Origin of the sequence: uncultured Phascolarctobacterium sp. (assembly GCF_937920985.1) — a bacterium.
GTDB lineage: Bacteria > Bacillota > Negativicutes > Acidaminococcales > Acidaminococcaceae > Phascolarctobacterium_A.
Genome location: NZ_CALDXR010000037.1, coordinates 1 through 45494, shown reverse-complemented (window position 1 = coordinate 45494; position 45494 = coordinate 1). Strand labels below are relative to the sequence as shown.

46 protein-coding genes and 1 tRNA gene are annotated in these 45494 nt (G+C 45.3%); 29 read left to right on the top strand and 18 right to left on the bottom strand.

Features of this window, described 5'->3' with window-relative positions:
* Positions 1-383: 383 nt before the first annotated feature.
* The 5 genes from Q0612_RS06990 to Q0612_RS06970 all read right to left on the bottom strand — a co-directional run bounded on the left by Q0612_RS06990 (position 384) and on the right by Q0612_RS06970 (position 4417).
* Positions 384-914, bottom strand: a complete 531-nt coding sequence (locus Q0612_RS06990) for a 2-oxoacid:acceptor oxidoreductase family protein (protein ID WP_298882537.1) — start codon at positions 912-914, stop codon at positions 384-386.
* Between the two features lie 2 nt (positions 915-916).
* Positions 917-1753, bottom strand: coding sequence for a thiamine pyrophosphate-dependent enzyme (locus Q0612_RS06985; RefSeq protein ID WP_363316396.1), 837 nt, complete (start codon positions 1751-1753; stop codon positions 917-919).
* 30 nt (positions 1754-1783) lie between these two features.
* Positions 1784-2923, bottom strand: a complete 1140-nt coding sequence (locus tag Q0612_RS06980; protein WP_210685424.1) for a 2-oxoacid:acceptor oxidoreductase subunit alpha — start codon at positions 2921-2923, stop codon at positions 1784-1786.
* An 18-nt stretch (positions 2924-2941) separates the two neighbouring features.
* Positions 2942-3124 (bottom strand): 4Fe-4S binding protein, encoded by a 183-nt coding sequence (locus Q0612_RS06975; protein ID WP_009146451.1) that lies wholly within the window; start codon positions 3122-3124, stop codon positions 2942-2944.
* A gap of 384 nt (positions 3125-3508) precedes the next feature.
* A complete protein-coding gene (locus Q0612_RS06970; protein WP_298882526.1) occupies positions 3509-4417 on the bottom strand; it encodes a LysR family transcriptional regulator in 909 nt (302 codons plus the stop codon).
* A gap of 120 nt (positions 4418-4537) precedes the next feature.
* On the opposite strand from Q0612_RS06970, the gene Q0612_RS06965 reads away from it, so the two are divergent.
* The 10 genes from Q0612_RS06965 (at position 4538) to Q0612_RS06920 (ending at position 17679) form a co-directional block, all read left to right on the top strand.
* Positions 4538-5335, top strand: coding sequence for an MBL fold metallo-hydrolase (locus tag Q0612_RS06965; protein WP_298882524.1), 798 nt, complete (start codon positions 4538-4540; stop codon positions 5333-5335).
* A gap of 160 nt (positions 5336-5495) precedes the next feature.
* Positions 5496-6392, top strand: a complete 897-nt coding sequence (locus Q0612_RS06960; RefSeq protein ID WP_298882522.1) for a LysR family transcriptional regulator — start codon at positions 5496-5498, stop codon at positions 6390-6392.
* Positions 6393-6525: 133 nt separating this feature from the next.
* On the top strand, positions 6526-8133 hold the full coding sequence (locus Q0612_RS06955) for a nitrogenase component 1 (RefSeq protein ID WP_298882520.1): 1608 nt from the start codon (positions 6526-6528) through the stop codon (positions 8131-8133).
* Positions 8134-8174: 41 nt separating this feature from the next.
* On the top strand, positions 8175-9287 hold the full coding sequence (locus Q0612_RS06950) for an ABC transporter substrate-binding protein (RefSeq protein WP_298882515.1): 1113 nt from the start codon (positions 8175-8177) through the stop codon (positions 9285-9287).
* Entirely contained in the window at positions 9287-10312 is a 1026-nt protein-coding gene (locus tag Q0612_RS06945; RefSeq protein ID WP_298882512.1) for an iron ABC transporter permease, read from the top strand. The genes Q0612_RS06950 and Q0612_RS06945 overlap by 1 nt, the downstream gene beginning before the upstream one ends.
* The gene (locus Q0612_RS06940; RefSeq protein WP_298882509.1) at positions 10309-11091 is read left to right on the top strand and encodes an ABC transporter ATP-binding protein; all 783 of its coding nucleotides are present in this window, start codon (positions 10309-10311) and stop codon (positions 11089-11091) included. The genes Q0612_RS06945 and Q0612_RS06940 overlap by 4 nt, the downstream gene beginning before the upstream one ends.
* A gap of 60 nt (positions 11092-11151) precedes the next feature.
* Positions 11152-13386, top strand: coding sequence for a TonB-dependent siderophore receptor (locus Q0612_RS06935; RefSeq protein WP_298882506.1), 2235 nt, complete (start codon positions 11152-11154; stop codon positions 13384-13386).
* 212 nt (positions 13387-13598) lie between these two features.
* Complete coding sequence (locus Q0612_RS06930; RefSeq protein WP_298882503.1) at positions 13599-14768, top strand: iron-containing alcohol dehydrogenase; 1170 nt, start codon at positions 13599-13601, stop codon at positions 14766-14768.
* 174 nt (positions 14769-14942) lie between these two features.
* Positions 14943-16127, top strand: a complete 1185-nt coding sequence (locus Q0612_RS06925; protein ID WP_298882500.1) for an ISL3 family transposase — start codon at positions 14943-14945, stop codon at positions 16125-16127.
* 283 nt (positions 16128-16410) lie between these two features.
* A complete protein-coding gene (locus Q0612_RS06920) occupies positions 16411-17679 on the top strand; it encodes a metallophosphoesterase family protein (RefSeq protein WP_298882499.1) in 1269 nt (422 codons plus the stop codon).
* Between the two features lie 49 nt (positions 17680-17728).
* Here Q0612_RS06920 and Q0612_RS06915 read toward each other — a convergent pair whose 3' ends face one another.
* From Q0612_RS06915 to Q0612_RS06865, 11 genes are all read right to left on the bottom strand, one after another.
* Positions 17729-18748, bottom strand: a complete 1020-nt coding sequence (locus tag Q0612_RS06915; protein WP_298882497.1) for a DUF362 domain-containing protein — start codon at positions 18746-18748, stop codon at positions 17729-17731.
* A gap of 79 nt (positions 18749-18827) precedes the next feature.
* Positions 18828-19589 (bottom strand): carboxymuconolactone decarboxylase family protein, encoded by a 762-nt coding sequence (locus tag Q0612_RS06910; protein WP_298882494.1) that lies wholly within the window; start codon positions 19587-19589, stop codon positions 18828-18830.
* Between the two features lie 154 nt (positions 19590-19743).
* Positions 19744-20157: a cupin domain-containing protein gene (locus Q0612_RS06905; RefSeq protein WP_298882540.1), complete on the bottom strand. Its 414-nt coding sequence runs from the start codon at positions 20155-20157 to the stop codon at positions 19744-19746.
* Positions 20158-20283: 126 nt separating this feature from the next.
* A complete protein-coding gene (locus Q0612_RS06900; RefSeq protein ID WP_298882491.1) occupies positions 20284-20922 on the bottom strand; it encodes a flavodoxin in 639 nt (212 codons plus the stop codon).
* Positions 20919-21194, bottom strand: a complete 276-nt coding sequence (locus Q0612_RS06895; RefSeq protein WP_298882488.1) for a hypothetical protein — start codon at positions 21192-21194, stop codon at positions 20919-20921. Before Q0612_RS06895 ends, Q0612_RS06900 begins: the two co-directional genes overlap by 4 nt.
* The gene (locus Q0612_RS06890; protein WP_298882485.1) at positions 21178-22032 is read right to left on the bottom strand and encodes a 4Fe-4S dicluster domain-containing protein; all 855 of its coding nucleotides are present in this window, start codon (positions 22030-22032) and stop codon (positions 21178-21180) included. The genes Q0612_RS06895 and Q0612_RS06890 overlap by 17 nt, the downstream gene beginning before the upstream one ends.
* Positions 22033-22124: 92 nt before the next feature.
* Positions 22125-22868 carry a twin-arginine translocase subunit TatC gene (gene tatC / locus Q0612_RS06885; RefSeq protein WP_298882482.1) on the bottom strand — a complete coding sequence of 248 codons (744 nt, stop codon included), beginning with the start codon at positions 22866-22868 and terminating at the stop codon, positions 22125-22127.
* Entirely contained in the window at positions 22843-23052 is a 210-nt protein-coding gene (tatA, locus tag Q0612_RS06880) for a twin-arginine translocase TatA/TatE family subunit (protein ID WP_298882481.1), read from the bottom strand. Before tatA ends, tatC begins: the two co-directional genes overlap by 26 nt.
* A 115-nt stretch (positions 23053-23167) precedes the next feature.
* Positions 23168-23698 (bottom strand): flavodoxin family protein, encoded by a 531-nt coding sequence (locus Q0612_RS06875; RefSeq protein ID WP_298882480.1) that lies wholly within the window; start codon positions 23696-23698, stop codon positions 23168-23170.
* A gap of 10 nt (positions 23699-23708) precedes the next feature.
* Complete coding sequence (locus Q0612_RS06870; RefSeq protein WP_298882479.1) at positions 23709-24389, bottom strand: flavodoxin family protein; 681 nt, start codon at positions 24387-24389, stop codon at positions 23709-23711.
* Positions 24390-24497: 108 nt separating this feature from the next.
* Positions 24498-25376 (bottom strand): LysR family transcriptional regulator, encoded by an 879-nt coding sequence (locus Q0612_RS06865; RefSeq protein ID WP_298882478.1) that lies wholly within the window; start codon positions 25374-25376, stop codon positions 24498-24500.
* Between the two features lie 189 nt (positions 25377-25565).
* On the opposite strand from Q0612_RS06865, the gene Q0612_RS06860 reads away from it, so the two are divergent.
* Together Q0612_RS06860 and Q0612_RS06855 are read left to right on the top strand one after the other, a co-directional pair.
* Positions 25566-26078, top strand: coding sequence for a cyclophilin-like fold protein (locus Q0612_RS06860; RefSeq protein WP_298882474.1), 513 nt, complete (start codon positions 25566-25568; stop codon positions 26076-26078).
* 189 nt (positions 26079-26267) lie between these two features.
* Entirely contained in the window at positions 26268-27383 is a 1116-nt protein-coding gene (locus tag Q0612_RS06855; protein WP_298882473.1) for an alpha/beta hydrolase, read from the top strand.
* A 63-nt stretch (positions 27384-27446) separates the two neighbouring features.
* Here Q0612_RS06855 and Q0612_RS06850 read toward each other — a convergent pair whose 3' ends face one another.
* Entirely contained in the window at positions 27447-27683 is a 237-nt protein-coding gene (locus Q0612_RS06850; RefSeq protein WP_298882472.1) for a hypothetical protein, read from the bottom strand.
* Between the two features lie 209 nt (positions 27684-27892).
* On the opposite strand from Q0612_RS06850, the gene Q0612_RS06845 reads away from it, so the two are divergent.
* From Q0612_RS06845 to Q0612_RS06790, 12 genes are all read left to right on the top strand, one after another.
* Positions 27893-28390: a PepSY domain-containing protein gene (locus Q0612_RS06845; protein ID WP_298882471.1), complete on the top strand. Its 498-nt coding sequence runs from the start codon at positions 27893-27895 to the stop codon at positions 28388-28390.
* A gap of 417 nt (positions 28391-28807) precedes the next feature.
* Positions 28808-29245: a GtrA family protein gene (locus Q0612_RS06840; protein WP_298882470.1), complete on the top strand. Its 438-nt coding sequence runs from the start codon at positions 28808-28810 to the stop codon at positions 29243-29245.
* Positions 29246-29247: 2 nt separating this feature from the next.
* The gene (locus Q0612_RS06835) at positions 29248-30189 is read left to right on the top strand and encodes a diacylglycerol kinase family protein (protein ID WP_298882468.1); all 942 of its coding nucleotides are present in this window, start codon (positions 29248-29250) and stop codon (positions 30187-30189) included.
* 15 nt (positions 30190-30204) lie between these two features.
* The gene (locus tag Q0612_RS06830; RefSeq protein ID WP_298882466.1) at positions 30205-32238 is read left to right on the top strand and encodes an LTA synthase family protein; all 2034 of its coding nucleotides are present in this window, start codon (positions 30205-30207) and stop codon (positions 32236-32238) included.
* 173 nt (positions 32239-32411) lie between these two features.
* Entirely contained in the window at positions 32412-33668 is a 1257-nt protein-coding gene (gene dcuC / locus Q0612_RS06825; RefSeq protein ID WP_298882464.1) for a C4-dicarboxylate transporter DcuC, read from the top strand.
* A 107-nt stretch (positions 33669-33775) separates the two neighbouring features.
* Complete coding sequence (locus Q0612_RS06820; RefSeq protein ID WP_298882461.1) at positions 33776-34468, top strand: uracil-DNA glycosylase; 693 nt, start codon at positions 33776-33778, stop codon at positions 34466-34468.
* On the top strand, positions 34468-35259 hold the full coding sequence (locus tag Q0612_RS06815; protein ID WP_298882458.1) for a threonine/serine exporter family protein: 792 nt from the start codon (positions 34468-34470) through the stop codon (positions 35257-35259). Before Q0612_RS06820 ends, Q0612_RS06815 begins: the two co-directional genes overlap by 1 nt.
* On the top strand, positions 35250-35732 hold the full coding sequence (locus tag Q0612_RS06810; RefSeq protein WP_298882455.1) for a threonine/serine exporter family protein: 483 nt from the start codon (positions 35250-35252) through the stop codon (positions 35730-35732). Before Q0612_RS06815 ends, Q0612_RS06810 begins: the two co-directional genes overlap by 10 nt.
* Positions 35733-35763: 31 nt before the next feature.
* Positions 35764-36321 carry a manganese efflux pump MntP family protein gene (locus Q0612_RS06805; RefSeq protein ID WP_298882451.1) on the top strand — a complete coding sequence of 186 codons (558 nt, stop codon included), beginning with the start codon at positions 35764-35766 and terminating at the stop codon, positions 36319-36321.
* Positions 36322-36397: 76 nt separating this feature from the next.
* A complete protein-coding gene (locus Q0612_RS06800) occupies positions 36398-37531 on the top strand; it encodes a M20/M25/M40 family metallo-hydrolase (RefSeq protein ID WP_298882448.1) in 1134 nt (377 codons plus the stop codon).
* Between the two features lie 31 nt (positions 37532-37562).
* Positions 37563-37715 carry a hypothetical protein gene (locus Q0612_RS06795; protein ID WP_021720343.1) on the top strand — a complete coding sequence of 51 codons (153 nt, stop codon included), beginning with the start codon at positions 37563-37565 and terminating at the stop codon, positions 37713-37715.
* Between the two features lie 493 nt (positions 37716-38208).
* Positions 38209-38493 carry a hypothetical protein gene (locus Q0612_RS06790; protein ID WP_298882445.1) on the top strand — a complete coding sequence of 95 codons (285 nt, stop codon included), beginning with the start codon at positions 38209-38211 and terminating at the stop codon, positions 38491-38493.
* A 65-nt stretch (positions 38494-38558) separates the two neighbouring features.
* On the opposite strand, the gene Q0612_RS06785 is transcribed toward Q0612_RS06790, so the two are convergent.
* Positions 38559-40091 (bottom strand): Ppx/GppA phosphatase family protein, encoded by a 1533-nt coding sequence (locus Q0612_RS06785; protein ID WP_298882442.1) that lies wholly within the window; start codon positions 40089-40091, stop codon positions 38559-38561.
* A gap of 213 nt (positions 40092-40304) precedes the next feature.
* Between Q0612_RS06785 and Q0612_RS06780 the strand changes: the two genes are divergently transcribed.
* The 5 genes from Q0612_RS06780 to Q0612_RS06760 all read left to right on the top strand — a co-directional run bounded on the left by Q0612_RS06780 (position 40305) and on the right by Q0612_RS06760 (position 45300).
* Complete coding sequence (locus Q0612_RS06780; protein ID WP_298882440.1) at positions 40305-41855, top strand: HD domain-containing protein; 1551 nt, start codon at positions 40305-40307, stop codon at positions 41853-41855.
* Positions 41855-43957, top strand: a complete 2103-nt coding sequence (locus Q0612_RS06775) for an RNA degradosome polyphosphate kinase (RefSeq protein ID WP_298882438.1) — start codon at positions 41855-41857, stop codon at positions 43955-43957. The genes Q0612_RS06780 and Q0612_RS06775 overlap by 1 nt, the downstream gene beginning before the upstream one ends.
* A 132-nt stretch (positions 43958-44089) precedes the next feature.
* Complete coding sequence (locus tag Q0612_RS06770) at positions 44090-44428, top strand: hypothetical protein (RefSeq protein ID WP_009146478.1); 339 nt, start codon at positions 44090-44092, stop codon at positions 44426-44428.
* 87 nt (positions 44429-44515) lie between these two features.
* Positions 44516-45127: a hypothetical protein gene (locus Q0612_RS06765; RefSeq protein WP_298882435.1), complete on the top strand. Its 612-nt coding sequence runs from the start codon at positions 44516-44518 to the stop codon at positions 45125-45127.
* A 96-nt stretch (positions 45128-45223) separates the two neighbouring features.
* Positions 45224-45300, top strand: a tRNA-Arg gene (locus Q0612_RS06760).
* Positions 45301-45494: the final 194 nt, after the last annotated feature.

Here is a 45494-nt window from a genome sequence, read left to right as displayed (position 1 = left end):
GCGCCAAAAATCAATCTACGACAATGTACGCAGCTAAAGATGTTGTTTCACACTAGTTTCCTCGTTTCCTTGAAGTTAAAAGCCTATTGTACTTGTATATTATAGCGTAAGTTTGTGGCATTTGCATGACATTTTGCATAATTAGCTCGCAAAAAATTAAAAAGATACTGCCTTCAGCGTGAATGCCGAAACAAAAAATAATGCAAGAGTTTCCAGTGTACTAGAAACTTTTAACCAAAGAAGCAAGAGTTTCCAGTATACAAGAAACTTTTTACAAAAAACACAAGAGTTTCTAGTATATAAGAAACTTTTGCACACAAAAGAAGCTGCTGCCTCCGGCGTGAATGCCGAAAGCAACAGCTTTAATTGTTATAGGTCAGATTTTATTTTTGAATCAGTGCCATACCTGCTTCGAGAGCCTTGGTATTAGCTTCTTCGGTTCCTTTCGGAACGCGGTTCAGTACAGCCTTGAGAATTGCTTCTTTGGAAACGCATTTGGTGAGTGCAACAACTGCGCCCAGAGCAACGATGTTCGCAAACAGAGTCTTGCCGCAAACAGTGTTGGCAGTGTGGGTGATTGGCAGGTCAACACGTTTACCGTACTTGCCGGGAACATCAGTTACGAAAAGAGTATCGGTAATAACGGTGGTATGCTCATCGCAGTCGGCAATGAATTTGTTGGCAGCCTCCTGGCTCATTACCAGCAGAGTATCCGGGCAGATAACACGGCTGAAATAAATGGGCTCATCGCTGATGATAGCCTCGGCCTTGGAGGAGCCGCCACGGGCTTCCGGGCCGTAGGATTGGGATTGTACAGCCAGCTTGTCGTCTAAGAGGGAAGCTTCGGCTAAAATAATACCAGCAGTGATCAGGCCCTGACCACCGGTACCGGAGAAACGAAAGCTATGTCTCATAATTATTTACCCTCCTGTGCACGTTGAATAATTTGGTCATATGCCTTGGTGTATTCCATAACGTCGTTGTTTTCGTAGAGAACGCCGATGGGGAATTTGCCGGCAGCAATTGCTTCTGCCTTTTTCTCTTCATCCATGCGGTCCCAAACAGCCTTCATAACGCCATGGTCACGCTGCCAAGCCATCATCTGAGCAGGCCCGCCCATCTTGTTCTGACGGCCGAAGGAAATCGGGCAAGCGCTGACAGCTTCGATGATAGAGAAGCCCTTGTGAGCAATGCCCTTAGCGATAACATCAACCAGTACGGGAACATGGTAGGTGGTTGCGCGTGCTACATAGGTTGCACCGGCAGCCTTTGCCAGGTCGAGCAGATTGAAGCTCGGTTCAACAGTGTAGTACGGAGCGGTGGTTGCTTTGGAATGAATCGGGGTCATCGGAGAATACTGACCGCCGGTCATACCGTAAATGCTGTTGTTGAAAACAACCAGAGTTAAATCGATATTGCGGCGTGCTGCATGAATCAGATGGTTGCCGCCGATAGCGGTGCAGTCACCGTCACCGCTGCAAACGATAACGTTCAGTGCAGGGTTAGCCATTTTTACACCGGTAGCAATCGGCAGAGCACGGCCGTGCAGGGTGTTGGCGGTGTTGAAGTCCAAATAACCGGAGGAACGGCTGGAGCAGCCGATACCGCTGATTACTGCAACGTCGTCTTTTGCCAGACCTTGCTTATCAATTGCTTTTACAATGGCGCCGGTGATAACGCCGTTGCCGCAGCCGGGGCACCAGATGTGAGGCAGACGGCCCGGGCGGAAATATTTATTGATTAAATTTTCCATTTCACTCATCGTTTTTTCTCCTCTCATCCGTTAGGCCATAGCCTTTTTGATTTCAGCTAACAGTTCTGCCGGAGTAGCAGATTCGTTATCGTATTTAGCGTACAGGCTTACAGGAACCTTGCCTGCTACAGCGCGTTCAACTTCCAGAACGTACTGGCCGCAGTTCAGCTCGTGTACGAGGATGCCTTTAACCTTGCCTGCCAGCTCCTGCATTTGCTTTTCGGCAAACGGCCAGATGGTAATCGGGCGGACGAAGCCAACCTTCAGGCCTTCCTTGCGTGCCATATCAACTGCTTCATAAGCAGTGCGGGCAGCGCCGCCGAAGGCTACAACAGCAAATTCCGCATCTTCCATACGATAGTTTTCTACTTGTACGATGTCGTCTAAGTTATCTTCTAATTTAGTGCGCAGGCGGTCCTGAGAGGTGCGGGTTGCTTCACCGGTGCCCTTCGGGAAACCGGTTTCGTCGTGTACCAGACCGGATACGTGCCAGCGGTAACCGCTGCCGAAGTCTGCCATAGCAGGAACCTTGGAGCCTTCTTCGCAGCCGTAAGCCAGATAATCTTCGGGTGCGCAGGTCGGGCGCTTGCGTTCTGCCTGCGGAATTTCATCATAGGTGTCGGGAAGCTCGATTTTCTCGCGCATATGGCCGATAACCTCGTCCATCAGGAGAATAACCGGGCAACGATATTTTTCGCTCAATGCTACTGCACGCAAAGTCAGGTCGAAGCATTCGGGAACACTGGACGGAGAAACGGTAATCAGCCAGTGGTCACCGTGGGTGCCCCAACGGGTTTGCATAACCTCGCCCTGTGCGGGGGAGGTCGGTTGGCCGGTTGCGGGGCCTACACGCTGTACGTTAACGATAACGCAGGGGATTTCGGCGCTGCAGGCGAGGCCGAGCATTTCCTGTTTCAGGGAGAAGCCCGGGCCGCTGGTTGCGGTCATAGCCTTTTTACCGGCCATAGATGCACCGATAACAGTGCCGAGACCGGCGATTTCGTCTTCAGTCTGCATAAATTTACCGCCAACCTGCGGCAGACGCAGAGCTAATTGTTCAGCAATTTCGGTAGAAGGGGTGATAGGATAGCCGCCATAAAATTTTACACCGGCAGCAATCGCACCCTCAACAACCGCTTGGTTACCTTGTAACAGCAGGATTCTTGACATGGGTTACCTCACTCCTTTTTATTTATCTACAAAGATAGCATAGTCGGGGCAACGCATTTCGCATTGTCCGCATTTGATGCAATTTTCTTCAGCGACGGCTTCGACTTTGCCGACTTCGCTGACTGCCAGAACTTTTTTCGGGCAGAAGGCCGCACAAATACCACAGCCCTTGCAACGCTTAGTAATTATTTTTAAGCTCATATGGTCTCCTCCTTATGATACCTTGTTTAAAATAACAGCATGCGATAGCTTCACTCTATATTATAGCAAAAACAGCATTGAAAAACAGTACCTCTGTAAGCTTTTTACAATTTTATTTTTTAAGCAATAAGTCATATTATAGTTTATGATAAAAATACTGTAATTGCAGATAGAAATCTTTTGAGCAATTAGGATTTCTTGCATGAAAAAGTATAATAAACTATATTTCTGTGAAGGAGAATATTTATGCCAGGAGTTTTTACGCCGATGGTAGATTCGGCGCAAAGTAAAAATAAACGTATTTTGCAGGTAGTAGCTTAAGGCCTTATGAATAAAAACGTGGTGCCGGAAAGCTGCAGCAAGTTCGTCTTTATTGAAATGAGGTTACAAAATAATTTTATCTTTGTTGTGTATGGACAGCCATGCCAATAAAAAATTTTGCAAATCACGGCACACCTTGCGCGGCAGAGTATTTTTCAGACCTGCAATATACATGTTCTGACCGCTTACTTCAGCATCAAGCATCTTCCATCTGATATCAGGATGTCTTTGCATTGCAGCAATGTAGTCATAGCCCAGATAGATTACGTTGCTTTCCTTTACTAAATCCAGAGCAACGTCAATATCGGTGATTTCCGCAAAAATATCTACATTCAGACCATTACCAAGAACATATTTTTCCATATTGTCGCGAAAACAACGGAAGGATCTTCCTTTACTGATTATTTTTTGATTTTGAAGATCCTGATAGCTGATTCTTTCTTTAGCAGCTAAAGGATGGCCAGCAGAAAGTGCTATGCAATAATGCGTATAAAATATGGGTGTAAGTGTAAAATTTGTGCTGTCCAACGGATCTGTAGTAATAGCGAAATCTGCATTGCGGGCAAGCAAGGCGTTGAGAGCGGCCTCATCGGTGCTTTCGATAATGCTGAGAATAATATTCGGATATAATTTGCGAAAGTCAAAGAAAAATTCTGCTGTTAAATATTTTACGATGTTATCAAGCGCGTAGATGGTGATAACATTTTCCTTTTGCTTTGCCAAGGTGTTCAGGCCTGTTATGTAGTTATATTCATCGAGCAACTTTTTGGCATGGGGGAATAATGCTTCGGCAAAATCCGTTGGCTCTAAGCCTTTTGATGAGCGTAAGAATAAGTCTGCGCCTAATTCCTGTTCCAGCTCACGAATTGTTTTACTTATTCCTTGACGAGACACGAAAAGTTTTTCTGCTGCTCGTTGGATATTTTTTGTTGCATAGGCTGTGATAAAATATTGTAATTGCTTTGGCTGCATTGCTTTTTCACCTCAATCTTATTTTACCGCAACTTATTGGTTGCGGTAAAGAACTAAGTTTTTTCTTTTGCTGCAGTGAATTTACATCTATAATAGAATAAAAATTAAAGGAGGAACAAAATGAAAATCAAGCAAATTCGCAGTGCGACGAATAAAATTTTTTATGGTGGCAAAACTTTTCTTTTAGATCCTTGGCTTGTGGAGCAATATGGTTTAGGTTGTTTCGATAGTATGCCGGGAAATCCTTACATGGCTGTTGACCCGGTAAAGGCGAAAATACCAATGCCGCTTTTTGCGTTGCCGGAAACGGTAGAAAGCATTTTAAGTGGAGTAGATGCTTATATTGTAACGCATCTGCACCCTGATCATATAGATATCAATATGCAGAAGGGCACTTTGGGTGATGTTTTGGAGCATAATAAGCCAATTTTTGTGCAAAATGAAGATGATGCGCAGGCCTTAAAAGCTTCAGGTTTTCAGAATGTACGTATCCTGAAAAATGATGGGGTTAAGTTTGCAGATATAACCTTATATAAAACACCAGCTTTGCATGGCACGATAAAGCCATCGTCTGATGCTTGTGGTGTAATATTTAAAGCAGAGCAGGAAAAGGTTCTATACGTTGCCGGAGATACGATTTGGTTTGATGGCGTGCGTAAAACTTTGGCAAATTATCAACCGGAAGTAATTATGCTTAATGCCTGCGCTGCGGAGCTGCGTGATTATGGCAGGCTGATAATGAATGATGAAGATGTGGATTGCGTACATCAGATATTGCCGGAAGCAAAGCTGTATCTGACACATTTCGATAATGTTGCTCATGCTTCGATTACACGTAGCCAAATGCGGGGTGCGCTTGTACGCCGTGGTGTTGGTAATTATGTGATTCCGGAAGATGGGGAAACAGTGATATATTAAAGTAAGATAACAATAAGCAGCTGCCTTTAGGTGAAGTGTTTCGCCTAAAGGCAGCTGCTTGTTGTTATATATGAGGAAAGACTGTATAATATAAATAACGCAATGAATAGCTTGTTGCTATAAATTTTTTGATGAGCACTGGTATCGTTTTGGAGGAAGTATGGATTTACGTTATATTAATACCTTTCACACTATTGTAGAAGCCGGGGGCTTTAATAAAGCAGCGGAAAAATTATGCTATACGCAGTCAACGATTACGTTTCATGTTAGTCAGCTGGAGAAGGAGCTTGGTGTGCAGCTTTTCGAAAAAGCAGGCAGGCATATGGTTTTGACTAAAGCGGGACAGGAACTGGTGCCTTATGTAGAAAATGTACTGCAGTCTGTAAATAATATGAAAAGCTTTCGCAGTGTTATTGAAGAGTGCCAGGGAGATATACGTATTGCTGCGCCGGAATCGCTTCTGTGCTTCCATCTGCCGAAGATTTTGCGCGAATTTCGTAAGCAGGCGCCGCGTGTGCATATTTACCTTGATTCTATGACCAGTACCTCGGTGTATAGGGCCATAAGAGAAAATAAAACTGATATTGGGATTTTCTATGATTTGCCCGTAGATGATGCTACGATAAAGGTTGTACCATATAAAGATTTTGATTTCGTGATGTTTGCTTCACCAAAAATCAAAAAGCTGTACAGCGATTTTATTACGCCTAATCAGGATTTCAGTTCGTTGGCACGTATTTGCCAGCCTGCAGCAGGCAGGGTGCGTAAAAGATTCGATGAATATATTAAAAGCAAAAATTTTACTATGGGACCGACAATTGAAATTCGCGGTACGCAGACGATAAAAAATTTAGTGAAGAATGATATGGGTATATGCTTTTTGCCCAAATTTACTATTCAAGAGGAATTGGATAAAGATGTACTGGTAGAAATTCCTATAGATAAAAAGTTTGAGCCGATTCATGCGGTATATGCCTATCGCAAAGATAAATGGCTGAGTCCGCCGTTGAAATTATTTTTTCAGCTGTTGGAACAATATAAAAGGGTAGCAGATTGACAGTTTAAAATTTTTTAAGGAACGGAGCCTTGGTTCAATATAATTGAATCAAGGCTTTAGTAACATCAATTATTATTAACAATGCAAATGTGATAGAATGTTAATAGAAAATAGCACGAAAGAAGTGAAAGTAATGAAGCCAATCAAGACTATGGAGTTTAATATGCCAAAACCTCCCTCTGATGTTTTGTGGCAGAGAAAAGACATAATGTTAGTTGCCGCCGGTTCCGGTCCATGCTTGCGAGAGCTTTATTATCGTGCCGTAGAGCAGGGCAAGCTGCAGCAGCTTATGTTTTGTCATACAACAGCTGATGATTATACTATGGGAACTGCCGAAGAAAAAATTACGCGCGTTATCAAACGGGCTGCAGCGGTGCATGGTGTACAGGTTGTGGTACTGTATTTGAACTGTCTGGATATATTGACAAGACTTGATTTTGATTATCTGGAGAGCAGTCTTTCTGAAGCAACCGGTATTATGGTACGCTACTTCTTTCGTGGACCGTTGGGCAAGATGGATATAAGGCATTTTAAGCCTGTTTACGAGTTTATGGCTGAGCTGCCAGAAGAAAAGGGGTGCATAAGTCATAACCTGTATCAGCTGCCGCCTTTAGCTACAGATGTTGCCGGTGTTATAGACACTTTGCCTGCAAATGAGGCAAAGGTCTTGGTAGCGCCCAGCGGTTGCCGGGCTTGTCTGCGCGATGGTGATTTACTGGAGCAAACGCAGGGAGTATATGTTCTGGAAACAAAAAAGCAGGATTTTATTTATGGTATAGAAGATAATTGTGTTAAGCAGTGCAGTGAACTGATGTCAGACGGAAAATATAAATCGTTGAATCTTATCAGCTCTGCAGTAGCAGCTTTTATTGGCTTTGACGGTAATTGGGTGGCAAATTCAATGGAAAATAATTTAAAAACACGAAGCTTTAATATGGACGGATTTAATGATGCTGTGTATGGCGTAAGCTGTGCGCAGGAGCTTTTAGTGGAGGAAGAGCAGGAGCTATATGTAAAGCCTGCCCGTGAGATACTGATTCTGGGATACAGTCCGCTTCTTTGCGGCGAAAAAGAGCAATATGCGGAGTGCTTTGCTTATATTAGAAGTTTAGGCTATGAGCCGCGTTTCGTTGGTGAAAAGGCTGGTGGCAAACCTGCGTTATGCTGGGTAGTATCAACGGCCGGTATACCAGCCGCTCGTGTGCTGAATGAAAAATATGCTGTACCGCTGCTGCTGTCATGTCCTGTAGGAGAACATGCTATGAAGATGTGGCGGAAAAATGTGCAGGAGCTGTGCAACTCAGAAAATAATGAGATACGCCGGTTATGCATTCATAACTACAGCATACAGGAAACTGATAAACGCAAGCTGTTATTTATAGGTGATCCTATGCAGACTATGGGATTGGCACATGCACTATGGCATGAAGGCTTTCAGCATATACAGCTGGCGACAATATGTACTGGCGTCGACAGCCGTAAGCTATACCGTAAAGCTCCTGGTGCTGATAAATGGCTGATTATTGCAGATAGCTTAACAGCTTTGCAGGATTTGTGGGAAGATGCAGATATTGTGTTTGCCGATACACTATTAGCAGATGTAATGAGTTCTATCGGAGCAGGGAAGAAAAAGCATATACCGTTGCCATGGGGTGTTATTTCCGGACGCAGTGCTTGTACTGTCGGCAGCGGCGCTTTGGGCAAGAATATGGCTGAACAGCTTAAACTGCTTGTGAAATAAATTTTGAGTATGAGTTTAATTGAAGCGAAAGGAGCTTTTTAATGAAAAATTGGAAAAAATTGACTGCTGCTGCGTTGGCTGCGTTAGCTTTAGTGGGAGCGTTGGCAGGGTGTGGTAATAATGCCGATAAAAAGCCAGATACCAAGCAGGCAACGAAAATAGTTACGGATTTGAAGGGCAGAGAAGTAAGCGTACCGCAGGATGTGAAGCGTATTGCTGTTGTGCCTATTCCTTGGGCTAGTGTTATTTATGCTATCGATGGCAGTTCTGAGCGCTTGGCGGCAATTCATGGCGGCGCAATGTCAGCTTATAAAGGTAAGTTTTTGGAAACAAAGGATAAGCATTTCGCGCAATTAGATACTAAAATTATTGCGCAAAATTTTTCTGTTAACCTTGAAAGTGCAGCTCAGGCTGGTGTAGATACTGCAATTTTGTGGCAATATCAGGATAAGGATGCGGAAAAGCTGACTAAGGTTGGGATTCCGACATTACTGATTTACAATGATACCGTAGAAAACTTGAAGAAAAGCTTTTTAATTATTGGCAAGCTTTTAGGAAAAGAAGAACGAGCTGCAAAGCTTAACGAATATTACGATACAACTAATAAAAAAATAATTGCGAAAAAAGCATGGGAAAAGACCGATAAGCCAACTGTTTTGTTCCTGCGTAATGCCAAGCTGCGCTTGCAGGGTAATGATAATTTCATGCATGAAGCTATCCGTATTGGCGGTGGAGAAAATCCCTATGATCAGATTGCGTTAAGCGGCAGCAGTGAGCAGACTATTGCCATGGAAGAGGTATATAAACTGAATCCGGATATTATTTTGCTGAGTAATTTTGATAAATTTGTACCTGACGATTTGTATGATAATAAAATTCCCGGTCAGGATTGGAGTACGGTGAAAGCAGTTAAGGAAAAACGCGTGTATAAGGTGCCTATGGGCATTTACCGCTGGGATGCTCCGGGCGTAGAAACACCGCTCATGATGGAATGGCTGGCACACGTGCTGCAGCCTGAATTATTTAAGGAACTTGATGTGCGTGCAGATGCAAAAAAATTCTATGAGGATTTTATGCACTACAATATTTCAGAAGCAGATATGGCGCAAATTTTTGCTGATGAAGCTAATAAAAACAGCAAGGCGTTGTTTTGATGCAAATGGAAGCAAGTAAATCAAATTATGCAGTAATCATGCTTGTTTTCAGTATATTACTGTTATTGATGGTGGTAGTGAGCCTAGGTATGGGACGTCTTTATATTGCGCCTGTTGATGTCTTTAAAATCTTGTGCTCCTATGTTGTGCCTTTAGAGCAAAGCTGGAGTGATCAGGCAGCGAGCGTTATTTACACGCTGCGTCTGCCTCGTGTCCTGGCAGCAATTTTGATTGGAGCAGCGTTGTCGCTTTCCGGTGCTGCCTATCAGAGTGTTTTTAAAAACCCGCTTGTAGCTCCGGATATGCTTGGTGTATCATCCGGTGCCTGCGTGGGTGCATCGCTTTGCATATTGTTGGGCTTAGGCAGTACCTTTATCCAGATGGGAGCTTTTGGCGGTGGTATGCTGGCTGTAGCCTGCGCTGTTATTATTCCGCGTATTATCGGTAAAAATTCGATAGTTATGCTTGTTTTATCCGGCCTTATAGTTTCTGGTCTGATGAATGCGTTGTTGGGTATTATAAAATACCTTGCAGACAGCGAAACGCAACTGCCGGAAATTACCTATTGGCAGCTTGGCTCCTTAGTTAGCGTAACTTGGGATAATATTATTTCCAGTGGGGTACCGATTTTAGTTTGTCTGTTGTTTATGCTGGTGATTCGCTGGCGGATGAATATCCTGACGCTTTCCGATGAAGAGGTACATATGCTGGGACGTGACGCCGGCTGGCTGCGCTATGCGATTATTCTCTGCGCAACTGTTTTAACAGCTTGCTCAGTTTGCATTAGCGGTACCATCGGCTGGGTTGGTCTTGTTATTCCGCATTTTTCCAGAATGCTTGTGGGCCCCAATAACCAACGCCTGCTGCCTTTAGCTATTGTTTTGGGAGCTTTTTTCCTGCTGGCTGTTGATACGATTTCACGTGCGTCGATGAGTGCGGAAATACCATTGAGTATTCTTACTGGTCTGATTGGTGCTCCGTTTTATTTCTATCTCTTATTAAGACAAAGGTTGGCGTTATCATGAAGTTAATTGTAAATAATTTAGCATTTGCCTATAATGAGCAGTCACCTTTATGGCAGAATGTCAGCTTTACTCTTAACAAGGGTGAGATTATGACGATTTTAGGCAGCAATGGTATTGGCAAAACAACACTGTTGCGTACTTTGATAGGATTTTATAAACCTTTGGCTGGCGGTGATGTGCGTCTTATTACAGATGAAGGTGATGAATATACCCCTTACGAAAATCAGAAAGAGTTTACGGAACAGATTGGTTATGTACCTCAGGTACAAAATACTGCTTACTCATTTCTGGTGCGTGATTATGTTGTTATGGGAAGAGCGCCGCATCTTGGTGTATTTACTAAGCCTAAACAAAAGGATTACGATATGACAGATGAAGTGTTGAATGATTTAGGCATTTATCATTTGCGTAACCGTTCCTTTAATACTTTGAGCGGCGGACAGCAACGACAGGCTGTTATTGCCCGTGCTATTGTTCAGCAGCCGCAGCTGGTTATTATGGATGAGCCGACCAACCATCTTGATTATGGTAATCAGTTTCGTGTACTGCAAATGGTACAGAAGCTGTCACAAAGAGGAATAGCTGTTATTTTAACAACACACATGCCTGATCAGGCTTTTTACCTTGGCAGTAAGACAGCAATTTTAAAGCCCGATGGACTTGAGGTTGGCGATGTGCGAGATGTATTAACAGAGTCGGCGTTAGAGGAAATTTATAAGCTGAAAATAAAGCTCCTGTATTTGCCGGAGCAGCAAAGAACTATTTGCATTCCCTACTAGCTTATTGTTTCACTCTCACATATAAATTTTATAAAGTTGATGATTAAGAGGTGTATCAGAATGTCGAAAAGAAAAAAAATGCTTTTAAGCAGTATTATGTGCTCACTGATTCTTGGCGTGAGTGCAGCTCCTGTAAGTGCAGAAACCATTGAAACGTTCAACTTGGATGAGATGGTTGTTGAAAGCTCCCGTAACCACAAAACTCCGTTACCCGGTGGCTTTAACAATGATTCCTCCAGAGTAGGTCTTTTAGGTGAAACAGAGATTATTAAGGCACCGTTCACTGTTCAAAGTATCACTGAAGAAACTGTAAGCAAGATGGCGATGCCGAATCAGGATCTGGATACTGTTCTTTCTAACGTGCCTGCAATTCGCACGGGCACTTCCCCGATTAAAACAGATTTTTCTATTCGTGGCGTATGCACGAATGCCGCATCTTATTATGTAAATAATATTCCTGGTTTCTTTATTATGGCTACTGGTCCTATAACACATACAGTAGGCAGTATTGATGCTTTAATTGGTCCTGCTTCTACTATCAATGGTTCAACTCCCTCTTATCAGGCTGGACCGCTGACTGGTGCAACTCCAGGTGCTATTTACTTGAATACTAAGCGTGCTGGTGAGGATGATTTCATCAAATATACGCAGACTTTTGCTGGTTATGGCGATTATGGCGAATATCTTGATATCAGCCAACGCTTTGGCAAAGACCGCAATATTGGTGTAAGAATTTATGGCCAATATGATGATGGCGGTTTGGCTATTTCTGGTGCAGGCCAGCGCAAGAAGAATTTATTTGCTAACATCAGCTATGAAGGCGAGACGACTAAAACCAACGTTTTTGGCGGTTATTATGACCAGAAGCTTATGGGTACAGAACGTCGTTTCTTATTGACGGGAGATCCAACAAAAATTCCTGATGCTCCGGATGCTAGCAAGAGCTTTGACGATCCTAGCTTGATGCATCAGGATACCAATGGTTATATGCTGACACTCAATCATCAGAAAAAACTGGGCGAGCATGTAAACTGGTTTGTTAATGCTGGTGCTAACCAATCTGTTATGCGTCGTTATATTTACGATGGTGAAATTGATATTTTAGATGATGGTAGTATTGCTTCAGATACTGCAGTATGGTCTGATTTTATTCATATTCGTAACCAATATTTACAGACTGGCTTAAAGGGCGATTTTATGACTGGCATGGCTAAGCATAACTATGCTGTATCTGTTGATCGCTCGCATCGCAAAATGTATAAAAGAGGCGTTGATGCTATAAATCCTGCTACTGGTAAGCCTTCTGGTACTTTTAAGCCTGGCAGTAGTATTTATGATGGAATTATTTTAAATCCGTGGGTTTACCAAGGGGATATTTCTTCAACATTAACGAAGAATTTACAGCATGAAGAAACAGATGTAAGTCTGAACTTTATGGATAAGGTTGAGGTTGGCAAGCTGACACTCTTGGCTGCTGCGTCACATCGTCATGGTGATTATGTACGTGGTACAACCAAGAATCAGCAGAAAAATAATGTTAAAGATAATAATTGGGCAACAACCTTTGGCTTATCCTATGCACCGACTGATGATTTATCAATTTATGCAGCTAAAGCAAATTCAAGAAACCGTGGTACAGCAGTTGTTACAGCTGGTAAGAAAATTTATGAGAATGATGGCGAAATCTTACCGTCTGTTCGTAATAGCAATGCTGAAGTTGGTGTAAAATATAAAGCAAATGATAATCTGATGATGACATTGGCATATTTTGACATGAAGCAGCCTCAGACTATGGATGTAAAGGATGCTGCTGGCAAGTTGTGGCTGACTAATAATGGTTTAAACCGTTATAAGGGCGTTGACTTCAGCTTGAATGCTTCGTTTGCAGATAAATGGAATGCTTTTGGTGGCTTTGAATGGCTTGATGCACGCCAAGAAAAAACAGCTAACGGAAAATATGATGGCTGCCATGTAATGGGTTCGGCTGAGTGGAGTAGCGTTTGGGGCTTAGAATACAAGCCTGATGAAGACACTAGCTTTACCGGAAGACTGAGCTATGTTGGTGTTGGCAAATATGTAAAGGGAAATAAAGAAGAGCTGGATATTCCTTCTCATGTTACTCTGGACTTGTTTGCAAGTCATAAGGCTAAGATTAATGGTGTGCCGGTTAGATTTGTTGCAGCCTGCTATAATGTTGCTAATGATAGCCATTGGATTGCGCAAGCTGGTCAGAATAATAAATTCATGCTCAATATGCCGCGTTCCTTCATGCTTTCCGCAGAGTTTGAATTTTAATTAAGCTCATCACACTCATCTTCATCTCATATACGAAAACAGCAGCTCCGACTCTTTGTGAGACAGGGCTGCTGTTTTTACATACATACACTATAACTGTACGTTTAGTAGCAAAATTTCTCAACTTTGTCACCTACATAATGTCAAAAAGTGATATAATATACTAATAAGAAATACAAATTTCTTAAGTGTATAATTAGGAGGTGCGCATTATGGCAAGATTTACTTTACCGCGTGATATTTATTATGGTGCCGGTGCAATCAGTGAGCTGAAGGTGCTTAAAGGGCACAAAAAAGCAATGATTTTCACTGGCGGCAGCTCTATGAAGCGTGGCGGTTTTTTGCAAAAGGTTGAGGATGCGCTGCATGACATTGGCATGGAGACACAGCTGTTTGAAGGCATTGAGCCTGACCCGTCAATTGAAACTGTATTCCGTGGTGCTGAAGCCATGCGCAGCTTTGAGCCTGATGTAATTGTAGCGATTGGCGGCGGTTCTCCGATTGATGCGGCTAAGGCCATGTGGGTTTTCTATGAGCATCCGGAAAAAACCTTTGAGGATATCAAAGATCCGTTTACCATTCCGACGTTGCGTAACAAGGCTATTTTTGTAGCTATTCCATCTACCAGCGGTACAGCAACCGAGGTAACAGCCTTTTCGGTAATTACTGATTATAAAACAGATATTAAATATCCTCTGGCAGATTTTGAGATTACGCCGGATATCGCAATTCTCGATACAGATATTCCGCTGACTATGCCTAAGAAGCTGACTGCGCATACAGGTATGGATGCACTGACGCATGCTATTGAGGCATATGTTGCTACAGCTCGCAGCAATTTTTCTGATGCATTGGCGCTACAGGCAATCAGCGATATTTATGACAGCCTTGTTGCCAGCTATTATGGCGATAAAGCAGCTCGTGAAAAGATGCATATTGCACAATGTATGGCAGGCATGGCCTTTTCTAATGCGCTGCTGGGCATTGCTCATAGCCTGGCGCATAAGACGGGCGCTGTATTCCATATTCCGCATGGCTGCTGCAACGCGATTCTGCTGCCGTCGGTTATTGAATTTAATGCTAAGGAATGCGCTGAGCGTTACGCTGCCATTGCACGGCACATCGGCCTGCCCGGCAAAACGGACGAGCAGCTGACGAATGCTCTTGTAGATTCGATTAAGGCTTTGAATAAAAAGCTGGATATTGCGCAGACCTATAAGGAAAACGGTGTCAGTGAAGAAGTGCTGAATGAGCATGCCAACGCAATCGCAGCCAATGCTGTGCTTGACCCGTGCACCGGTTCTAATCCGCGTAAGATTGATAAGGAGCAGATGAAAGAGGTTCTACTGTGCGCTTACTATGGCACACCTGTGACATTCTAAAATAAGATAACATAAAAAACGGTTCTATAATAAGTGTTGGGGTATTGACCTAGATTAGGTCAATACTTCCAGCACTTATTTTTTTAGACAAAAAAATAAAGCATAAAATGCTGGAATTGTAGTAAAATATCATCGACCAAAACAATACAATCTACAAAGGAGACCAGACACCTTATGCTTCATGACAATTATACACAATCCATTCCTTTTTTTAAAGGGGTAAACACAAAATACTTTGAGGAAGATGAATCAACAGGATCATATAAAGCCTTTATAGAGATGCCTGTGAAAGAACATCGTTGTCCTCACTGTGGTAATAGTACTACTTATATTAAGGATTACAGACTTCAAACGGTCAGAGATTTGGTTGTTTTAGGCAAGCCGTTAATTGTCACAATAAGAAAAAGACGTTATGTTTGCAAAAACTGCAATACTACTTTTACTGAAGAAAATCCATATATAAAAAGATATTGCCATTTTCCAGACAGGCTTTATCTTGAATCAATCAAAGAAACTTTCTGCTTGCAGAGCTTTTCATCAATAGCTAAAAGATTTGGAGTATCTGTAACCAGTATAATAAGATGGTTCGACAAGCTCAATTTCCCTCACCCCAAATTGCCGGAATGCATAGCAATAGATGAATTCAGAGGCAATGCCGGTGGTGAAAAATTCCAGTGCAATATTGCAGATCCTGTAAAACATCAAGTAATAGATATCCTGCCGAGTCGCAATACGGAGAATCTTTGTAAACATTTCTTAGAATATCCATATAAAGAACGTGCTGCAGTCAAGAAAATAGTTATGGACCTAAGTACTTTGTTCAGGTCTGTTGCCAAGACCATGTTTCCAGAAGCCAAGATAGTAGCAGATAAGTTTCATGTTATCAGAGTAGTCATAAACAGCCTGGAAAACGTTAGAAAACGCATCCAGAAAGAATTTCATGCAACAAAAAGAAAATGGTTCAAGCGAAGTCGTTATCTTTTGCTTAAGCCGGGATACAAACTGACAGATGAAGATAAAATAGAGTTAGCTCGGATGCTTAACTCATCCTACGATCTAGAAAAAGCATATGTTTTGAAAGAACGTTTTTATGAAGTATTCAGGAAACAAACAAGAACTGAAGCAAAAAAAGAACTGGGAAAGTGGTTATTGTTGGCTGCGGATTTATCACTTCCTGAATTTAGGCATTGCATTACGACTTTTAGTAATTGGAAAACTGAAATCGCAAATATAATTGGCGAAAGAGTTTCTAACGGGTTTATCGAAGGAAGCAATAATAAAATCAAAGTATTGAAGCGAATCAGCTATGGTGTGCAGAATTTCGATAGGTTTCGTAACAGAATACTGTATCTGCAATAAAATATTGTGAAAATGCATTAGGATAACTATTTCTTATTACAAAACAAAAAACAAAACTAGCCTCCGATATAGATATACCAGAGGCTAGTTGAATTGCAAAAATAATTATGTATTGTCTAGGTCTATGATGTTAAAGTCTTGAACACCCCAAAACTTGACAAAGAACCTAAAAAACGAGCAGCTACTTTCGCAAGAGGGTAGCTGTTTTCTTTTGCTCTTGACTTCGACCGGACTCCAGGTGTTATGCTATACTAAAATAAAGCAACATGAAAGGATGCAGAGCATGAACAAGAAAATTAAGCTTTTATTTTTTATATTGTGCCTTATAGTGATGGCAGCCCTAAGCGGCTGCGCAAAAAACGCTGACAGCGAAGTGCAGGGCAGTGATACCGCCGTTGCCATTACCAATCCGCGTCAGCTTGTGGCTGCGGATAATAAAACAGCTCGCACGATTATGTGGGAAGCGAAGGTTAAGCAGCCTTATACGCTGGAATATCGTTTAAAAGGCAGCAAGGATATCAAGGCAGTGCAGGCAACAGACAGCAGCTTCACGGATAAGAACAGTATTATTCAATATACTGCGCGTCTTAGCGGCCTGGTGCCGGGAAGTGCTTATGAATACCGCATCAACACAGCGCAGAATAAAGGGCGTTGGCACAAGCTGCAGACGGAAAGCGGTGCAGGCTTTACTGCCTTAATCTTCCCAGATTCGCAAAGCGCCAATTACAGTGGCTGGCAGCAGCTGGCGCGTGAAGCGTACAAGCGTCATCAGGAGAGTGCGTTTTACGTGAATATGGGTGATTTGGTGGACAACGGACAGGATGCAAGCCAATGGCGCGCCTGGTTCAACAGCGTGAGCGTGTTCAGTGATGCTGTGCCGCTGGCACCACTCCTTGGCAATCATGAGGCGTACAGTTTGGAGTGGAAGGAATGCCTGCCTGCAAGCTATACGCATTTGTTCAATGTGCCGCAAAACGGCTTGGCTAAGTATCCTAATCAGTTTTATAGTTTTGATTATGGTTCTGTGCATTTTGTGGTGCTTGATACCAACTTTCCGGAGATGAAAAATTTTCAGCCTGATCTGCTGGCAGATGAGCTGCAATGGCTGGAAAAGGATTTGGCGGCGAGCAAGGCACTGTGGAAGGTTGCTTTGATGCACCGCGATATCTTTCTCTACGGCTTTGGGCCGGAGTCCGGCAGAGCGCAGACCAAGACACAGTTTCTTGATTTCAGCTATCAGCTGATGCCTGTGTTTGAAAAATACAAGGTGGATGCGGTGCTGACGGCGCATCTGCATACATATCGCCGTCGCGTGCCGCTGCAGAACTTTGCGCCTGCACCGCAGGGAAGCGGTATTACCTATATTCTGACAGGTGTGGCCGGCGATGTGCGCTATCCTAAGCTGTGGGGAGATTTTGAGTGGGATGCGGCAACAGCACCGAAGCCGGAAACTGCCAACTATATGACGCTGACGGCCGATGAGAAAAGTCTGGATTTTAAAGCTTTTTTGCCGGATGGCAAGCAGTTTGACGAAGTGAAATTAACCAAATAAGCAAAAAGGCTGTCGCATCATCGTAGTGCGACAGCCTTTTTAATTACGGTTAATCAAGCTCAATCAGTTCATATTTGTCATTGCCCATTTTCAGCTCGCGCATAGCGGTGAGCTGGTGCAGGCCGTGACGGCTTTCCATGCGCTCAACGAGGTCATGGTTGCTTTCCTTGGCATATACCAGATCGACGGAAGCCTGGTCGATAGCCAGAATGTCGGTAGAAGCGAGGATACCGATATCTGGGATGGTCGGCTCAGCAGCGCTTAAGCCGGCGCAGTCGCAGTCAACGGACATGCGGCGCAGGACATTGATGTAAACGATGTGCTTACCGAAGAAATCAATGGTAGCCTTGGCAGATTCTGCCATGTTTTCCATGAGCAGCTCTTTGCCCGGCCATACGTTCCAGTCTGCAGGCAGATTATCCTTATCTACGCCGTGAACCTGTGCCTTGCCGATGCGTCCGTCGGCACAGCCGATAGCGATATTTTTCATAGAGCCGCCGAAGCCGCCCATAGCGTGACCCTTGAAGTGCGTTAGAACGAGCATGGAATCGTAGTTGACGATGTTTTTGCCCATGGATACTTCCTTAAAGTGCTTACCATGGCGTACAGGCAGATTGATGGTGCCTTCTGCGTCCATGATATCAACAGGGCAGAAGGTCCAGCCGTTAACCTTTAAGGTATCAAGATGCTTTTCGGTGGTGTAGCGGTCACCGTCATAGAGGGTGTTGGTTTCTACGATGGTGCTGTCAGGGATGTGCTGCTGCAGCTCCTTGACCAACTCGCGCGGCAGAATGTTGGGGCCGTGCTTTTCGCCGGTGTGCAGCTTGATAGCTACCTTGCCGTAAATACTTTCGTTGATTAGGTCATATAATTTGATGAGATGCTCTGCATCAATGTGTTTGGTAAAGTATACTTTGGCGTGAGAGCCTGCGCCATCTGCTGTTTTGATTACTCTTTGGCTGCCGACTACGGGAGCCTGTGCAAATGCTTTATCCAAGTTTAATGTGCCTCCTGCTGCTAAACCTACGGCAGCAACGCCTGCGGCTTTAAGAAAATCGCGTCTTTTCATGTGTGCTACCTCCTAAGTAAATTAATCAAGAATATTTTACTACTTGGAGTATGGTTTAAGTCAAGAAAATTTTGGGGACTTATTTACTCGGAGCGACAGCGTTTACACAGCCAAGCCCATTTAAGGTACGCGGATAGCCGATGTAGGGAAGGGCAATGGTGAGCGCATCCAGCAAATCCTGACGGGAGTTGCCGACGGAGATATTGGCGGCGGCGTGTGCCTTGGCCTGCGGTTCGCATCCGCCGAGAGTAACGATTGCTGTAAATGTGATCAGCTCACGCTCTTTGACGTCGAGCACCTTGCGTGTGTAGTAATCACCGAAGCAGTTGGCGCTGAGATAGTCATTGATATGCTTTTGGTCAGCGGGGGCGCTGGCATTCATTTTGTCAATGTTTTCTGCGCCGAAGATGGCACGCTGTACGGCAAGGCCTGCTTCGTGGCGTGTTTCATCGGTAGTTGTTCCTGCAGGAGCGCAGGACTTGATTTTGAGCATTTCCATAACCTGATCAACGCGTTCCAGTGCTGTCTTTACCTTTGGCAGACCAACGTATGGCGTACAATGGAAGATGCTTTCGTGTACCTGCTCCGGCGTTGCGCCTGCTCTGAGAGCGCCTTCGACGTGGGCATGAATATCCTCCGGTGTGTTGTTGGCGGTGAGAACAACGAGCGTCAGCAGCTCCTGTTTGGCGGTGCTGAGGTTAATCTGCTTATTTATATCGTTATAGATAAACTTTTTGCTGATAGCGGAAAGCTCTGGTTCGTTTTTAATATCAGTAGGATCGTTTTTAGTGAATAAGCTTTGAGCAGCAGTATTTGCTGCTGCTTCACGTGTTTGTGCCATAGCGGTGGTGCCTCCTAAAAGTAAAGTGCATGAAATAAATGCAGTGAGTATAATTTTTGAGATGTCTTTCATTGGTGATTCTCCTTTCAGTAAATTAGTTTGGAGCTACTTGGTCCGTTTATGAGGGAAGATATCACTGAAGATGGCAGATGGTTTACTTCAGCTTGTTATATTCCTCTGCATCGACAGGCTCACACCATTCGCTTTTGGTGTTTTCACCCGGAACTTCAATAGCAAGGTGCGCAACCCAGCTGGTGGGGGCAGCGCCGTGCCAGTGCTTAACTCCGGCGGGGATGTTGACTACATCACCAGCATGCAGCTCGCGGGCAGGCTTGCCCCATTCCTGATAGTAGCCACGGCCTCCGGTAACGAGCAGAATCTGGCCGCCACCTTTGTCTGCGTGGTGAATATGCCAATTGTTGCGGCAGCCTGGCTCAAAGGTTACGTTACCAATAACAACCTGGTCGAGAGAAAGCATGTTAAGATAGCTTTGTCCTACGAAATATTGTGCATAGGCGTCATTTTTTGCGCCCATGGGGAAGACAGTAGAAAACTGTTCTTTTGTCATTTTTGTTACTTCCTTTGCAAATGTAGTATTGATATCGGACAGGCTGCCTAAGGCTACGCCTGTAGCAGTCATAGCGGCTGCTTTAAAGAGATCGCGTCGTTTCATGTGTGCCTCCTTTAATAACTATTAGTTTTGCGTTTTCTTTACCCAGCTGGTGATTTCACTTTGGGAGTTTTTCGCGCTGCTGCCGGACAGACACAGATAATCGGTGAAATTAGCGCCCTGTGCTCTTGCTTCGAGGTCGCTCATGCAGCGTTGTACGCCGCCGCCGCCGTGGGTGAAGAAGGGCGCAACCTTTTTACCGCTCATTTTATAGGTGTCAATGAAGGTTGCCACAGGCATCGGCATGCTGCCCCACCAGTTCGGATAGCCAAGATAGATGGTGTCATATTGCTCGAAGTCAGCGATTTTGGTGCTGATGGCAGGACGTGCACCGGCTTCCTGCTCAGTTTTGGCTTTGGCAACAGTAACGCTGTAGGTTTCGGAATACGGCGTTGCCGGAACGATTTCTACGATGTCGCCGCCGACCTGCTTATGGATTTCTTCAGCAACAGCTTTGGTGTTGCCACTCCAGGAAAAATATGCTACGAGAATTTTTTTACCGTTATTATTCATTGCTTGAGATGCTCCTTCGTTTGTAGATTGTTTTACCTCTGGCTGAAGTGCGTCAGCCTTGGCTGTTTTGTCAGAGCCGCAGCCTAAGGACAGCATGGCGAGGCCTGCCAGAGCAAATACAGATTGTTTTAAAAAGTCGCGACGTTTCATGGTTGTTCCTCCTTGTGTTTACCTTTAATTTTAGCTAGCATTGCTAAAAAAGCGATGATGGTTAAGCTGCCAAGACAGCTGCCTCCACAGCTGCCGCAGACGCCCGTGCAGTAAGGCAGGGTCTGCGCTGTATATGGCGCAACCCTGGTGAAGAGCTGCGGTACAGCTTTTGTAATAGCCTGGGGCAGGAGAATGACTGCAGCTGCGCTGCCACCAAGAGCAAGGCTGCTCGGCTTGTCGCTTAGAAGTGCTTTATTAGTTTGTTTTGCCATGCTCATCAGTCTCCTTTCCCAGATTGCTTTGATAGCAGATGGCCTTTTTAGGACAGTTATGCGCGCATTTGCCGCAGGCAATGCACAGGCGCCTGTCAATTTGCGCTTTGTGCTCCTGCATGCTTATCGCACGCATAGGGCAGGCCTGTGCGCATTTTGTGCAGCCAACGCAGGCTGCTTTGCGTACCTGAATATTGAAGGCGCCAGGAACGAATCGTCCTAAAAGGTGGAAGAAAGAATTATATGTACCAACAGGGCAGAGCAACAAACAATAGCCGCGGCCGCCTTTTGTGAATAAGCCGAAGAATATGTTTGCCAGAAAGAAGGTGGCAAAGAGGGACGCAAGGCTATTGAGCAGCTGCCCTGTGATAAACAGGTTGACGAAAATTTCCAGGGAATAGTAATTACAGTAGATGCAGGGCAGGCCGAAGCCGAGCCAGATAGAAAAGAGAAAGCCGACAAAAAAGCCGTAGCGCAGTGGCAGAATAGGCACGAGCGTTGGCCAGTCAATTTTATATTTATCTGGCAGCAGGCTGCCTAAAAATTCGCTGAAGGCGCCAGCAGGACAGAGCCTGCCGCAGAACAGCGGACCGAACCACAGCGAGCTTACAGCCAACAGCAGACAGAAGAAAAGCGAAATGGGGCTTGCGTACTGCCAATCGCCGGTGACGATGCTTGCCAGTGGTATGCGGGCGCAGGGCACGTGTATAGAGCTGAAGCTTGTATCGACGAAGAAGGTGCTCGCAAGCTGGTTGAACAGCATGAAGGGCTCGTAAAAGAGCACAAAGCCGAGAAGATAACTAGCGACGCGCCGTAGGTTATAAGCAGGATTCTGCATTGGTGATCGCTCCTTTGTTAGTGTAATACTTAGAGATAACTCTAAGTCAATAAGCTTGTCTTAGAAAACTATAGCTTACGTCTGCTATAGGCTTAGCGCTTAAGCAGATAGCGGATAATGACAATGCTCACCTCATAGAGCAGAATCATCGGCACGGCGAGCAGAGTCTGCGTGATAATATCAGGCGTGGGCGTGATAACTCCGGCGATGATGCAGGCGACCAGGATAACGTGGCGCTGGAATTTCATCAAGAGGCTGGAGCTGATGAGGCCCAGATAAGCTAGCAGCGTGAGAATCACAGGCACGGTGAAGGCAAAGCCGAAGGGAACAACCAGCATAAGCAGAAAGTCCAGGTAGCTTTCCATAGAAATCAGCGGATTGACCTTGCCTGCGGCAAAGCCGAGAAAAAATTCCAGGCCGCGCGGAAAGACGAAGCTGTAAGAAAATAACATGCCTGCGATAAAGAGCAGTAGCGCTAGCGGAAGGCAGATGAGCGTGAATTTGCGCTCACGCCATGTCAGCGCCGGGCGGACGAAGGCGTAGAGCTCATAAAGCATGAAGGGCGAAGCAAGCAATAGACCGCTGAGCAGTGCTACCTTCATATAAATCATGAAGGCTTCGGCAGGGCGCATATAATACAGCTCCTTCGCAGCGCTTGTGAGCACGTCCATGATGTCCTGCAAAAGATAGACGCTGCTAGCAGTGCCAATAACTAGGGCAACAAGAGCCTTGAGCAGGCAGCTGCGCAGCTCCGCCAGATGTTCTGTGAGCGTCATGTCTTTATCGAGCGACGCTTCGACAGGCAGATAATTATTTTGCTTGTACGGCATCATCATTTTGTTCTTCTGCCTTGGCTGCGGGGAGCGCTTCCTTGCTGGGGTCAGCTTCGTTTACGGCCTGCTTGAACTCACGCATACTTTTGCCTAAGGCCTTACCGATATCCGGCAGTTTGCCTGGACCGAAGAAAATTAAACCAATAACGAGAATGAGAAGTAATTCTGGTAAACCTAAACCAAACATAAGAAAAAACCTCCTTTAATGATATGTTTTTATTTTAACGGTTGTAGAGAACTCCAAATCAAGTGAACGTTCAAAAGTGAACGTTCAAAGAAATCTAACTATCGGTCAAGCATTTTTATAGCTTATAGCCAAGGTCATAGGCTGCCTGCGGATAATTAGTCTTGAGAATTTCTGCGCGCGTTTTGCAGTTGGGCGCGAACACTGTGCCACGGTTTTGACAACGCATATAGCTCGAGAGAGTGGCGTAATATTTATTCAGGCACTCCATCGTCCAATCCAGATTGCTGCCTGCTGCCGCAAGCAGCACGCTCTGCTTGCCGCTGATACGTCCTGTCCGTGCGTAAAATCTATCAATGCAGGTCTTGAGCTGCGCGCTGACGTGCCAGTAATAAACGGGCGTAATGAGCGCGATTAAATCTGCGTTGACGAGGCGCATAATCAAATCACTTTCGATGTCGTCCTTCTGTACGCAGGGACCATTCATGCCGCAGGCGTCACAGCCCTGACAGGGATGAATGTCATGAAAGGCGGCGTCGAAGCGGAATACATTGTGTCCCTTGCTTTCTGCACCCTTGATAAACTCTTCTGTAAGAACAGAGGTGGTGCCGTTTCTATGCGGACTGCCGGTTAAAACTACGATATTCATATTCTGCCTCCTATTTGATGCTCTGACCAAGCTTTAAGGCTTGGTTGGGAAAATCACTGCGTTCAATGCTATAGCGTGAGCCACAGCCGTAGCCGAGAACCATGCCTAAATCCTGCCACTGCATATATTTCACTAAGGTCTGATAATGCTCAATGAGGGCTTCAAACGTCCAGTTCGCACTGTTGTAGGCGGTGGTGAGCAGCAAGGATTTTTTGCCGTCGAAGCTGCGCACGTGGGAATAGAAGCGGTCGAGTACTGTTTTGAGCTGCGTGGACATGCCGTAATAATAAAGCGGCGTGATGAGTACGATGATGTCTGCCTTGAGCAGCTCTGGCATGAGCTTTTGCTCAATAGCATCGTTTAAAATACATTTGCCGTTACGGTTGCAGGCATTGCAGGCGCGGCAGGGATGAATATCCTCAAAGGCAGCATTGAAACGGAAGACATGATGACCGTTTTGCTGCACTCCTTCAATAAATTTATCAGCCAGCAGGGCAGAGGTACCAGCTCTGTGCGGACTGCCGGTGATAACAACAACGTTCTGCTTGCCGTCAGCAGCCTGCGGAGCTGCCTCTGCTATAGGAGCAGTTTCTGGTACAGACTTTGTATTCAGCATATTGATAGCGGTACCGCTGGAGAGTACGGTGCCGAAGCCTGCTACGGCAACCTTGATAAAATCTCGTCGGTTCATAGTAAGTTCCTCCTCACAAAAACATAAAAGGAAAAGGCAGATAACGATCTGTTATCTGCCTAAAATTATATAGCTTGCAGGGAAAATGTCTAATACTTATATTGACGCTTATTCTATGCTTAAAAAGCATTTTGCAAACTGAAGAAATTTTTGCAGTGCGAGACTTTGCTGTCTGTCACGACGCCAAACAAGCAGAATGTCGCTATGCAGTGCAGGGGTAAGTGGGCGATAGGTAAAACGCTTCTCGTCGAGCAGAGGCATTTGGACGGAGATGCCATAATAACCGCACTGCTCAACAAAGACGGCAGTATTGGCTAAAAGATTACTGTTGCCAATAAAACGCATCTTAGTAATGTCACCGCTGAGCCAGTTGAAAATTTCGCTGCGTGCCTGTAGGCGTGCAGGCAAAATTATGGGTAGACCGCTTAAATCGCTGGCAGTGATGGCGTTCTTGCTGGCGAGAGGCGCATCACTGCGCATGAGTACGCACCAGGTTTCTCTGATGGGCAGGCGCAGGTAGTCGTAGTTCGTCGTATCGACAGGAGCCTGCAGGATGGCGACGTCTAAAAGGCCTTTGTCAAGCTTATCTTGCAAAAGGTCAGCAGAGCTTGTGAAAAGCTCAAAGCTTACAGCAGCGTACTGCTTTTGAAAACCGCCGATAAGCTTGGCGAGTACCTCTGTGGCCTGGTATTCGCCTGCGCCCATAGCAATGCTGCCAGCGAGGTTGTGTTCCTGTTCCTGAATGTCGAGCGTAGTTTTTTCCACCATATTCAGGATTTCGCGGGCGCGTTCAACGAGGAAGTGCCCCGATGGCGTGAGCGCAAATTTATGCTTGTCACGGTCGAAAAGCTTGACGCCCAGCGCTGTTTCCAGCTGCATGAGCTGCCTGCTTAAAGTAGGCTGCGTGATGTGCAGGATTTCAGCTGCTTTAGTGATATTTTTTTCGTGCGCGACAGTCAGAAAATAGTTGAGAATACGAAAGTTCATAGCGTTGGCTCCTTTCTATCGATATGCTTGTAATTTTTGGCATTATTATAACGTAGCCTTGCTGATTATGCAAAAAAAGCATGCAACGGCAATTATTATAGGTATTGGACGCGTATTTAGACTGTTAGTATAATTATTGGTGAAGGGTAAATCCTGTTTTACATAATGATGTCCGCAAGGAGGTTTACTATGAAAAAATTATTGGCTTCTACAGCTTTAGCTGTAACATTGCTTATAAGCGGCTGCGCCGGTGCGGATGCACCTGATAGTAAAGCAGCTCAGAATCCTGCACCGAAAGTGCAGACTGCTCAAAATAAAACGCAGCAGTCACAGGCTGCAGCGCAAGGAATCAAGCTGAAGCTGCAGGTTGATAGTAAAAATATTGTTGTAGCACTTGCGGATAGTGCGGCAGCGAAGCGTTTAATTGATATGCTTCCCGCAGAGATAACCCTGAGTGATTTTAATCATACCGAAAAGATTGGCTATTTTAAAAATAAGCTTACTGGTGACGGAGCGCCAAGAGGGCATGCTCCGAAGGCCGGAGATGTGTGTATTTATGTTCCATGGGGTAATATAAGTGTGTTTTATGAGGATTTCAGATATACGAATGATTTGGTTTATCTGGGACACGTTGAACAGGGACTAGATATTTTGAGTACGCAGCAAAGCGATTTTAAAGTAAATTTTAGTATAGAGCACTAATTAAGGTAACTGTAAATCCAGCAAGAGAAAAAGCTTCTTTGGATAATACAAGAAATTAAGCTTTTTTAGTTTAATACTTCGAGCAGGCTCTAAGTCAAGAAAAAATTGCAGTTCGAAAATTTTGTTCTTGACTTTGAGTTAACTCCCAATAGTATATTCTTTTCAGTGAAAGATAAGAGGAATAGACCTATGAAAATAAGTAAACGATTAAAAAATACTTTGCTGCTTATGGCTTGTGGAGCTGTTATGACTTGTGGAAGCACTGCTTTAGCAGCGCAAGATGTGAACGCGCCGAGCAAGGCAACTGCGGAAACGATTAAAGCAGAGAAGCTTTCTAATGTCTGGGATAAAACCTTTGCGGAAAACAAAAATGTCAACCACCATAAAGTAACGTTCCATAACCGTTATGGAATTACGCTCGTGGCCGATATGTATACGCCAAAAACAATGAAAAAAGGCGATAAGCTAGCTGCCATTGCTGTAGCTGGTCCTTATGGCGCAGTAAAAGAACAGGTTAGCGGCCGTTATGCGCAGGAAATGGCTGCACGTGGCTTTTTAACCATCGCCTTTGACCCTTCTTTTACAGGTGAAAGTGCAGGCGCACCGCGTAATACTACTTCACCGGATATTAATACGGAAGATTTTTCTGCAGCAGTAGATTTTCTTTCTGTACAGGAAAATGTTAATGCGGAAAAAATTGGTATTCTTGGTATCTGCGGCTGGGGAGGTTTTGCGTTGAACGCTGCAGCAATGGATACGCGCATTAAGGCAACTGTTACATCGACGATGTACGACATGACGCGCGTCATTGCTAACGGCTATTTTGATTACGAAAAGGATGCTGCTACGCTGAAAAAGGAGCGCATGGCTTTGCGTAAGCAGGTTAACGAGCAGCGTACCATCGACTATAAAACAGGCACTTATAAAATGGCAGGCGGCGTACCTACGGAAGTAGATGAGAAAACTCTGGGGTTTGTAAAGGATTATCACGATTATTATCAGGAAAAGCTTGGATACAGCCCACGTTCCTTTGGTTCGACGACAGGTGCAACGCTCAGTTCCTTAACTGCATTTATGAATATGCCGCTGCTTTCTTATAGTGACGAGATTGAAAGTGCTGTGCTGATGATTCATGGGGAAAAGGCGCATTCGCGTTATTTTAGCGAAGATGCTTTTAAAAAGCTGCAAGGCGATAATAAGGAGCTTTTGATTATTCCTGGGGCTGTGCATACGGATTTGTACTACAAGATGGATGTAATTCCCTTTGATAAAATAGAAGCTTTCTATATGAAGTATCTAAAATAAATTTTGCATTATAAAAATGGCTGTTGCAGTTGATGTTTGCAACAGCCATTTTTCCTTGTAAAGCTATTCTATGCTTAAAAAGCATTTTGCAAAATCAATGAATTTTTGCAGAGTATGGCTCTGCTGTCTGTCGCGTCGCCATACAAGCAGAATATCGCTATGCAGTGCAGGGGTAAGTGGGCAATAGGTGAAACGCTTCTCGTCGAGCAGAGGCATTTGGACGGAGATGCCATAATAACCGCACTGCTCAACAAAGACGGCAGTATTGGCTAAAAGATTACTGTTGCCAATAAAACGCATCTTAGTAATGTCACCGCTGAGCCAGTTGAAAATTTCGCTGCGTGCCTGTAGGCGTGCAGTCGGCGGAGAGTATAAAAAGAATTGGGATTGAAACGCTGGCGTACGTTGGAGCTTCTAAAAAAAGTCACAAAGACTTCACAATGCAAATCCTAGAAATTTAGTATACTTTAAATATAGTGTAACTTTTCACATTGAAGGAGGTTTATCTCATGAAAAAATTAACAGCTATTATTACTGGCGCACTGACTGTTTTGGCAATTTCTGCTACAGCATTTGCTGCTAATCTGATTAGTGCGGACGAAGCTCGTGCAATTGCGCAAAAACAAGTTCCAACAGGTAGTACTTACCTGCATACTGAAGCAGAACTGCAAAAAATGCAACCATATTATGAAGTGAAGTTTTTTGATACTGCTACTCAGACAAAATATGAAATTGATGTATATCAAATAAATGGTAAAATCAAAGAATACAATATGGAAAGAAAAGCGTTGGGTGGCAGCGCTAATGTAATCTTGTCCAAAGATGATGTAAAAGCAATTGTTGCTAAAGAAGTTGGTGACGTGTCGATTTATGAACTGAAATTGGACAGAGAACATGGATTATATGAATATGAAGTGAAATTCAGTGCCTCTGGTTTACGTGGTGAGATGAATATTAATCCAGAAACTGGTGTATTGCTGGATAAAGAGGTAAAATACAGCCTTTAAGAATAATTTGGCTATAAGAGTTTTAGAAATTTTTTAGAGCGGTGCGAAAGCATCGCTCTATTTTTGTGATTTTTATTCTTAGTTTTGAGTTAAATTCAGATGCTATTAAAAAGTTGTAAGGCGATAATAAGGATCTGCTAATTATTTCCGGGGCTGTGCGTCTTTGGCCAGTGTTACAGAGGGATTTGTCGCACTGATTGCCCAATAGGGAATCTTTGCTGTTTTACTGATATTGCAGTCTGCAATGGCGCTGGAGCTGGTAAAAATACAGTATACAAAAGGAGCGGTCAGTGTATCTTTTTTCAACAATTTTATAAATATATAAATCTGGCACCATCAGCATCTCCTACCGGAAAGCTTTGAAAACTTCGCTTAAAGATGATATAATAAGCTATTATACTATGACTGGAGTACGCTATGCGCAGGAAAATATTATTTGGTGTTGATTATACGGACAGCGAGCTGATTAAGCTCTTGCTGTATCTGTTTGTCGGTGGCACGGCGGCCTTGGTGGAGTGGGCCTTGTTCTATATTTTCTTCCACTATCTTTTAAGTGGCCTGAGCCTTACACTGCTGACCATGCTGGCAACAGCCTTATCCTTTTGTCTGGCAACACTGTATCATTATTTCTTGGGCAATGTTCTGGTTTTTGACAGTGGCAGCCGTTATAAACGCGGCAAGGAGCTTAGCCTGGTGTTTTTGGTAAGCTGCATAGGTTTGGCGTTTAACCTGCTGCTGATGTATATTTTCGTCAGCTTGCTTGACTGGCAGCCAATGCTGTCTAAGGTGCTGACAAGCTGTATTGTTGTTGTATGGAACTATCTCTCACGCAAAAAATGGATTTTTAGGAGTTAGATATGCCTGTAGAATATGTAGACGTAAAAAAATTTAAAAAGGTTGTGCTTTTGTATAACCGTAATTCCGGTAAACAGCTTTTTGCCAGCATGATGGCTAAGGTGAATGAAACCTATAAGCTGGTGAAGGAATTAGTCGGACCTAAAAATGCAGAAATGCGGGATATCCGCTTTTTTGACCAGATACCGCAGATTGCTGCGGAAATAGTTGAGGAAAAGGTTGATTGGGTGATAATTGCCGGCGGTGACGGTACAATCAGGGCTATGATTGAACAGCTGGCTAATCGCAAGTATGTGCCCTATATCAGCGTTTTTCCTGCCGGTACGGTAAATCTGGTGGCTAAGGAGCTGCTGCTGAAGGCAGACCCGCATAAATGGTTTAAGCGTGTGTCAAAAGGCATTGAGGTGCCGGTTTATCTGGGACGCGCCAACGGCAATGTTTTCCTGACGGTTGCCGGTATAGGCTTTGATTCCCTTGTAGTAGACAAGGTGACCGAAAAAGAGAAAAAGCTGCTCAACAAGCTTGCTTATGTTTGGCAGGGAACAGAGATTATGCGTAAGGAATTTCTGTTTAACAACTGGCGTTACCGTTTTCAGGTACGCTTTGATGATGAAGAACAGTGGCATGAGGCAACCTCTGTTATTGTAGGCAAGAGCCGCTATTATGCAGGACGTTATAACCTCTTTAACGGTGCGTCGCTTTCATCACCTCTTTTACATGCGGCGCTGTTTACCGGGGATAAGCGCGGCGATTTTATCCGTTATGCTGCCTGCATTGCTATGGAGGCGCTGACGCTGGATAATGATATTATTATCCGTGCAGCGAAGAAGATGGAAATACGCTGCAATGAAGAGAATTTTGCAGCAGAGCTTGATGGAGATGCTGTAACAACTGCTCCGCTTTTAATCGAGATGGAGTCCGAGCCGATTAAGTTTTTGGCGTAAGCAAGGAAATGGTGTATGGTGAATAGGATTAGCAGAAAAATGGGCTGGCTGATTTTTATTATAGCAGCCTGTATAGTTGAAGGCTTCTTTGCCTGGCAGAGCTTCGGCGGAACGCACCCCTTTCCGCTGAATGAGTTTGGTTTTCAGATTTTTGATCATGTATTGCGTGACAGCGTTTTGGCAGAGATAGCGTATGTACTGTATTACCGGCGTAAGCGTGTGCCGGACAGATTGCAGCGCTATTTTCCCGTTATTGTTATCGGTATTCTTTATCTGGGCGAAGCATTTTTTATGGTAAACCAGCTTAGTCTTGATAAAGGTTTGCAGACAAGCCTTTCCGTGCTGGCCGGTATTAACAATAACATTTTTATTGTGCTGCTGATGGCAATGTGCTACCATAAATGGCCTAATATCGGGATGAAAATCCTTTATTTTGCCGTTTATGTATTTTCTGCTCTGGCAGTGGTTTTTGACGGCTTCTATTTTTGGCAGACCTCCATGCACGTGGAGAGCGTTCTCTTCCAAAACCTGAATATCTATGCTGTTAAAGGTATTTTTGCGACGATGAGCAATACGATGATTGCCGGTATTGTTATCAGCATAGTTGTTATTTTACTGCTTTTTTATGTACCGAAGCCGCAAAAGCGTAAGCCGAACTTTGCCTGGTCACTGCTGTGCGTGGCCATGTTTACCTTGGGCTTGAACCTTACCGACAGATTGCTTGGTTATGCAGGCATGTACGGCGTGGAAAATGTTATCGGTATGTACGCCGAGGTAGAGAACGAAAAGACACGTATGAACTATCGCAATATGCTTTCTGTTCCTGTTAATGTGAACTTTGTCAGCAAGGCAATTTTTGATACGGATAAAATTGCCGGCGGCAAGCATGTGGAGCAGCGCGAGCTGACTGCAAAGGATAAAACACGTCTGACGGAAATGGGTATAGATGAGCCTAAAGCAAAGATTGCCAAAATCAAACCGCAGTATGACCGAGTTGTTCTGCTGATTCTGGAATCCATGCACCGTGATTACATTAACTACTATAACAAGGATATTCCCGAAGAGGCTACTCCGTTCTTAAATAGTCTTGTTATCCGTTATCCGCATATGAACAGGTATTATTCCTCTGCCGTGCCGACAACGCAGGGCCTTAATGCTACCTTCCGTTCGCATCTGATTATGGATAAGGATATTTCCGGCAAAAATACGCCCTCGCTGTTCCGCAGCGCGCAGGCAGCGGGAATGCGAGGCATCTTTATGAACGCTTCCAGCCAGTATTATGCCAATGAGCTGCGCGAATATCCGACGCAGTTCGGTATGAACGAATACTATGCCAAGGAATATCTGGAAAAGCAGGGCTATACCGGTGCCAGCGGCTGGGGCTTTCATAATGACGTAATGTATGAGGAAACACTGAAGCTGCTGGAAAAAGCCAAAGCAAAGAATGACCGTCTGGTGATGGTTACCAAAACACTGGATATGCATCAGCCTTATCCTTACACCGGCTTCAGCTGGAACGAAATGCCGGATAATGTGCGCAGCAATCACTTTATTACAGTGCGCGGCGTATATTGGGTTGATAAAACGCTGGAGCATTTCTTTAAGGAAGCACAGAAGCGCGGACTGATGGATGACAGAACGCTGTTCATCATTACGAGTGACCATAATCCGCACAGCGGCGGCGAGTATACGAAGCTTGTTACCAAGGCTGAGGATAAACAGAGCATTGCACCGATTCCGCTGATTTTTGTATCGAAGAACTTGGCGCCGCTCAATAATCTGCGCACCAATGAATATGCTTCGCAGATTGATCTGGCGCCGACGCTTTTGTATCTGTTGGGCATTGATGTGCCGGAAAAATTCATGGGCCGCAATCTTCTGCAGCGTACTGATATTCCTTATGCCTTGGGCTACTTTGGCGGTAAGGCGTTCTACTGGTCGGATGAGCGTCATTTTGTCGACCAGATGGATAAGCCTGTACCGGATACAGAATATGAGGATGCTTTAACAAACTATATTATTCATTATTATGGATTGTGGCATCAATAAAGTTATTAAAAAATACCGTTCTACAGAAATGTGGGACGGTATTTGTACTTTTGCTATATAAACTTAGCTGAAGAAAACAAGTATTATGTATACAATTAACAATACACTTTTCAAAAGCATTTCTATCACATATAATATTAATGCAAAAAAATAATTTTATGGAGGGAATGAAGATGTTTCTGATAATTGGTGCACTCGTTGTTATCGGTGTAATTTATCTTTTGTTGAAACGACATGAATCCAGAATGGTACTTATTGCCGCTGGTATTCTGATGTGCTGTATTGCCGGCAAGCCAATGGCTTCTCTTGATGCTTTTGCCAAAAGCATGACTAATGCCGGTCTGATTACTTCTGTTTGTTCCTGCATGGGCTTTGCCTGGTGCATGAAGTATACGGGCTGCGACAAGCATTTGGTTGTTGCTATTGGTAAGGTTTTGAAAAAAATGGGCTTTTTGCTCATTCCCGGTGCTACGCTGGCAACCTTTGTTGTTAATATTGCTATCCCCAGTGCTGCAGGCTGCAGTGCTGCGGTAGGCGTAATTTTTATTCCGATTATGATGTCTGCGGGCATTCATCCGGCAATGGCTGCTGCTGCCGTTAAATCCGGTACCTATGGCAGTATGCTGAACCCCGGCCTGGTACATAACGCCGTTATCGCTAAGCTGGCAGGTGTACAGGTTACTGATGTAATTGCCAACCATATGCTGGCAACTGTAGTCGGCGTAATCATTGCTGCAGCTGTATTGACCGTTATGGCAGTTGTGCTGAAGGAAAACAGAGGCTTTGCTCCGGAAGGCGAAGCAGGTGTTGACGAAAACTTCGGCATTAATCCGCTTTTCGCCGTTATGCCGCTGGTTCCGGTTATTATTCTGCTGCTGGGCAGCACCAAGCTGGTGCCTGCGCTGAAAATGGGCGTACCCCACGCTATGGTTATCGGCGCAATCCTGTCCTTGGCAGTAACCCGTAAAAATCCTGTTGAGCTGACTAAGAGCTTCTTTGACGGCATGGGCGATGCTTATGCTAATATCATCGGTATTATTATTTCCGTAGGCGTTTTCGTAGCAGGCCTGAATGCTTTGGGACTGATTAAGGCGCTGATTAACTGGATGCTGAATTCTACCGGTATTGTTAAAATTGCTGCCACCTTCGGTCCGTTTGTGCTGGCACTTATTTCCGGCTCCGGTGACGCTGCAACCGTTGCGTTCAACGAAGCAGTTACTCCGCATGCTGCTCAGTTTGGCCTGGAAACCATGAACATGGGCTCTATTGCAGCTTTGGGCGGTACTCTCGGCCGTACTATTTCCCCGATTGCCGGTGCTACTATTATCTGCGCAGGCATTGCCGGTGTAGACCCGATGGAGGTTTGCAAGCGTAATGCGTTGGGTATTACCTTGGCGCTGGTTGTAGGCATGATACTGCTGCTGTTCTAAAATTTGATACTGTTTAAAGCAGAAAATGGATGCGGAACTGTTGCTTCGCATCCATTTTTATTGCGACGACTTGCCTCTATGCGGTATAATAATGCATGGAGGGAATCATGGAGATTAATACTTTTCTTGATAAATTACAAAGCTATCACAGCGAGCAGGTTTTTAATCCCTGGCGTGATTTTGATACAAGCTGTGATATAGGCCCGCAGGCTCCCATTATCCGCAGTGCCAATCTGCGCCGTTATCTGGAGCTGCGTCCGGATGCACATTATTTGTTTATTGCCGAGGCCTTGGGCTATCAGGGCGGTCATTTCAGCGGCATTGCTATTACTTCGGAGCGGATTCTGCTGGGCCATCATCCTGATGTAGAGCCGAAAAGCGTGCTGGGCGAATGGGATTACCGCCGCACGAGTGATGCAGGCAGCGCAATGCTGAACAATACGCAGCGCCTGAAGGGCTTTAACGAGCCTACGGATACTGTTGTCTGGAACGCGCTGAACAGTCATGGCCTTGCGTCCTTTGATGTTATTCTTTGGAATATTTTTCCGTTTCATCCGTATAAAGCAGGCAACCTGCTGACTAACCGTACGCCCTCACCGAGCGAGCTTGATGTAGGCATTGAGTACGCGCGGATGCTGCTGGAGCTGCGTCCGGGGATGAAAATTGTTGCCATCGGTCAGAAGGCGGCGACAACGCTGTCTCGTTACGGCGTTGAATGTATGGCTGTGCCGCATCCGTCTATGGGCGGTGCCAACCGCTTCCGTGCGGCAGTAGCGCAGCTGTTAGGCGGTGAGGCATAATGGGACTGGAAGCTGCTCCTTTAAGCCGTGAGCAGACACTGCATATTGCTCTTGGTATGGGCAAGGCACTTTTGAAAAACGGTGCGGAAACCTCTAGAGTGGAGGACACTATTTCCCGCTTCTGTCATACGCACGGCTATCACGATATTCATGTTTTTGTTACGCCGACGGTTATTATTTTAGGCGATGAGGAAAGCGAGGGTGCTACGATTATCAGCCGCATCCGTTATCGCAGCACTAATTTGAGCGTTATCAGCGCTGTGAACGATTTTTCCTATAATCTGAAACGCTGGCCGCTGAATTACAAAGAAACGCTGGCGTATCTGGAAGAGCTGCGTCACAAGGCACCGCCCTATGGCAAATGGCGTGTCTGCATGGCTTCGGCAATCAGCTCGGCAGCCTTTTCGGCGATGCTGGGAGGCAACAGCCATGACTTTATCGCGGCCTTTATTACCGGCGGTCTTTCCATGGTGCTGTTAAAGCAGTTGGGTGGTTATCGCCCCAGCGCCTTTTGGGAAAATGCGCTTTCTGGTGCGGCAATCGGTGCGCTGGCTATTTTTTGCTGTGAGATGGACGGCGAATGTACGCGTACCAATATCATCGTAGGTGCGCTAATGCCGTTCCTGCCGGGTGTAGCCTTTACCAACGGTCTGCGCGATTATATGGCCGGCGATTTGATTTCCGGCAATTCGCGTATTGCCGAGGCGATGCTTTTTGCTACATCCATTGCAATTGGTCTGGCATTTAGTTTGCTTGTATGGTATCACTGGGGGTGGAAGCTGTGGGCATAAATTATTTTACAGCCTTTGGCTTTGCATTCATTGCTACTGCTGCCTTCGGTATTCTGTTTCAGGCACCGCGCAAAAGCCTGCCTGTCAGCGGCGTTATAGGTGCGGTAGGCTGGGTAGTTTATTGCTATATCCGCAAGGATTTAGCGTATGATTCTTTTTATGCCATGCTTTTTGCCACGGTTGCGCTTTCGCTTTTGAGCGAGCTGGCGGCGCGTATCTTTAAGCAGCCGGTAACGATTTTTGTTATTCCCGGTATTATCCCGATTGTGCCGGGACTCGGCATGTATCGCGGTATGGCGGCGATTATAGAAAATAATTACGACACGGGCATGAACATTCTCATAACCACCGGCATGGATGCCAGTGCTATTGCCTTGGGAATGATGCTTATGACGAGCGTGTTCCGTGTAATTAAGATAAGCAAGGATCATGAACGCTTGCTGCAGCTGCTGCATAAGGAAAATAAAGAATAGATTTGTTTACAGTGAGTGAGGGAAAGAAAATATGAGTTTAGCAGAGCTGTTGCTGCTGGCAGTTGGCTTGGCGATGGATGCCTTTGCCGTTTCTGTTTGCGGCAGTATGGTGCTGACACCGGATAACAGACTACGCGGAGCTTTGCGCTTCGGCAGCTGGTTCGGAGCATTTCAGTTTTTGATGCCGGTGATAGGCTATTTCGGCGCTGTATCGTTTCGTGATTATATTACGGAATATGATCATTGGCTTGCCTTTTTCTTATTGCTTTATCTGGGAATCAACATGATTCGTGAAGCAAACGAGGCCTGTCATGTCAAAAAAGATTATAGCGTGAAGGAGATGGCGGTGCTGGCGATTGCCACCAGTATTGATGCTCTGGCAGTTGGTATCAGCCTGGCCTTTTTGAATACCGATATCTGGTCCGCTTCCATACTGATTGGCGTGGTGACCTTTGCTATCGCAGCCTTTGGCGGTCTGGCTGGCTTTAAGCTGGGAGCTATGGCCGGCAAGAGAGCTGATGTAGCCGGCGGCCTGGTGTTGATTTTTATCGGTGTCAAAATTTTGCTGGAACATACAGGAATAATTTAAGGAATAAAAGTTTAGCGGATTTGCTGCCCATTTAGGCACGCTGAGCTTAATTTATATCATAGAAAGGAAGATATACATGACGCAAGTAAATAAGGAGCGTATGCTCGCAGAATTTAAGGAAATTGTTGCTCTGCCTTGTCACAGCCTGCAGGAGCGTCCGGTATTCGAACTGCTCAAAGGCAAATTGGAGGCTCTCGGCTTTACGGTGGAAGAGGATGACGCCGGTGAAAAGCTGGGCGGCAACTGTGGTAATCTGTGGGCATTTTTGCCTGCCAGCGCAGGAGCTGAAGGTGCGGTACGCGTGCTGCTTTCTGCACATATGGACGGTGTTGAGCCCTGCGGCGGCACTACCGTTATCCAAAAGGACGGCGTTTTATACAGCGACGGCACCACTATTCTCGGCGGTGACGATAAATCCGGCGTTGAGGGTATTTTAGAGGGTATTCGCCTGCTGCTGGAGGAAGGCGCTCCGCATGGTGATATCCAGATACTCTTTACAGTTTGCGAGGAGGGCGGCGTTAACGGCTCCCGTTGCCTCGACCGCTCCAAGCTACGTGCCGACGTTGGCTATGCACTGGATGGTGAAGGCGCTCCGGGCGAGATTGTTATTGGTGCTCCCGGCCAGAAAAAATATAAAATCGATATTATTGGCAGAACCGCTCATGGCGGACTGGAGCCGGAAAAGGGCATCAACTCCATTATGATTGCTGCCAAGGCTCTTGCTGATGTTAAGCGCTATGGCCGTATTGATGAGGAAACTACCTGCAATATCGGCATTATCGGCGGCGGTAAGGCAACCAATATTGTGCCTGATCTGGTAACCATTGAAGGCGATGCGCGCAGCCGTAACAAGGAAAAGCTGGAGGCTATCTGCAAGGAAATCGTAGAAACTATTGCAACCAGTGCTGAAAAATACGGCGCTAAGGCTGAAGTCTTTGTAGATAACAAGTACGATTCCTTTGCTGTTGCTGAGGACAGCGATGTTGTGACGCTGGCAAAAGCTGCCTGCGCAATGCATGGCTTTACGCCGGATATTACGGTTACCGGCGGCGGCAGTGATGCCAACTTCCTGAATGCTTATGGTCTGCCGAGCGTAATCTTGGGCACGGGCATGAGCAATGTCCATACTGTTGACGAATACATCAAGGAAGAGGATTTGTACAATTCTGCGCTGATGGTACATGGTATTCTGAAGGCTGCGGTAAAATAAAAAGCTATTATTTTGGCGGAGGTTTATTCTGATGGATATGGAAACTGATGAACAACAAAAAGCTCGCATGGAATTGTATAATGCCTTGCTAGAAGGCTTAAGTGATATTGAAGCAGGAAGGGTAATTCCTGCCGAAGAAGCTATAAAAATGTTTATGGAAAAATATCCTGAACTAAATATATAGGAATGATAAACCACTAAACATAGAAAATTTTATAATGCTGTCTTGAGGTCTGTATACTTATGCGTATGCAGACCTTTTTTTGTCCTAACTTTGAAGCAGATAGAAGAGAAAAATCTTTTTATATGTACATATGGTTGACGGGGGGGACAACGTAGTATAATGAGCGCAAGGACTAAAAATTTTCAGCTCGTAGCGAAAGTTTATGAAAGGGTGTGGACTTTATGAGTAACGAAGCTCATGAGATAAAAGTAATCATGGATTGCCTTAAGGCACTTGAAAAAATACTATTGGTGGCTTACCGGAAAAAATACAGGGTGATATTACGACTCATGCATTTATTGCTGCAGGAAGTTCTTTTATACCTGTCCCTGGTGCAAGTGCGGCAGCTAATGTTGCTAATATTTGGGCAATGTATGCGAGAATTAATTCTGACATAGGAATAACATTTTCTAAAAATATTTTAAACACTGTTGCGTCTGGAGTAGTAGCCAACTTGGGAGGATATGTAGTTTTGCTAGGTGCTGGCGAGCTTTTAAAATTTATACCTGTATTTGGCTCTTTTGTTGGTGCTGCCATTGAAAGTGGGATTGCATATGCTATTACAATAGTATTAGCTTATGTGTATATAAAGGCTATTACTTTAATGGCTAGAAAAAGAATAGATTTTAATAATGAGGAAAAATTACAACATGAAGTTGATGAAATTTTACGTAATGATAAAGAAGAAATAAAGGCTATGCTTAAAGAAGCGAAAAATTCTTATAAACCTCAAAAATAATATTACTAATGAAATAAAAACAGCAGCCTTGGCATACGCAAGCGTATACTGAGGCTGCTGAATTTTTATTCTTCTGCTGCTGTTGCCAGCTGCACCTTCAGCTCTACGCCGAAGGTTTTTTTGAACCATGACAGATGTTCCTGAATCTGATGCATTTCAATACTGGGAATACCTTGAGCATAGAGCTTTAAGGTAGCAGTCTTTTTGTTGATGCCAGGTTCAATAACGTGAATCTGGGAGGTTTCCGTATAATCGAGGCTTTCGGCTAATGCCAGCAGCAGTGCCAGCTTGTTGATTGTTTTCCAGTTGGAGTCGCTAAGCAGTTCCTTGTAGAAACGGTCCTTGAAATAGTTTTTGGAAACGCCGTTGTGCCAGCCGGCGATAGCTGCCGTGATAACCTGCTCTTTGTGCGTCAGTCCGAAGAGCTTGGCATTTAAAATCATATAGGCACTGTGACGTGCGTGACTGTAGAAGTTGATAGTAATGCCGATGTCATGCAGCAGCGCAGCGGTTTCCAGCAGGCGGCGGTAATTTTTGCGTAAGCCGTGCAGCTCACTCCAGCCGTCAAACATTGATAACACCAAATGAGTGATGTGTCTGGAATGCTGCTGGTCTGGTTCATATAGGTTTAACACATTTTCCCTGCTCATTTTAAGGATATCCTTCGCTATAATGGGCACGTGATTTTCTTTGGAATAATAATCGAAGAACAGGCCTTCGCGCAGGCCGCAGCCGGAGGTGATGAGCTTTTTGGCACCCGTTGCCTCCAAAAGGCAGCTGATAATGCTGCTGCCGGCCAAAATGATATCACTACGCTCACTGCTGAGGCCGGAAATTTTTTTGCGTTGCTCCAGATTTGTGTTGCGCAATCTGTTGAAGAAGCTGCAATATGTTTGCGTGGTATAGGAATAATTGTGGATTTTGGTTGCCGGATATTTCTTTTCACGCTGTATGATTTTAGCTACCGTACGCGCGGTACCGCCGACGCCGATGAGAGGCAGCCCGTTCTGCTTGAGCCAGGGGTACTTTTCCAGACGGCTCATGATAAAAAAGCTCACGTCGCTGAAGACATTGGCGGGCATGACGTTACGGGTGTTGAACATGGAGGTGGTATTGACTGCACCGATGGGCAAGGACACGCTTTCTAAAATTTTACGGTTCTTGAACAGAATCAGCTCGGTACTGCCGCCGCCTAAGTCGAAAATGATGCCGTCCTTGACGTTGAGGGTGTTGATAACACCAAGGTAGCTGATGTAGGCTTCGGTATTGCCGGAGATGATGTGCAGCTGGATGCCTGTTTCTTCGGCAACGCGCGCAACAAGCTCGGCGCCGTTGGCAGCGTTGCGGATGGCTGCGGTAGCAACGGCAATGGTTTTGTCAGCCTGATAAATTTTGCACATATAGGCAAAGCTTTTCATGGTTTCGATGGTGCTGCTGAAGGCTACTTCTGTAAGCATGTTTTTTTCGTCGACCTTCTGACTCAGGCGCAGTGCTTCTTTTTGGTTATAGACCATATTATAAGCACCATTCTTATAAATATGGCTGATAACAAGCCGGGCCGAGTTAGAGCCGATGTCAATAATTGCGATTCGTTGCATTTTCCTTTTCTCCTTGTGGGGTGTTCCTCTAAACTCCGATTATTCTATTTTAATGATATATTATTATATTACCCATAACCTGCAAAAATCCTGCGTAAAAAAGTAAAATTCGTGTTAATTTGTTAAATTAATGTATAATCTTGAATTCTTCGCAGGATTTTTGTTCGGGAAACAGAATTATACCAGTAATATACTGTTTTGGAGGCTTAGCTAATGAAGCGTAAAAATTATACAACCTTTGCTGCGATTCATCTAGGCTCGGAGATGCTCAGTATGCAGATTACCGAATATCACAATACCGAAAGGTATAAGGTTATTGAATGCTGCAACCGACGCATCCGTCTGGGTGAGGCAACTTTTAAAAATAAAATAATTCCTTTTCCGCTGGTTTCCGAAATCTGCGAAATCCTGATAGGCTTCAAGCGCCTGATGAAGGAATACGGTGTAGAGGAATATGTTATGCAGGCGACAACGGCCGTGCGTGAGGCCAGCAATCAGGTATTTCTGCTGGACCAGATTTACAACAAAACCGGCCTTGTTGTCGATGTTGTTGATATGCCACGAGAAATTTATACCAAGTTTGTGGCTATCCGCAATACGCTGAAGGCAGAAAAAATTTCTACCGAGCGTGAGGGCATGCTGATGATGGATATTTCCTCCGGCGGTTTGGGTGTAACGCTGGTGCGAGATGAAAAAATATGCTATCAGGGCAATTTCCATATCGGTATTATCCGTATTAAGGAAAGCTTTGAGCGCAACCGTCGTGAAAGCATGCATTTTAACAAGGCGCTGACGGAATTTCTCAGCAGTACAATCGGACCGGTAAGAAACGAGCTGGGTGACAGCAAGGTGCGATATCTGGTGCTGTCCGGTACAGAGACCGAGCTTTTGCTGCGCATGCTGGGTCTGGATGAAAAGCAACTGGTGCATCGCATCAAGGCGGCGGATTTCCATGCCTTTTTCGACAGCATGCGTCAGATGAGCCTGGCACAGCTGATTCAGGTATATAAGCTGCCGGAAAATGTTGCGGAGCTTGTGCTGCCTACGGTGCTGCTTTATGAACAGCTGCTGCATCTGATTCCCGCCAAGGAAATTATTATTACGGCAGACCGCTTTATCGACGGCATCCAGCTGCTGCATATCGGCAATAAAACGAATCCTGTAATGCGTAAGGAGCTGGAGCAGGAGCTTATCAGCCTTTTCCATACTATCGGCAGCCGTTATCTGTATGACAAGAAGCATGCCCAGCAGGTGGAGCGCCTGTCACTGATTATTTTCGATAAAATTGCCAAGGCTTACGGCATGGGTGAGCATGAGCGCCTGCTTTTGCGTGCAACCTGCATTTTGCATGATATAGGCAAATATATCTGCATGCGCAGCCATTCTATTTACAGCTATCAGCTGATTATGTCTACGGATATCATCGGCCTGAGCGAAGCGGATAAGGAGATTGTGGCGCTGGCGTCGTATTATCATGCCAACAGGTTGTTTGACAAGACCAATACGCGTGCTCCGCAGGTGGAAAAGGAGCTGGTGCCGGTTGTAGCCAAGCTGGCTGCCATTGTGCGCCTGGCCGATGCCTTAGACCGCAGTTATATGCAAAAAATCCACAGCTGCACTGTAACGCTGAAGGATAATAAGCTGAAGGTTATGGCAGCAAGTAAAGAGGATTTAACGTTGGAAATCTGGACATTTGATGATAAATCAACTTTCTTTGAGGAAGTTTTTGGTATTGAACCGATTTTGGAACGGGTGAATAAGTAATGGGAAAATTAGATTTGACAAAGCCTGAGTATTTTTATAACCGCGAGCTGAGCTGGTTGAAATTTAATCTGCGCGTGCTCAAGGAAGCAATGGTTAAGGACACACCGCTGCTGGAGCGCCTGAAGTTTATCGCCATTTCGGCCTCTAACTTAGATGAATTCTTTATGGTGCGCGTAGCCGGTTTGTGGAGCAATTTTGACAGCGGCGTAGAAAAGCGCGATGCCTCCGGCATGTCGGTGCATGAGCAACTGGTGGCTATTTCGCAGGCGGCGCATGAGCAGGTGCGCACTCAGACAAAATCGCTGATTGCGCTGATGGCAGAAATGGATGCGGTGAAGCTGCATTTCCGCCGCGTTAAGGATTTGAGCGAGCTGGGCAAGGACTGGCTGGAGGAATATTACCGCGAGGTTGTTTTCCCGGTATTGACGCCGATGGCGGTAGATGCTTCGCGTCCCTTCCCGTTTTTGGCCAATAAAACACTGAACCTTGCTGTTGAGCTTATTAAGGCTGACGGCGAGCACAGCATGGGCCTGATTCAGGTGCCGAGCGTGCTGGACCGCATTGTGGAGGTTGAGCCTGAGGGCAAGCGTACCTTCGTATTTTTGGAGGATATTATCGCCAGCCATTGCCATGATCTGTTCAAGGGCTGCCATATTCTGGATATGGTGTCCTTCAGAGTAACGCGTGACAGTGACCTTGACTTGGAAGAGGATGACAGCGTTGACCTGATGAAGGAGGTTGAGGAATCGCTGCGTAAGCGTAAGCGCGGCGCTGCTGTTCGCTTGGAAATCTTCAAAACGAATAACAATCGTATCAAAAGATTCCTGGAGGAAAATCTGGATGTTACGGAGATGGAGGTTTATGAAATCAACGGACCTCTGGACCCGACCTGCTTCTTTAAATTTATCGGTATGAAGGGCATGTGGCCGTGGCTGTATGAGCCCTTTGTGCCGCAGCGTCCGCTGGAGCTGCCGGATGACAGCGATTTGTTTGCCGCTATCCGTGCCAACGATATTTTGCTGCATCACCCCTATGAAAGCTTTGACCCGGTAGTTAAGCTGGTGAGCGATGCTGCCGATGACCCGCAGGTGCTGGCGATTAAGCAGACACTGTACCGTGTGAGCGGCAACAGCCCGATTGTTGCTGCGCTGGCGCGTGCTGCGGAAAACGGTAAGCAGGTAACGGTACTGGTAGAGCTTAAGGCACGTTTCGATGAGGAAAACAATATTCTCTGGGCGCGTCGTCTGGAAAAAGCGGGCTGCCATGTTATCTACGGTTTGGTAGGCTTAAAGACACATGCCAAAATTATTCTGATTGTGCGCAAGGAGGATAACGGCATTAAGCGTTATCTGCATCTGGGTACAGGCAACTATAATGACAGCACAGCAAAATTATATACTGACCTTGGCCTGATGACGGCGAACGATGAGTTTGGCAGCGATGCTTCGGCGTTCTTCAATCTGCTCAGCGGCTACAGCGAGCCACCGGTTTGGAACAAGCTGGTTATGGCGCCGTTGGGACTGCGCGAAAAGATTTACGCGCTGATTGATAATGAAATTGCTATGGTGCGTTCCGGTCGTGAGGGACATATCATCGCCAAGATGAACTCACTGATTGACCAGCCAGTAATCCAGAAGCTGTACGAGGCTTCGGCTGCAGGCGTGCATATTGACCTGATTGTGCGCGGTATCTGCGGCCTGCGCACGGGCATCGAGGGCATCAGCGACAATATTACGGTCCGCAGCATTGTAGGCCGTCAGTTGGAGCACAGCCGTATCTTTTGGTTTGCCAACGGCGGCGAGGAGCAGCTGTATCTTTCCAGTGCCGACTGGATGCCGCGTAACCTTAACGACCGCGTAGAGCTGTTCTTCCCGGTAGAAACAGAGGAACATATCCATCGCATCAAGGCGCTGCTTGATTTGTATCTGCGCGATAATGTGGGCGCACATATGATGCAGTCCAACGGTACCTATCGCCGTGTACGCAACAAGCTGGAGCCTGTGAGCGCACAAAGCACTTTGTACGAGATGGCACAGCTGGCGGTGACTGCCGACAAGCTGCCGATGGAAAAACGTTTGCAGCCTGTGTTCAGCCGCAGATAATAGTGCTACATTATATTTATCAAGGATTATGAGCTAAAAAAGACCGGTAGTTTAATTACTTGCTTAAATCCTTATATTGATATTATGTGCTTAAGTTGCTATAATTAGTAACAAGAGCAGAGGGGGATTGAAATGAGTAATTATGCTGTAACCTTGAATTATAATTGCCATTATGGCTATGTAGAATATAACGAAGCGGATAAGACTGCCGTAGTAACCTTGCCGGAGGCTGTTGCCGAAGCTAAGGCTGCTGTCGAAAAGTATCTGGCAACTCCGTTGAGCCTGGATGTGCCGCAGGGTGATACTATCCGTGATTTTGCTACGATAACGCTGGAGCCGCTTTCCAGTAAGGAGGCGTTTCAGGTAGCGCTTACCCGTCTTTGGGGTAAAACCGGCGTGCGTGTTGAATGGAGCATGCCTCCGGGAATGGCGGACGATATCGCCGCTGAGGTGCTTGCAGAGGCACATTAACTGCTGCTTGTTTGAGGGCAGACTCTTTATGTAGTAGAGTCTGCCCTTTTGTTTATAAAATTTGTGTGAAGAATAGGAGAAATGCAGATGCTAGATATCAACAAATTACGCAATGCTTACAATGTTATTCACCGTATGAGCCAAAACAGACATCCTTTTGCCGAGGAGGAGCTTTCACTGGAGGTTGTACAGAGCGCGCAGGTACAGGAGGCGCTTGCCGATGCCGCAGAGGTTATTGCTGTTTACGGCAAGATTATGAATCTGGTGTCGCAGAGCACGAGCTTCGGTGTTGGCGGCAGCAAAATTCAAAAAGAGTCTTTTAATGTAACTGCTGAGGAGCTTGTATATTTAAAACCTGTAGAAATGCCTTTGAAGATTTCGGATATCGCTAAAAGTATCAATGAAAATATACCTGCTATTGCTAACGAAAAAATGAACAAGGTGACTGCTCCAGGACTTGGACGTTGGCTGATGAGCTTAGGCTATTTACAGATGTCGGATAACGGAAAAAATAAGATCGCGACTGAAAAGGGCGCTGAGCTTGGCATTCATACGGAAAAACGTGAAAGTCAACATGCTGGCGATGGCTATTATGTAAATTATTATTCGCAGGCAGCGCAGCAGTTTATTTTTGATAATCTGCCTGCTGTGGCGGAGTTTTTGGCAAAGGAAAAAGAGGAAAAGAGTGCTGACGCATAACTTGCTGTTTCCTCATTGCCAGTATTTTGTTTTTGCGGTATAATATTTAGTACAGCTTGGGCGGAAAGGCTTGAGTTCTGCCTGAGCTGTTGTTATGGTTCCGTAGCTCAGTAGGATAGAGCAACCGCCTCCTAAGCGGTAGGTCGCCAGTTCGATTCTGGCCGGGATCACCAAAAGTATATTGATTGCCGTACATGCTTACCCGAGAGGAAAAGTCGCCAGTCCAATTCCACCCTTGCGGGTACGCGTGGCCGGAATCAGCATGTTGAAATTATTATATTTAATGAAGAACGCCCCTGGAGTTAGGTCCGGGGGCTTTTTGTGGTGCGCCCAGCATGGGCGATAACTAGGTGGTGAAAGTCCACTA

What these genes read in the sequence shown, in the direction of transcription:
- Q0612_RS06990 (WP_298882537.1), bottom strand. Translation starts at nt 914, where the DNA reads ATGAGACATAGCTTTCGTTTCTCCGGTACCGGTGGTCAGGGCCTGATC.
- Q0612_RS06980 (WP_210685424.1), bottom strand. Translation starts at nt 2,923, where the DNA reads ATGTCAAGAATCCTGCTGTTACAAGGTAACCAAGCGGTTGTTGAGGGT.
- Q0612_RS06960 (WP_298882522.1), top strand. Translation starts at nt 5,496, where the DNA reads ATGGATTTACGTTATATTAATACCTTTCACACTATTGTAGAAGCCGGG.
- tatC (WP_298882482.1), bottom strand. Translation starts at nt 22,868, where the DNA reads ATGATGATGCCGTACAAGCAAAATAATTATCTGCCTGTCGAAGCGTCG.
- Q0612_RS06780 (WP_298882440.1), top strand. Translation starts at nt 40,305, where the DNA reads ATGAAGCGTAAAAATTATACAACCTTTGCTGCGATTCATCTAGGCTCG.
- Q0612_RS06870 (WP_298882479.1), bottom strand. Translation starts at nt 24,389, where the DNA reads ATGAACCGACGAGATTTTATCAAGGTTGCCGTAGCAGGCTTCGGCACC.
- Q0612_RS06850 (WP_298882472.1), bottom strand. Translation starts at nt 27,683, where the DNA reads ATGCGTTTTATTGGCAACAGTAATCTTTTAGCCAATACTGCCGTCTTT.
- Q0612_RS06970 (WP_298882526.1), bottom strand. Translation starts at nt 4,417, where the DNA reads ATGCAGCCAAAGCAATTACAATATTTTATCACAGCCTATGCAACAAAA.
- Q0612_RS06895 (WP_298882488.1), bottom strand. Translation starts at nt 21,194, where the DNA reads ATGGCAAAACAAACTAATAAAGCACTTCTAAGCGACAAGCCGAGCAGC.
- Q0612_RS06975 (WP_009146451.1), bottom strand. Translation starts at nt 3,124, where the DNA reads ATGAGCTTAAAAATAATTACTAAGCGTTGCAAGGGCTGTGGTATTTGT.
- Q0612_RS06785 (WP_298882442.1), bottom strand. Translation starts at nt 40,091, where the DNA reads ATGCAACGAATCGCAATTATTGACATCGGCTCTAACTCGGCCCGGCTT.
- Q0612_RS06770 (WP_009146478.1), top strand. Translation starts at nt 44,090, where the DNA reads ATGAGTAATTATGCTGTAACCTTGAATTATAATTGCCATTATGGCTAT.
- Q0612_RS06795 (WP_021720343.1), top strand. Translation starts at nt 37,563, where the DNA reads ATGGATATGGAAACTGATGAACAACAAAAAGCTCGCATGGAATTGTAT.
- Q0612_RS06910 (WP_298882494.1), bottom strand. Translation starts at nt 19,589, where the DNA reads ATGGCACAAACACGTGAAGCAGCAGCAAATACTGCTGCTCAAAGCTTA.
- Q0612_RS06865 (WP_298882478.1), bottom strand. Translation starts at nt 25,376, where the DNA reads ATGAACTTTCGTATTCTCAACTATTTTCTGACTGTCGCGCACGAAAAA.
- Q0612_RS06815 (WP_298882458.1), top strand. Translation starts at nt 34,468, where the DNA reads ATGGGACTGGAAGCTGCTCCTTTAAGCCGTGAGCAGACACTGCATATT.
- Q0612_RS06765 (WP_298882435.1), top strand. Translation starts at nt 44,516, where the DNA reads ATGCTAGATATCAACAAATTACGCAATGCTTACAATGTTATTCACCGT.
- Q0612_RS06855 (WP_298882473.1), top strand. Translation starts at nt 26,268, where the DNA reads ATGAAAATAAGTAAACGATTAAAAAATACTTTGCTGCTTATGGCTTGT.
- Q0612_RS06905 (WP_298882540.1), bottom strand. Translation starts at nt 20,157, where the DNA reads ATGACAAAAGAACAGTTTTCTACTGTCTTCCCCATGGGCGCAAAAAAT.
- Q0612_RS06890 (WP_298882485.1), bottom strand. Translation starts at nt 22,032, where the DNA reads ATGCAGAATCCTGCTTATAACCTACGGCGCGTCGCTAGTTATCTTCTC.
- tatA (WP_298882481.1), bottom strand. Translation starts at nt 23,052, where the DNA reads ATGTTTGGTTTAGGTTTACCAGAATTACTTCTCATTCTCGTTATTGGT.
- Q0612_RS06845 (WP_298882471.1), top strand. Translation starts at nt 27,893, where the DNA reads ATGAAAAAATTAACAGCTATTATTACTGGCGCACTGACTGTTTTGGCA.
- Q0612_RS06940 (WP_298882509.1), top strand. Translation starts at nt 10,309, where the DNA reads ATGAAGTTAATTGTAAATAATTTAGCATTTGCCTATAATGAGCAGTCA.
- Q0612_RS06860 (WP_298882474.1), top strand. Translation starts at nt 25,566, where the DNA reads ATGAAAAAATTATTGGCTTCTACAGCTTTAGCTGTAACATTGCTTATA.
- Q0612_RS06950 (WP_298882515.1), top strand. Translation starts at nt 8,175, where the DNA reads ATGAAAAATTGGAAAAAATTGACTGCTGCTGCGTTGGCTGCGTTAGCT.
- Q0612_RS06915 (WP_298882497.1), bottom strand. Translation starts at nt 18,748, where the DNA reads ATGAAAAGACGCGATTTTCTTAAAGCCGCAGGCGTTGCTGCCGTAGGT.
- Q0612_RS06955 (WP_298882520.1), top strand. Translation starts at nt 6,526, where the DNA reads ATGAAGCCAATCAAGACTATGGAGTTTAATATGCCAAAACCTCCCTCT.
- Q0612_RS06775 (WP_298882438.1), top strand. Translation starts at nt 41,855, where the DNA reads ATGGGAAAATTAGATTTGACAAAGCCTGAGTATTTTTATAACCGCGAG.
- Q0612_RS06840 (WP_298882470.1), top strand. Translation starts at nt 28,808, where the DNA reads ATGCGCAGGAAAATATTATTTGGTGTTGATTATACGGACAGCGAGCTG.
- Q0612_RS06965 (WP_298882524.1), top strand. Translation starts at nt 4,538, where the DNA reads ATGAAAATCAAGCAAATTCGCAGTGCGACGAATAAAATTTTTTATGGT.
- Q0612_RS06835 (WP_298882468.1), top strand. Translation starts at nt 29,248, where the DNA reads ATGCCTGTAGAATATGTAGACGTAAAAAAATTTAAAAAGGTTGTGCTT.
- Q0612_RS06875 (WP_298882480.1), bottom strand. Translation starts at nt 23,698, where the DNA reads ATGAATATCGTAGTTTTAACCGGCAGTCCGCATAGAAACGGCACCACC.
- Q0612_RS06820 (WP_298882461.1), top strand. Translation starts at nt 33,776, where the DNA reads ATGGAGATTAATACTTTTCTTGATAAATTACAAAGCTATCACAGCGAG.
- dcuC (WP_298882464.1), top strand. Translation starts at nt 32,412, where the DNA reads ATGTTTCTGATAATTGGTGCACTCGTTGTTATCGGTGTAATTTATCTT.
- Q0612_RS06925 (WP_298882500.1), top strand. Translation starts at nt 14,943, where the DNA reads ATGCTTCATGACAATTATACACAATCCATTCCTTTTTTTAAAGGGGTA.
- Q0612_RS06985 (WP_363316396.1), bottom strand. Translation starts at nt 1,753, where the DNA reads ATGGAAAATTTAATCAATAAATATTTCCGCCCGGGCCGTCTGCCTCAC.
- Q0612_RS06830 (WP_298882466.1), top strand. Translation starts at nt 30,205, where the DNA reads ATGGTGAATAGGATTAGCAGAAAAATGGGCTGGCTGATTTTTATTATA.
- Q0612_RS06935 (WP_298882506.1), top strand. Translation starts at nt 11,152, where the DNA reads ATGTCGAAAAGAAAAAAAATGCTTTTAAGCAGTATTATGTGCTCACTG.
- Q0612_RS06930 (WP_298882503.1), top strand. Translation starts at nt 13,599, where the DNA reads ATGGCAAGATTTACTTTACCGCGTGATATTTATTATGGTGCCGGTGCA.
- Q0612_RS06945 (WP_298882512.1), top strand. Translation starts at nt 9,287, where the DNA reads ATGCAAATGGAAGCAAGTAAATCAAATTATGCAGTAATCATGCTTGTT.
- Q0612_RS06800 (WP_298882448.1), top strand. Translation starts at nt 36,398, where the DNA reads ATGACGCAAGTAAATAAGGAGCGTATGCTCGCAGAATTTAAGGAAATT.
- Q0612_RS06920 (WP_298882499.1), top strand. Translation starts at nt 16,411, where the DNA reads ATGAACAAGAAAATTAAGCTTTTATTTTTTATATTGTGCCTTATAGTG.
- Q0612_RS06805 (WP_298882451.1), top strand. Translation starts at nt 35,764, where the DNA reads ATGAGTTTAGCAGAGCTGTTGCTGCTGGCAGTTGGCTTGGCGATGGAT.
- Q0612_RS06900 (WP_298882491.1), bottom strand. Translation starts at nt 20,922, where the DNA reads ATGAAACGTCGCGACTTTTTAAAACAATCTGTATTTGCTCTGGCAGGC.